Raw genomic sequence first — 56,951 nt, forward strand, 5'->3', positions numbered from 1 at the left:
CAGATCCACGATCTGCAGCGCACGCTCGAAGCGCTCAAGATCTATGGCATGAACGTCAAGATCGCGGCCGGGGGCGCGCGCGATTTCGTCGATTTCGCCGATCTGATGGCGCAAAAGCTGGATATGGGCAAAGCCGATGCCGCTGGTTTCGACGGCCGCCTGGCCGAACTGGAACGGGGCGTTGCCAGCATGCTGCGTTCGGATTCCCGCCTGGTCAGCGAATGCGCGCGCGTGGTGCCGCAAGTCCCCGACCGTTTGATCCGCGATGCCGAGGCACTGCAGACCCACCAGGACAGCCTGGCCGCCATGGCGCGCACCACCGGCGAGATCGCCGCGACGATCCAGACCAAAGTGGCGGCCGTGCTGGGGGCGATCCAGATCGGCGACATTGCGCGCCAGCGGTTGGAACACGTGCTGGCCGGATGCGAAATGCTCGACGCACACCTGGGCGGCCGCGCGCCGGCCAATCCGGCAGAGGAAGCGGCCTGTCACCACCTGCTCGCCCTGCTGCATGCGCAGTTGGAAGAGACGGCGATCGATTTCCGCCGCGAAACGCTGGTGCTGGTCGATTCGCTCCACGATCTGGAGCCGGAGGCCAACCGCCTGCTGGCACTCCAGGCCCCGCACGAGCAACCCGCGCAGGGCGAAGGCGCCGAAGAGGATGGCCGCACCGCACGCGAGGCCGCGTTCCTGCGCGAGTTGGAAGGTGGCATTGCCGAAGCGACCGCGATGATTGGCCAGTTGCAGGAAGCCGATGCCCAGGCCGAACAGACCCTGGAACTGATCATCACCACGGTGGAAGACCTGATGGCCCGCGCCGCCATGATCCGCCACTTGCGCGTGGACGTGCAGTTGATGGCAATCAACATCGGTCTTTCGTGCCGCCGCGTCGAGGCGATCGGCCGGCCGATGACGGTCATCGCCAACGAAATCCGCAGCCATGCCGAAACGCTTGATGGGGCCGTCACGCATATCAATGCGGCTGCGAGCGACCTGAGCAATTGTTCCGCCGCGATGCGCGGCACCGATCGTTCCGGCGAAACCGGCACCGGCGATGAACTGGCGCAGTCGCTGGCGATGATCCGGCAGGGCGCCCAGCGGACCGAACAGGCGATCGCCGTGGCGGGGAAGCAGAGCGACACGATCGCCACGATGCTGCGCAAGACGCGCGACGAACTGGAAGTGAGCCTGGATCTGGCCAAGACGATCGAGGTGATCGCGGTGCGCACGGCCGATCTGGCCGGCACTGGCGGCCGCCAGGACGCCGGCGCGCATGCCGCCATCGCGGGCCTCATGGGCGCGCTTGGGCAGATCTACACCATGGCCAGCGAGCGCGTGGTGCACGATCGCTTCCTGCTGGAAGGCATGGCCCCCTTGACCAGCAGCGAACCCGCGCAAGGCTTTGGTCCATCGGGCGGTGACGATGACGATGCCCTGTTCGACGATGCGTTGTTCTGATTGCCGCGCTCGCTGGACCTGAGGCAAGGCCTGTCTATAGTCCTGCAGTGATGAGCCTGACCGAGACACCCATCCAGCGCGTCGATGCCGGCAATCCAGGCCGGGGTCGTCCGCGCCAGTTCGATCCCGATGCTGCGCTGCTTGCCGCACTGCGTGTGTTCTGGACCCGGGGCTATGACGGCGCCTCGCTTTCGGAACTGACCGAAGCCATGGGCATCACCCGGCCCAGCCTCTATGCCTGTTTCGGCAACAAGGAAGCGTTGTTTCGCAAGGCCTTGGACCTTTACGAGCGGGACAAGCTGGCGTTCGTGAGAGAAGCGCTGGGCGCACCGACCGCGCGCGGCGTGATGGAAGCGCTGCTGGGCGATGCACTGACGATGCTGGCCGGCCGCGATTCCGGCCGCGCCTGTTTCGGCGTGATGAATGCCGTGGCATCGACGACTTATGACGAATCGATGCGGCGCGAAGTCATTGCGCGACGCTCTGCCTACGAACAGGCCATTCTCGATCGCTTCGTTCGCGCCGAGGCCGAGGGCGATTTCCCTGGTTACAGCGCGCCGTCGCTGGCCGCCCATTGCCTTTGCATCTTGAGCGGCATGAGCGTTCAAGCCAGCGCCGGCGCCGATGCCGCGCGACTTCACGCCATTGCTGAAACGGCCCTGTCGCTCTGGCCGGGACGATGACTGCCCCACATACGTTTGCAATACCGCTCGGTATATAAAGCGGTTGACGCCGCTCCACGCGCTTTCTATACCAATTGGTATTGAAAGCCTTGGGCCCAGCCGGCCCCCCCCTTAAGCCGGCCTCCCCCCTCCCCGCGGCCCACCAAGGGCTTTCATGGTGCGACGCGTCCCCTGCGCGTCGGTCAAGGACTACTGCTGCGTGTCTTGTCCCAAGGCCGCCGGCAGGGCCTGGCCCCGGTTTCGTCGATGCGCGTTCGTGCCCGCCTACGCGCCTCGACGGAACCGGTTCGGCACCACTGCTTCCCAGAACTGTTTGCAATCGTTTTGCATATTGTTGCAAATATCGCGTCCAGCGGTGCCACACCGTAGCCCTACGGTATTGGCCGCCGTGACCCCGAACTAAAGCTGAATTCGGTTATAACAGAGGAGGTTCGGCCATGCCGGACCGGGATGGGCGAAATCATCGTGCCGCAACGCACCGTGCACATCGTGGATAGCGATACCCTGCATCGCCGGGATGTGACCCTGATGGTGCGTAAGCAAGGATTGGACTGCCACCCCTTTTCGCAAACCGCCGATCTGGAAGAAGCGCTCGGCTATATCCAGGCCGGCTGCGTGCTCATGGCCTGGCGCGGGGCATCGCCCGAAGCCGATGCCAGCACGGATGATGATGAAGGCCCTGGCGCCATGGTGCGCAGCGTGCTTGCGTTGCGGCCGGAAATGGCGGTCATCGTCATGGCCCAGGCGCCAACCATCCGCGACGTGGTCGAAGCGTTGCGCGCGGGCGCGGTCGATTTCCTGGAAATCCCGATCCGTGTCGAAACGCTGCGCCCGGTGCTCGACCATGGCTTTTCCATACTGCCCGCACGCGTGGCCAAGCAGCAGCGCGTGGGCCAGGCCACCGCGCTCACCACGCAATTGACGCCCCGCGAACAGGAAGTGCTGCGCGGCGTGGTCGCCGGCCTTACCAACCGCGCCATTGCCGAACGGCTGCACATCGGGGTACGCACGGTGGAAATGCACCGCGGTAATATCATGCAGAAGCTGCAGATGGACAATCTGGCAGCGCTGATCCGCTTCGCCATCCTGACCGGCATCCTGGACCAAGGCCTCGATGCGGCCTGAAGCGACGGTGCCGCTCGGCCATTGGCTTTACGTCAGCCGGTGCATGGTGGCGCCCGCCTGGGCCGCCAACACGGTGGATGCGCTGGTGGCGCAGGCGGTTGCCCGCAATGCACAGCTGGCGTTGACCGGCGCGCTGCTGTTCACCGGATCACATTTCGTCCAGGCGCTGGAAGGCCCCGAGCCCGCGCTGGCGATGATGCGCGCCACGATCTGCCGCGATCCTCGCCATGCCGGCATCCGCACGCTTGACGAAGGCACGCTCGCGCAGCGGCGGTTTGCGGATTGGTCGCTGGCCTATGCCGGCGGCTCCGCCTACCTTGCCGCCCAGGTGCAGCAGGCAATCAATCTGGCCGATCGCGTGCCCACGCTGGTTCGCCTGCTGCAGGCCTTTGCCTTTCCTGCACCGCGCCCGGCCTGAGCCAATGCGATGAGCAACAAATATTAACTCTGTGACGTGATGTTACGCATAATGAAGGACTGCGTTCGCATTTGGCGGCGCGGTGCGGAGTACGGCCCCAGTGCGCAGGACAATGTTCGAAACGAACGCCGGCACCCATCCCGATACCGCCATCGGTGGGGCCGCCTTGGCCGATCGGGTCTATGCCGAGCTGGTGCGCGGGCTCTATGCTTCGGTGCTGCAGGCCATCTACATGGCCGTGATCTTTGCCACCTATCTGGCGCTGGTTCTGCATGCCACGCTCGACATGCCGATCATGGTGCTGGGCGGCCTGGCCACGCTGGCATGGGCCACGCGGATCACGCTGACCATGCGCTTGCGCCACCACGCGTTGACCGCCCTGCTCGATCGCGCGGCCGCGCGGCGGCTCGAACTGTATTTCGCCCTGCCCTATGGCGTGTTTTCAGCGCTGCTTGGCCTGATCGGAGGCCGCGTGTTCTGGCTGGGCCACGCTGATGCGCGCACCCTGACGATCTGTGTCCTGGTCGGCTTTTGTGCGGGCATCGCCACGGGCGTGGGATCGCGGCCGCGCCTGGCCACGGCGTTCATGGCCCTGGCGATGGCGCCCACGCTATTCGTGGCACTGCTCGAAGCCCACCCGCTGTCGATCGGCATGGCGTTCATCGCCACCGCTTATGTCACCGGGGGGCGGCAATCGCTCAAGATGCGCCACGACATGGTCATGGCCGAAATCGGCCACCGCCTGGTCTCGCTGTCACTGGCCCGGCGCGACAACCTGACGGCCTTGCCCAATCGCCTGGCCCTGCGCGAGCATTTCGAGGCCAATGCCCAGTTGATGTCCACCCACGGCCTGATCGCGGTGCACTACCTCGATCTCGACGGATTCAAGCCGGTCAACGATGCCTATGGCCATGCCACGGGCGACCGGCTGCTGGAGCAAGTGGCCAACCGGCTGCGCGGCGCGATCCGCAACGGGGATATCGTGGCGCGTCTGGGCGGTGACGAATTCGCCGTGGTCCAGTTCGGCCTGTCTCGCGCCGAGGAAGCCACGCTCCTGGCCGAGCGTTTGCGCACCACCATTGCCGATCCATTCGAACTGGATAGCCACACCATTCGCATTTCCACTTGCGTGGGGACGGTGGTGAGCGACAACCGCGCCGATCCGCTCGACAGCCTGCTTCATGCCGCCGACGCCCGGCTCTACCAGGCCAAGCGCGCACGCGGCGCCCATCCGCGCCGCGTGGCCTGAGCCCAAGCCGATCAGAACACCCGACGCAGGCTGAGCAGCACGGTCCGCCCCAATGGGTCGATCGTCGCGGGCTGATAGGCGGCCGGTGTTGCCCCGCTGGCATCGGTTACGCGCTGGCGCCGGTTGAAAAGATTGTCGACGCTCAACGACACGCGCGTGCCCCTGGCCCAGGCCTGCCGGGGGAAGCGATTGGCCAGATTGGCAAACAGCCGCAGGTCCAGCGTAGCCAACGGAGCAAAGCGCAAGTTGCCCGCACTGGTGCCGCTGTCCATGTGCGCTGCACTTTTCCAGTTGCCTTCCAGCCGCGCGCCCAGGCCATTGTCGGTCACGCCAAGGTTCGCATCCACCGAATGCCGCGCCTCGGCCGATCCGGCGAGCGTGCCCCCTTGGAGCAGATCGACCGCAGCCGCCCCCTGCTGCAACACCGCGCGGTCGCTGAAAATCCAGCTATGATAGACCGAAAGCTGTAGCCTGGCGCCGTTGTCGCCCCCGCCAAAGCCCCCTGGCCCGCGCGGACCAAACCCGCCGGGGCCGCCAAAGCCGCCGGGCGGCGGCCCCATCCCCGGCGGTGGTCCCATGCCATCCGGCGGGGGAGGCATGCCATCGGGCGGCCCGTCAAAACCGCGCGGCGCGCTGGGATCTTGCGGGCGATTGCCATCCACCACGATGGCGCCGTCTTCGCCACTGCCGGGCGGGGGCGGCATGGGCATGTCATTGTCCGCCGCAGCGGGAGATCCATCGCCGGTTGACGGCGCGGCGCCTTGCTTGCCGGCAAGCCCGGCGCGTGAGTCCAGCCAGGGCGGACGCATGCCTGGCGGCAGCGGGGGCCGCTTGGCGGCGCGCAGCACCTGGGTGAAATTGAAGCCCCAGCGCAACTTGTGGGTTTCCTGCGAGGCGATGTTGAGCGCGCGGCTGTCGATCGACACCAGCGTGCCTTGCGCATCGCGCACATAGCGATCGGGAAAGGCATCCATCAAGGCCACTGTCGCCCCGCCGGGGCTGACGATGGCGTTACGGTTGCGCACTTCGATATAGTTGGCCGTCAGCGTCAGGTTCAGCTTGCTCCAGGGCTTGACCGTGGCCGCCAGCTTGAACACGTGCCGGTTGTCGGCCGCGAGCGCCGCATTGCCGCCCGTGATCTGCGTCACCAACGCGGTCTGCCCCGTGGCCTGGTCATAGACCCTCACGTTCTGCGTCGATACCAGCGGCCCGCTGCGCTGCGCCAATGTGGGGGCAGATCGGTCTTCGTCCACCGCGGCGATCAGGCTGATCCCGTCGCGCGGCACCCACGTGAGGCCATAGCCCAGCGTGCCCAACGCGCCGTAATCGGATACCTGCGTTACTGAGGCGTTGAGATTGGCGGTCACTTTGCCCAGCGCGCCCAGCACGCCCTTGCTCCGGCTGGCGATGGGCAGGTCCAGGCTCAATTGCCCGCTCGTATTGCTGCGGCTGGCGGTCGATTGGCTGGCCCCGCTTTGTGTCACCGCGCGCGAGCGCAGGCTGGAGAGATCGCCCCCGACGCGCAGCGAAATCGCTGCGTCGCCGGCTGGCAGGTGCACCGCCTTGCCATGGACCAGCACGCTCGCGCTGCCGCTGTCGCTGATCGCCGTGCTGCTGTCACGCAGCATGGCGCCCAACTGGCTGGCCGAAAAGGTACCATAGGGATCGACAGTCGCATCGCCTGCTGCCAGCGCGGTCTGCAACGCCGTGGTGTCGTATCCACGATCGCTGCCCGTGCGCGTATCACCATGGCTGTAGCTGCCGATCAGCGAGAGATGCCAGCGCGTGGAAAGATCGGCGTTGAGCGTCATCCCCGCCCCCGCCGTGGCCGTGCGCGTGGTCTGCTTGAGCGGATCGGACGAGAGTATGCGATCGACACTGGTGGCCGTGCCATCGGCAAAGGGGCTGTTGGCGGGAATGTCGAGCGTGGCCGTGGCCAGGCCATTGCGCGCATTGCTGGCGGTATAGCTGCCCTGGGCATTGATGCTCAGGTTCACCTTGTCGGCAAGTTGCCGCGCCAGGGTGGCGTTGGCCCCCACCGTCTGCGTGGCTGGTTGCAGGGTGCGATTGCCCGCCTGGTTGCCCAGCGTGCCGGTGGGATCGGTCGCACCGCTGGTGTCGGTGGTGACACCACGATCGCTTTCCAGCAGGGAATTCTGCCCGCTGGCACGCAAGGCCACGTTGGTGCGGTCGTTGTCGCGAATGCGGGTCCAGGTCACGTCGGCCGTGCCGTTTTGTCCCTCACCCTGGGTTGCCAGCCCCGCCGATAGGTTCGCCACCCGCGCGCGAAAGCGGCGGCGCAGGATCACGTTGACCACCTTGGCCTGGGCATCATAGCCATATCGCAACGCGACCTCTTCCGGCAGGATATCCACGCGCAGCACGGACTCGGTTGGCAAGTCCTTGACTTCGTTGATGCCCGAAACACGCTTGCCGTTGACCAGCACCACCGGGCCGTCGTTGCTGCGCCCCTGGTCGCTTTGCGTCTGCGCGGCGATCTGGTCGAGCAGCTCGCTCACCGTGCCAACGCCATAGGCGGCGATATCGGCGGGGTTGAGCGAGTTTTCCGGCGGGATATCGCCGATCACCGCGCCTGGCACGGCCTTGCCAGACACGACGATGGCGTCGTTGTCGCCGGCTTGGGCTTGGGCTGGGGCTTGCGCTTGTGCCGGCTTGGCCGCTTGGGCCAGTGCGGGCGCTGCCACAAGCCAGGGCAACAGGGCCGCCCCAGCCAGCAGTGAACCACGGCCGCGTGCCACGTTACTGCCCATCTTGCGGCGGAGGCCCGTTGCGGCCGCCCGGCGGCGGGCCAGCAAACCCACCCGGTCCGCCAGGGCCACCTGGCCCTCCCGGACCGCCGCGGCCCTTGGTCAACTTGCGCATCATTTCCTGCACTTCATCGGCCGAAAGCGTGCCATCGTGATCGAAATCGGCAGTGTCGAAGCGCTTGCGTTCGAACGTCAGCAGTTCATCAAGCGAAACGCCGGCATCGTAATTGGTGTTGGCGTCCACGATCGTCATGGCGCTGAGCGGCTCGATCAGCAGGGCCAGGACGCGATCCTGCATCTTGGTGCCCAGTTCCGGCGCGATGGTTTCGGGCACCGGCCCGCCACGATCGGCCACGGTGCGGTCTTCGCCCGCCGCCACCGAACCCAGGCCCTTCTGCCAGGCCATGAATTCCTCGATGGTGACGTGGCCATCGTGATCGGTATCGATCCGTTCGAACCGCGCGCGGATGATCGCCTCGCGCCGGGCCGCGATTACCGCTTCGAGTTCGGCCAGAGTCACGATGCCATCATGGTTGCCGTCGGCCGCGCGGAACATGCGCTCCACCGGCTCATCCAGCGCCTTGCGCTTGATTGGTGCCAGGGGCTTGGGCTGGGCGTCACCGGGCGGAGGACCGCCGCGGCCGCCGCCTGGGCCACCACCGCCCGGCCCGCCCATTCCGCCTCCCATTCCGCCATCCATGCCACCCATCTGGGCCAGGGCAGGCGTTGCCATAAGCAGGACGGCACAACCAACCAGCGACAATGTCTTGCGCATCAGCCAACCTTTCGATGCGCGGCCAGAGAAAGGGAGAGGAGGGAAGCCGCGCGACAGGCCTGCGATATGGCGCAGGCGCGCAAGGCTGTGGGTCAAGACTTGCGCACCCTTGCGTAAAGTTTTCGAAAAGGCAGGGTGACACGGCGCAACACATCGCCGATGCGCCAAGGCTGCCGATGACTCACCACCCGCCCCGCATTCTGCTTGTCGATGACGATGCCGATCTGAGCGCGCTGTTGCGCGAGTATCTGGAGCGCGAAGGCTTTGCCGTGGAAGCCGTGTTCAACGGTGTCGACGGCGTGGCCCAGGCGCTGGGTGGCGGGTTCGATGCCGTGATCCTCGATGTCATGCTACCGCGCCTCAACGGGATCGAGGCCCTGCGCCAGATCCGCGCCACCAGCATGGTGCCGGTGCTGATGCTGACAGCCAAGGGCGACCAGGTCGATCGTGTCGTCGGCCTGGAACTGGGCGCCGACGATTATGTTGCCAAGCCCTATTACCCGCGCGAGCTGGTGGCCCGGCTGCGTGCCATCCTGCGTCGGCGCGCGCCCGATCCGGCGCTGCCCGTGGCGGCAGAGGCCCGTCGGCTGACGCTTGGACCGCTCGATGTGCAGGTCGCCGCGCGCCGTGCCGCCTGGCAAGGAACATCGCTCGATCTCACCCCGTCGGAATTCAATATTCTGGTGGCGCTGTTGCGCGCGGGCGAAGACGTCGCAACCAAGGATGTGCTTTCGCTGCAAGGCCTGGGCCGTCCGCGCCAAAGCTATGACCGCAGTGTGGACGTCCATGTCAGCAACTTGCGGCTCAAGCTGGAGGCGGCCACCGCCGCGACGCTGGGCATCGAAACCGTCCGCGGCGTGGGCTATCGGCTGGCGCTGGCCACGGCCAGGCCCGGGCGATGAAAGCGCGCCTTTTCTGGAAGATCCTGCTCGCGTTCTGGATCACCTTCCTGGCCATTACCCAAGGCGTCTGGCTGCTGTTCGAGGCCAACCGGCTGCGCCACGCCGGGCCCGATGGGCTGGCCCCGGTGGAGGCTGGGCAAACGATCCTGGCCGCCGGGGCCAACCTGGTCCACATCGGCGGCACCGCCGCGTTCGATCGCTATGTTGCCGGGCTTTCGCCACGCCAGCAGGCCCGGCTGCAACGCCTGGCACAACCATTGCCGCCCGATCCGGTCTGGCTGGTCCAACGGGCGACCACGCCCGACGGGCACGTGCTGTGGCTGCGCTATCAGGTGGCGCCGCGTGGGCCAAGGCCGGCCCATGGCCTGAACGTGCCGCCCGAAATGCTGTTGCTGGGCCTGCTGGGCGGCCTGGCGTTCAGCGCGGCCCTGGCCTGGTATCTTACCAGCCCGATCAATCGGCTGCGGCAGGGTTTTGGCGCACTGGCCAGTGGTGACTTGGGCACGCGCCTGGTGCCGCGCATGGGCCGGCGGCGCGACGAGATTGCCGATCTGGCGCACGATTTCGATCGCATGGCGCAGCGGCTGGAAGAACTGGTCGCGATGCGTGACCGGCTGCTTCATGATGTCAGCCACGAATTGCGGTCTCCCCTGGCGCGGCTCACCCTGGCGATCGGCCTTGCCCGCCTCTCGCCCACGGGGATCGACCACGCGCTGGACCGGATCGAACACGAAGCAGGGCGCCTCGAAGGGCTGGTGGGCGAATTGCTGCAACTGGCACGGCTGGAACACCAGGATGCCCCCGGCGAAGATTATTTCGACCTTGCAGACCTGGTCGCGGGCGTCCTGGCCGAAGCCCGGATCGAGGCGGATGCAGCCGGCGTCGCGCTGGTCTATGCGCCGGATCTGCCGCCGGAAGAAGACCGCCCTGCCCTGCGCGGCCAGGCGATCCTGGTGCACCGCGCGATCGACAACGTCGTCCGCAATGCCTTGCGGTTCACCCCGCGCGGCGGTGCGGTGCGGGCAACGCTTGCACTGGGTGATGGTGCTTATGTGCTGGCGGTACAGGATGAAGGCACCGGCGTGGCCGAAGCGATGCTGGCCATGATGTTCGAACCGTTCGTGCGCGGCGAGCCTGTTGGTGACGGCCAGGGCCAGCCTTCGGGCGGGCCGGGCCTGGGCTTGGCCATTGCCCACCGCGCCATCGCGGCCCATGGAGGGACGATCGCGGCGCGCAACCGTCCGCCCCATGGCCTGGAAGTGACGATCACGCTGCCCGTGGGCACGCTGCCCACGGCGGGGTGATCAAACCTCGCTTAGTTCGGCAACCAGATCATAGGCATCGCCGCGATAATAGCTGTGGGTGATTTCGATCACCCGCCCATCGGGCAGGAAGGCGCGGCGCTCGATAAACAGGCATGGATCGCCGGCCGCGATGCCCAGCAACTCGGCAATGTCAGCGGAGAAGCTGATCGCCCGCACCCGCTGCAGCGCGCGCACCGGGCGGTGGCCGGCCTGCTGCAAGGCGGTGTAGAGCGAGTTTTCCACCGTGCCGACCGACGGCAGGCCCCAGCCCGGCACCGTCGCACCTTCGAGCGCCATGGTTTCACCATCGGCATAGCGGATGCGCTGGAAGCGATAGACTTTCGACCCCGGCGACAGGCCAAGCGACAGCGCTTCTTCGGGGGTGACCGACCCTTCGGAACGATCGATCCACTTGTTGCCGGGCTTGCGTCCGCGCGCCATCATGTCTTCGGAAAACGACGACAGCGCCGAAAAGCTCTTTTCCACGCGGCCGCCGCTGGACTTCTGCACGTTTTCGGAAACGAACGTGCCAGCGCCCTGGCGCCGCTCCAGCAGGCCCTCTTCCACCAGGCCATCGATAGCCTTGCGGATGGTGACGCGGGACAAGCCATATTCCTCGCACAAGTCGCGCTCGCTCGGCAGCGCCGAACCGGCCGACAGTCGCCGGCTATCGACGGCTTGGCGGATGAGCTTTTGCAGGCGCATGTACCGCGGCCCGGCTTCGTTTTCCCGAAGCGCACCAATATGATCGACGAAGCCCATGGCTCTCCTTTACGCCCAAGCACTACGACGGCTGGCGCTTTTCAACAACAGGGATTTTATCCGTATCATAATGGTTATGAATTGAACGCATCCCGCCCCCTCGCCCCCCGAGAATCGGCACGCCACTTTGCCGGGCGAATCCGCCCCGCATCAAGGGGGGCAGCATGGCCCATGCCTCTCGTTTTTGGGTCCATTTCGGAAAATTCATAGGTCTGGGATGCGCCATCGGCCTGCGCAAAACCGGCCCGCCAAGACCTTTGCCGCAGATGCGCAATATGTGCCCCGCCACCCGCGTTCGAGCAGGACAGCGCCACTGCGCCGGGCGTTTTGGTTAACGCCTGATCCACGCTGTCTTGCGGAAGATCGCAGGACGCCGCCCGAACTTTTGCACATCCTTGTTTTCAGGCTGTTTCACCTGCAACGATGCCACGATCAGGCGCAGATCGTGCCTGCCAGCGGCGCGGCATCGTCGCTTCGCCCAAGGCCTCCACCCGCCCCGCAAACTGGCCATTCAGGCCGGTATTTCCTGTGCGTCACCCATGGCCAACATCCCTGCTGCACTGCGTCAACAAGCGCTTCATTGCCGTGCCGAGCCGGCCGAAAGCCCGGTTTTCCGCAAGCCCCGCGCCATGCGAACGGACGCAAACCCACGGTTCTTCATCTCTCCGCCGATTTACAGCACGCAAATCAGGCGTTAGGCCCCACGCAGCATTTTGGAGAAACGCTACCATGAACACTACTGAACTTGTCGATGCCGTTGCCGCCAGCCAGGGCATTGCCAAGGCCGAGGTCCGCAAGACGGTTGACGCCGTGTTCGCCGCCATCGCCGAAGCCGCTGCAAAGGGTGAGGAAATCTCGCTGAACGCGTTCGGCAAGTTCAAGGTCAAGGACGTGCCGGCCCGCGAAGGCCGTAACCCCTCGACCGGCGAACCGATCCAGATCGCTGCTTCGCGCAAGCTGAGCTTCGCTCCGGCCAAGGCGCTCAAGGACAAGCTGAACGGCTGATAGCCGCCGCTGGCTTTTTCTTCGGAAAGGCGTTTCGTGGATTTCGACGACCAGATGCGCCGCTATTTCGGCGTGACCGATCCCGGATCGGCCACGCCAGCGGTCCTCGCCGCCGGCATGGAACGCCTTTCCGTTGATTTCGGCCTGGAACGTGATCCCGGCCGGCGCTTTGCGATGTGGGCGCTGATGCACATCCTGGGCAATGCGCCCGATCTCGACGTGGCCTTCCCCGATCCTGCCGCACAGGACGCCGCGCGCAATTTCATGGACATGCTGGACCAGATCCAACGAGAGGCAGGCCTGCAGGCCGGCGATCAGGCCTGATCGCGGCTGCCGATTTCCAGCACTTCCACGGCATCGGCCTTGCCGCCGAAATCCACGTTTTCGCCCGCCTCGGCGCCCATGATGGCCCGCGCCAGGGGCGCGGAAAATGACAGCAGGCCCGCCGCCGGATCGGCCTCGTCATCGCCCACCAGCGTGATCGTGCGCAGTTTGCCGTTGTGCCGCAGGGTAACCGTGGCGCCAAACTCGACGACTGTCCCCGATGGCGGCGGCATGACCTGCGCCGTGGCAAGGCGCGTGCTCCAATAGCGCAAGTCGCGCCGCGCCGCCTTGAGGGCATCTTCATCGGCAAGCGCAGCCACTTGCGCTTCCACCTCCGCCACCTTCGCAGCAATCTGCTCCAGTCCCCGTGGCGTCACCAGGTTGGGTCCGGTCGGGATCGGCCGCTCGAACTTGGGTTCGAGATGTTCGTCATCGCTTTCGCGGCGAAAAGCCACACTCATGCCGGGTCCTCTTCCTGCGCCGTCCAGGCTTCCATGTCGGCCTCTTCACCGATCAGGGCAAGGCCATGGGCGATAGAGGTCAATTCTTCGCCGCTTTCGATCCGCCCCGCGCCGAACCGATCGACAAACAATTGCCGCACCGCCGGGATCAACGAGGAGCCTCCGGTGAGGAACACATGGTCGATCGCGTCGCGCGCCAGACCGGCGGTAGCCAGCGCCGCATCGACGGTTTCGCCGATCCGGGCAAGATCGGGCGCGATCCACGATTCGAATTCGGCCCTGCGCACGGACACATCGAGCGCCAGATGCGGGCTTTCAAACGTGAAGCGGGCTTCGTCCTGGCTCGACAGCGCGCGCTTGAGTTGGCCCACGGCGTCGTAGAGCGGATAGCCCAGTTCGTTTTCCACCACCGCGATCATCCGCGCGATCGCCTGGGGATCACTGGCGGCACGGCGCAGGCGAGCGAGTTCTTCCAGCGTGCGCCGATTGCGCATCAAGGCCAGGCGCGACCAATCGCCGAAGTCGGTGAAATGGCCATCGGGGATTTCCAGCACCTTGTCGAACGAGCGATAGGTGCCCCCCTTCCCCAGCATCGGCAGGATCAGGCGATCCATGATGCGATAATCGAACCGGTCGCCGGCCAGGCCAATGCCGGCTGAGCCGAGCGGCAGACAACGGCGCGCCGCCCCCGGTGCATCGACCCGCACCAGCGAAAAGTCGCTGGTGCCACCACCGAAATCGGCCACCAGCAGCGTGGCGGGTCGCTGCAACCGACGGGCAAAGCTGAACGCCGCGCCCAATGGTTCATAGACATAATGGACTGGTCGGCCCAGCACGCCGAACATCGCGTCATACCGCTGCCTGGCAAGGGCGGGGTCTGGCCGCGAGCCGACATAGCGCACCGGCCGGCCGACCACGACGCGGTCGGGCAAATCGGCCAGCACAGCGCCGCCACGGGCCACCAGGTGGCGCAGGAACACCTGGCCCAGTTCTTCGAACCGCAGGCGCTTTTCGAACAGATTGGCGTGATCAAACGTGGGATTGGCCGCGACCGACTTGAACGATTGAATGAAGCGGCTGCCGCCGGGAAAGTCGAGGAATTCGGCGATCGCCCAGGGCCCGGCTTCATGCGCCAGGGCGCCGCGCGGGCCATCATCCTGCCAAAAGCACAGCGCGGTACGAAACACGCTGGCGTTGCCATCGGGCGTGGCGAAGGGCACCAATTGCGCGTCACCCGCCCCGGAAGAGCAGGCGACCACCGAATTGGTCGTGCCGAAATCGATTCCGACCGCGCGCGGGGCCGGCGTGGTGGCGGCCATGCGCGCCGTCCTTTCAAATGCCATCGGGGCGCGCGGCTATGGCAGGGTGTCTTCCCGGGCGCAACTGCGGCCTGGCGGGAAAAGACCGGTGGGTGATCGCCTAAGCGGATCGCCCACCGGCAGCAGGGTGAAACATGATCTGACGCTAGCCTGCGCCAGTCCGCACGGCAAGGCCAGCCCTGCCATCGCCACATTTCCCGGTGTGAAACGCTTGGCACCACGGCCGCCTTGCCGCACAAGCGCGGCTATCATGACGCTCGCCTACACCCTCGACGCCACCGCAGATGCCGTTGCCCAGGCGCTGGGTGCCGATCGCAATGGCGATGTGTGGGCTGGTGGCGCTGTCCGCGCCGGTGGCTATGCCCCCGTCGTGGTGCGGGGGCGCGACGGGCGCCGACGGATCGTGCCGCGCCAATGGGGCGTGCCGCCACCGCCGCGCGGCCAGCATATCGTCACAACTGTGCGCAACGTGGAAAGTCCGTTCTGGATCGGCACCTTGCGCCATCCCGAAATGCGCTGCGTGGTTCCCGCCACACATTTCCGCGCCGGCGGCCCGCGCCGCTGGTGGCGATCGCCCGATGCGCCGATCATGGGATTTGCCGGCATCTGGCGCGATTTCGAAGTGCCCAGTTTTGCCGTGCTGACCGTCGCCGTCGACACGCTGTCCGGCCCCGCCGGCATGCCCACTTCAGTGCCATTGCTGTTGAATGCGGCGGAGCAGATGCAGTGGTTGGCGCAAGGCTGGAAGGATGTCGAAAGCCTGGTCCGCCCTGTCCATCCCGATCGGATCGCCGAACTGGGTGCGTGATTCCAAAGACTTGCCGCGGGCGGTGCCAAACGCGGGGTGATCTGTGCAGTTTTCCTCCGATTATACGTTTTTTTTGGAAACCTATCTTGGAATCCGGCGTTGCGGTCACCATTGGAGCTTTTCAGGGACCGTCACGTCGAAGCGCTGCGCCTATGGCCGGCGCGATCCAGATCGAGTGGAAATGAGACAGGAATTCAACAACCACGGTGGCGGCGTCGCCATCATTCGCGCCAGGGATTTCGCCCCCCAGGAAATCACCCGGCCCGTGCCCCGCGTGGGCGTGATCGCCAATCCGCGCAGCCACCGCAACCATGGCGGCTCGCGTCCTGCGGCGCTGCCCGAAGCGGTGGTGTTCAAGCGGGAGCCGGCGTCGCGCAACGAACTGGTCAGCATCCTCACCCAATTCGCCAATGAGGGCGTCGAACTCATTGTAATCGACGGCGGAGATGGGACGGTGCGCGATGTCTTGAGCGTGGCGCACATGGTCTATCGCGGCGCCTTGCCGCGGGTGGCGGTGATCCCATCGGGCAAGACCAACGCCTTGGCGCTCGATCTTGGCCTGCCCGCGCATTGGGATCTGGGCGATGCCATCCGCGCCCATGCCGAAAACCGCGTGGCGGACCGTGAACCGGTGCATATTCACTGGAACAACAACGCACTGCCAGATCAGCTGGGCTTCATTTTCGGGCTGGGCGTGTTCAGCCGCGCCACGCTGCTGGCGCAGCGCGTTCACCGCAAGGGCATGTTCAACAACATTGCCGTGGCTTTGACCGTGGCGATGGCCTTGCTCAAGAGCCTGCTGGGCGGCCCGCGTAACAATTGGCGCCGGGGTGACATGGCGCGGGTTTCACGCAACGGCGTGGACGTCTTTGCCGAGCGGGTCTACCTGATGCTCGCCTCCACGCTGCGGCGCATGCCGGTGGGCCTGCGTCCATTCGGCCGGGCGCGTGACGGGCTCAAGTTCCTGACGGTGAAAGCGCCGCCTCGCGCGCTCTATCGCAATTTCCTGTCGGTGATGAAGGGCAAGGAATCGCCCCAACTGGAGGCGGATGGCTATCTGCGGCGCGACGTGGACAAGGTCTATCTGTCGCTCGATCGCGGGTTCATCCTGGATGGTGAACAGTTCCCCGGCGGCAACCTGATCATCAGCCGCGGCCGGCCGATCCAGTTCGTGGTGGCGGGATGAGCCTGAGGCCCGCCGTCGCGGCCATGCTGGCCCAACCGGTGAAAGCAGAGATCGTGGCCGCCGCGCGGCAGGTCTGCGCGCGCCTGGGCGGTGACGCCGTGCTGTTCTATGGCTCCAACCTTCGGCGCAACGATCTGGAAGGCGTGGTGGATTTCTACGTCATCCACCGCCGCGGGGCGCGGGGCGCGGGCGCCGTGCTGTGGCCCGATGTGGGGTATCATGAGGTAAACCTGGGCCAGGTGACAGTGCGCGCGAAAGTGGCGGTGCTCTCGCTCGACCATTTCCGTCGTGCCGCGGCCGGCCGGGGCGTCGACACCACCGTGTGGGCCCGTTTCAGCCAGCCCGCGCGCTTGCTGGTCCATGCCGACGCCGCCATGGCCGAGGCGGTATGCGACGCCGTTGCCACCGCGATCGAGACCGCCGCGCGCTTTGCCTTGGCGCTGGGCCCCGATCATGGCCCGGCAGACGCCTGGTGGCTGGCGCTGTTTCGCCAGACGTATCGCGCCGAATTGCGGGTGGAGCCGCCGGCACGGAGCGACACGATCCTGGCAGGTGATCCCACCCATTTCCGCACTATGCTGCCGCTGGCCTGGGCCAGCCAGGGCATTTTGCTGGGCGGCACGGCGCAGGATTGGTATCCCGATGTGCCTCCGGCCTGGCGCTTGCGCTGGCGACGCGCCTGGGCTGTGCGCCGCACGCTGGGCAAGCCGCTCAACGCACTGCGGCTCATCAAGGCCGCTTTCACCTTTGACGGCGCCGCACGCTATGCCCTGTGGAAGATCGAGCGCCATTCCGGCCTTCGCCTTGCCTTGACGCCATGGCGCGAACGCCATCCGATCCTCGCGGCGCCGGGCGTGCTGCTGCGCCTTTGGCAGGCGCGCCGGGCATGAACGGCTTTTCGGCACTTGTGCTGGCCGGATCGCGCGGGCCAGACGATCCGGTTGCAGCGAGCGAGGGCCTGGCGGCCAAGGCCCTGGTCACCGTCGGCAGTGTGCCCATGCTGGTGCGGGTGGTGCGTGCCTTGCGCGCGGCTGGCGCCATCCGCGTGGCGGTGGCCGCATCCGATCCGCAAGTGGTGGCACTGGCACGCGAACTCGGTTGCAGCCTGGTTCCGGCTGCCAGTGGTCCAAGCGAAAGCGCCGCGCGTGGTTTTGCCGAACTGGGCGCGCCCATGCTGTTGACCACGGCCGATCACGCACTGTTGCAGCCGCAGTGGATTGACGATTTCCGCCGTGCGGTGGCGCCAGGGGCCGATGTATCGGTATTGCTGGCGCGGCGTGATGTGGTGGAAGCGGCCGTTCCGCACACCCGTCGCACCTGGCTGCGTTTTGCCGATGGACAATGGTCGGGCTGCAATCTCTTCCACTTTGCCACGCCGCGCGCGGCCGATGCCTTTGCCCTTTGGCAATCGGTGGAGCGTGATCGCAAGCGTCCTTGGCGGATCGTATGGCGCCTGGGGCCATGGCTGTTGCTGCGCTATGCCGTCGGGCGGCTTTCGCTGCGCCAGGCGATGGCACAATTGGGCCGCCGTGCCGGGCTGGCGGTGGAAGCCGTGGCGAGCCCTCACGGGCTTGCCGCCGTCGACGTCGACAAGCCCGAAGACCTGGCTTTGGCGCGCCAGATCGTGGACGGCCCGCCGGCCGCCTGAAACTGCGCGCTTACGTGGCCGCCTCTTCCAAACCATGGCGCATGGCATAATGCCACAGCACCGCGCCCAACAGGACGCTGGCCGCGACCGAGCCGGCAAAGACGCTGATACTGGCGCCCAGCGCGCCGATGCGGGGCAGCAGTACGAGCATCAAGGCGATCTGCAGGGCAACCGCCACAGCGCGGGCGACGGTGGCGGAAAGCGCGCGATGGACCGAGAGCAGGATCGGTTCGAACGCGGCGGCGGCGAGTTCGATCGCGCCAGCCCCGGCCAGCCACAGCAGATAGATATAGCCCGCGCCGAAATCGTGCCCACCCACCAGGACCAGCAGGTCGTGCCCGGACACGGCCACCAGCGCCATGACCGCGCCTGCCGCGCCCAGGCATGCCAGCCCAAGCCGCAGCACGCCGGACCGAAAACGCGCACGCGAGGCGCTGCGGATCGACCGGACGATTTCGGGAAAGGCGGCACGCGTCAACAGGATGGACAGCTTGGACAGCGCATTGGCAAGCTGGGCGGCCAGGCGGAAGGCGCCGGCTGCCTCTGCCCCGGCAAAGCCGCCAACCAGGAGCAGAGGTGCTTGGCGCGCGGCCAGGCCCAACGTGGATTGGCCGTTGGTGCTGATCAGCACGCGCGCAATTCCGGGGTTTTCCGCACGGACGGCGCGCCAATCGAACGTGGCGGCCAACAGCGAACGGACGTCGCCGGTTTGCGCCGCGAGCGCCCAGGTTGCCGCCAAAGTCAAAAGCTCTGCCACCGCCCAGGCCAGCAGGAATCCCGCCAGGTCGGGCCAGAACCACTGGGCCAGGCTGGCCCCGATCAACCGGCCGATCGGCTGCACGCTATCGGCCATGGCTGCCAGGCGAAAGCGATCGCGCATGCGCAGGATGCCCGTGGGGGTGGAGCGCAGCGTGACCAACTGCACCACGGCATAGCCGATGGCAAATGGCACCACCGCGCTATCCATGCCAAATGGCGTGGGCCACAGCAGGAACAGCGCGATGACCAGGCCGATGCCCACGCCGGCACTGCACACCTCGATCAGCGCGGCCGCCTGTTCCAGCCGCCAGGTTGCGCGCGGGTTTCCGGCACCCTCGTGCGCGAGCCCGTATTGCACCACAACTTTCCACGTTTCGAAGCTGACCAGCATGGCCAGCGTCTGCGCCGTCCCGGTGATCAGCGCAAAGCGGCCGAAATCAGCCAGCCCCAGCGTGCGCGTGGCCATGCCGATATAGACCAGCGACAGCACCGCCATCAGTGCATTGCTGGCCAACAGCCAGCCCAGATTGGCAAGGACCCCGCGCCACCGCGATCGCGCGGTCACGCGTGGGCTCCATCCGCGGCGCGTCTCGCAGGCCCGGCCTGGGCCAATTCCAACAGCGCATCGGCCGCGCGCTGCACCGCCGGGTGTCCGGGCTGATGCGAAACCGTATCGTCGAAAATCGCCTCTTGCACCGCGCGATAGGTGGCGTGGCGCGCCCAGGCGCCAGGGATCAAGGCGGCCAGGCCCGCAGCATCGCGCGCCACATCGCCGGCGCGCCAGGCCGGATAGGCCCCTTCGCGCGAACGCGGATCATGCGAAAACGCGTCGAGAAACAGCAGCGGGCGTGGCCTGACCAGGAATTCATAGACCTGGCTCGACACGTCGCCGATATAGGCCTGCGCCGCGAGGGTGTAGGTCATGTCGACGAGCGCCGTGCTGCCGGTGTCGATCAGGATATTGGGCGCCGCCCGCCAGCGTGGATCGATGCCGGGGCGCAGGCGCGCTGTGCGATATTCGAGCGAAACATGCAGTTTCTTGGCAAACAGCATGATGTGCGGGGCAAAAATCAGGTTGTAGCCCTGCCCTTCGCCTTGCGTGAACCAATCGAGCAGCGCGGGACCGTGGTCGTACCAGCTCGACAGCAGCGGGTCGAAGTGCGGGTTGTAGACCAGCACTGGATTATCGTTCGAAAACAGCTTTTTCGACTGCGAAAGGTCGATCGTGTCGAACTTGGGATAACCGATCACCCGCAGCCGTTCGGCCGGGGCTACGCCACGCGCCACCATTTCGCGCGCGGTCTTGTGGCCACTCACCATGATCAGGTCGAACCCACCCTTTTCGGGATGATAAGACACCATGCGGTCGCCCGCCCCATGCGGAACATAGGCAAAGCGCGCGCGGCCATCGGACGCGCGGACCGAAAGGCACGTGCGCTCTGCGCTGACCACCACGCGGGCCGCGTTGATGCGCACGGCGTGATGGCGCAACCGCATCAGCCGGCGCACCGGCGCGACCTTGTTGGGCAGGGCAAGCGTCGCTTCCAGCCAGGCCGGCAGGGCCATGTCGAACCAGCCGACCCGTGCGGCCGCATCAGGACCCAGGATCGTTTCCACCCGCGCGCGGATAGCCGGCGTTGCCGTGGCACACGTGATGGGTTGGCCCGGCGCGCCCGTTTCGATCAGCGCCCGCGCGATGCCGGCAATATGCGCAACCTGGTGCGGGGCATCGTGATTGAACAGGAACAGAATGTCGTCCGCCATGCGCCGGCGCTCTCTCAATTCATCGAGAATTGCAACCTTTTACCGCTTGGCATGGGCGCGTGCATACCTACATCGCGCGCTGCACGCCGGCCACAGGAGATGCCATGAATAATCACGCCATGATGACCCGCGCCCGCCGGATGGACGCGCGCCTGATCAGCGCCCTGGCGGCTTGCGGCCTGGCGCTTTCCCTGGGTGGCGAAGCCGTCGCGCAAGCACAAGTGCGAACGCCCGACCAAGGCTGCCTGCCCGGCCAGCCGGCGTTGACAGTGGAAGTGAGCGGCTTCGTCAACGATACCGGCACGGTCCGCGCGCAACTCTACGGCCCGGGCGGCGCCCGCTTCCTCGACAAAGGGCAGTGGGTCATGCGCATCGAACAGGTTCGCCGCGCGCCGGGACCGATGCACTTCTGCTTTCCGATCAACCAGCCAGGCGACTATGCGGTGGCGGTGCGCCACGATGCCAACGGCAACGGCAAGTCCGACTGGAACGATGGTGGCGGCTTCACCCGCAACCCGCACCTCTCGCTGATGCGTCTCAAGCCGTCGTTCACGCAAAGCGCGGTGCCGGTGAACGGCCGCTCGGTCAACGTGGCGGTGGTGATGCAATACCGGCGCGGGCTTTCGATCGGCCCGATTACGCGATGACCGGCTGCTGCTCTGCCAAGCCAAGCTGCGCTGGCAGCACCAGGCGCACCAGATCGCCGGCATCGGGCGTGGAAAGGAACGTGAGCGCGGGCGCGTAAGCGATCTCGAACAGCAGCGCGCCCAGCACTTCGCCCGTTGCGGCGCCGTTGGGAAAGCGGGTGCGCAGATAGCCGCCCAATCCGCGCCAGCCCTCGCGCACGATGTCTTCCAGCCGCGCCAGGCAGGGTGAGCCCGGCGGCAACGTGCGCGCCAGTTCCAGCACCGAGAGCGACCATCCGCCATGCCGCGAGCGTTCCTGCGCCCACTGCGCCAGGATTTCGATCACCGCATCGGCGTCGGCGGCGGCGGCCAGGCGTTCCAGCAATTGTTCGCGATTGCTGACGGCGTCGGCCTCCAACACTTCCAGATAGATCGCTTCCTTGCATTCGAAATTGGAATAGACCGCGCCCTTGGTGTAGCCGGCAACTTCCGCGATCCGTTCGAGCGAGGTAATCGCATAGCCATCGCGCCGAAACAGGTCTGCCGCGGCCTGCAGCAGCCGCTCGCGCGTTTGGGCCTGGCTTTCGCTACGCTTCCTTCGGACCAAATCCAGGGCCTCCCTCGATCGCTGCATGGCAGTCTGCATGCCGCCGTTGCCCCAGGATTAAGCGGCGCCGCCGCGCTGGGCAAGAGGCCTAGGAACCCGACCCGGCAAACGCGGCCCGCTGGCTTACCGTGCCATCGGAACACAGCACATCGGGCGCGATCACCACGCGGTTGCGGCCCTGATGCTTGGCCGCGTACAGCGCCGCGTCGGCCGTGCGATAGAGCGTGCCAAAGTCATCGCCGGGGCGCGCCATGGCCACGCCCACGCTGACGGTGACCTGGCCTGGCCCAAGAATGGGCGAATGGTCGCAACCGCTCAGCCCCGATCGCACGCTTTCGGCAAGCTGCAGCGCGGCAAAGCGGCCCATGCCCTTGACGAGCAGCGCGAATTCTTCGCCGCCCAGCCTTGCCGGCACGCACGTCGGCGCTTCCCAGCGCGCCAGGCGCTTGGCCAAGGTGATCAGCACGCTGTCGCCCGCATCATGGCCGTGGGTGTCGTTGATGGCCTTGAAGCGATCCACGTCGAGCAGCAAGAGGGCAAGTGCATCGCCATCGTCCAGCGCTGCGCCGGGCGCCTCGACGACGCGATCGAACAGCGGGGCGATCGCGGCCATGAAGCCGCGCCGGTTGCGCAGCCCGGTCAGCGGATCGCGGCGGGCCTGCTCGTGCGCCGCAGCTTCGGCCACAAGCGCGCGATCCCGCTCGATCCGCATTCCCATGAAGCGGCGGGTTGCCGCCACGGCCAGCCACACCGTCTGCCAGGCGGATGCGGCGAGCACCATCATCTGCGACCCGCCACCCCAAAAGGCGTGGTTGGTGTCGATCACGCCCGAAAGGCCCATCACCAGCATGGGCACCGCCCAAGCACCGACGAATGCCCGCGCCGCCGCGCTGCCCCGCAGCCATGCGACAACCAGGCAGGCGCCCGCCAGCGCCAGCAGCAGCAGCACAAGCAGGCCCAGCACTTGCGCCCACAGCTCCATCGGCCCGCTGCGCATCAGGCTGAGCGGCACGCCGAGGCCACCACAGACCAGCGCCACCAGCAGCGTGGTGCGCGCCAGCCATGGGGGGAGATGCTGCCGGTCTATCGCCGTGATCAGGCTGAGCGTGCCGAGCAGCGTGGCAAGACACGAAAGCGCGATGCACGCCTGGGCGGATACCGCACCTGCCATGGCGGGCACGAAAAACAGGTGGAACTGCGACCATAGGGCGCCCCAGGCCACCATGCAGGTGGCCCACGCGCCCTGCCAGGCCGGAAACTGGCGGCGCACGGCCAGGGCGAGGCCGAAATTGTACAGCGCGCCCACGGTCAACAGCATCAAGGCCGCACCGATCATGCAAGCCATGGCGGTGGCCTGCAACTGTGCCGCGCCGTTATCGACCAGGCGCATGCGCAGCATCGGCGCAGACGCCAGGCGATCGAACCGCAAGACGATCCGGGTGAGCGGCGCATCGCGCAGGGGTGGATCGAACGCGATCTGCCCGCCCAGCCGCCAGCGGGCGCCATAGTTGCCATGCGCCACGCCCTGCCATTCGGCACTGCCATCGGCATAGAAGAAGCCCACTCGCAGCGCGTCAAAGCGCGAGGAGTGCACCATGACCACCGGCTGTGCGCCAGCACGCGCCAGGGTGGTGGCACCAACCTGCAGCCAGAGGCTGCCGTGCTGGTACCCCTGGGGTTCGCCCCGGCAGACAAACTGCCCTGGAAGCGGCAAGTCGCGACCGGGCGCAGGGGTTGCGCTGATGGCGTGGCAGGTGTTGGAAAGGGTGATCCACTGGTCTGGCGCAGCCGCCCAGGCTGACGCGGCCGGAGCGGCAAACAGTAGCAGCAAGAGCAGTGCGCAGAGCAGGCGGCGCCCCGTGCTTTGGCGCCTATGCCATTGTCTGCCAACGCTTGCTTGCGAACCCGTCATGGTTTGCGTCTTGCCACAAACCCCTGTGCAAATGATTACCGCCGGTCAAAATCCGGCCCGGCGCTGGGGGGAGCGCCGGGCCGGCGGGGGATGGCAGCTGGTCGGAATGGGGGGCGACCGGCCGCCGGGGGGATGGAACTGTTCAGAACCGCAGGCGTGCCCCCACCTGCAGCGAGCGGGGCGCCCCGGGGGCCAGGAAGGTGGAATTGACCAGGGGGCGCTCCCCATCGATCACCGGGCCGGCGAAGGGGCGCGACACCACCCGGCCCTGCCCGTCGAACGCTGTCGCACCCAGCTGGGCGGCGGTGGCGTAATCCTTGTCGAACAGGTTGCGCACCGTGGCGAAAACGGTCAGCCGCGCATGCGGCCGCGCTTCGACCCCCAGGTTGAACACGGCATAGGGATCGGTCTTGCCAGGCCCCAGGTAATAGACCCCGTCGGCCTGATGTGCGTTGTTTTCGTTGCCGCGGGCATAGACACCCGAAACCGCCACCATATCGAGGTTGATCGTCAACCAGTTGGCCGCCTCCCACCCGATCGCGGCCTTGGCCGTGTGGCGTGCGAGCAGGGGAATGCGGTCACCGCGACGGATCGTGATGTTCCCCTCAAAGCCCGGCGCTTCGGCATCGCTGCTGCTGTTGCCCGATCCGTTGACCACTTCACGAGACTGGTAGGTGGCGTCGAGCAGGGTATAGCTGGCGGAGAACGTGAAGCGGTGCAGCCGCGCGTCGGCCGACAGTTCGACACCCTGCCGCCGCGTCTTGCCGAAGTTGCGGAAATAGCCGTAGCCCGAGGCATCGTTGGCCACGAACAGGATATCGTCGCTGCTTTGCGTGCGGAACAGGCTGGCGTGAACATGGCCCCAGCGGTTGCCGGCATCCAGGCGCAGTTCCAGCGTGCGGGCCACGACCTGGCGCAGCGGCGGATCGCCGGCCAGCGCATTGGGCAGGCGGCAGGGGCTTTCGGGATCGGAACAACCCAGTTCCACGGCAGAGGGCGCCCGGCTGGCCTGGCTCCACGCCACGGACAGCGTGGTGCCGTCGCTGGCCTTGCCGGTAAGCGTGACCGCCGGGTTCACCCGCTGGTAGACCGGGCTGCTGTCGAGCGAGCCGGTGCCGCCGCCCGGCGTGATCGCATCCCGGTTGCGGATCGCCACGCGGTCATAGCGGGCCGCCAGATCGAGCGACAGTGCTTGACCGAGCGCCACGTGATCGAGCGCATAGGCCGAGAGCACTGTGGAGCGCGCCCGCAGATCGACCCGCGCATCATAGGCGTTTTCGGAATCCTGCGTGCCATCGGCAAAGGCGCCCGGCCCCGCGACCGCCACCACGGTGCGATCGGGCAAGAGATAGCCGAACTGGGTGCTTTGGGTGAAATGGGCAGTGCTGCCCACATAGGACCCGCCAAGCGTCAGGTCGTGCCGCAGCGGGCCGCTGGTCAGCGTGGCCGACGCTTCCAGCGTGGCGCCCCATTCGCTTTGCCTGGTTTGCGAGCGGTTGACCAGTCCGTCGCACTTCTCGTTGGGCTCGCTGTTGAGCAGGACATTGGCGATGCAGCGCCATTTGGGAAAGGGCGTGTTGGCCTGGGTTTCGCCCGAGGTGGGAAAACCGGTATAGCCCGCAGCCGTCAGCGCGGCCTGTTCGGCGCCGTTGGGCTGATAGAGGTTTTCGCCCAGCGCGTCGTCGTTCACGTCGCCGTTGTAGGTGGTGGTGCGGATGTGCCGCCAAAAGGCATTGCCGCGCAGGTGCAGCCCGCCCGCAAGGCTCGTTTCACCATTGAGCACCACCATGCCCATGCGATTGCGGGTGTTGTCGGGCGCGGTGTAGATGCTGCGGCGGTCTGCGGCCAGCAGGCGCATTTCCTGCAGGCCGTTGCCGTTGAGGTTGGTATCGGCAAAATGGCCGGTGAGTGACAGGGCAGAGGCCGCGTCGCTCCACCCCAGCTTGGCGAGCGCCCGCGTCGCGCGCGATGGCGAAAGATCGCGCCAGCCATCTTCGCGGAAATGATCGGCGGTCACGAACCAGTCCACGCCGCTGCCGGTCACGCCACCGGCGGCCACGCTGCCGGTGACCCGGCCGAACGATCCGGCAGAGGCCTCGACCAAAACGCCGGGATCGGTCTTGCCGCTCTTGCTGCGCAAGACCAATGCCCCGCCCAGCGCGTTGCGGCCGAACTGCGGCGCGGCGCCGGAAACGAGATCGACATCGGCAAGCGCGCCGGTGGGGATCAGATCCCAGCTGACCACATCGCCGAACGGTTGGTTGACGCGCACCCCGTCGAGATAGACCGAAAGACCCTGCGCCGTGCCCAGCAACGGTGAGGCGGTCAGCCCGCGGTAGTTCACGTCGGGTTGCAGCGGGTTGCCCTGGATCTCGTTGATGGTGACGCCGGGAGCGGTGCGGGCGAGATGTTCGGCCACGCTTACCGCGTGCGTGGTTTCAAGCGCCTTGGCGTTGCCCACTTCGTCGGCCTCGCCCGAAAGCGGCGTTGCCCGCACGATAATGTCCGGGTTGACCGGTTCATCGGCCAGAGCAGGCGCCACGCCAGCGGGTGAAAGGCACTCCGCCAGCGAAACCCCGGCCAGCAGCCACATCCCCTTTGCCATTCCCTGCCCCCTCGTGTCGTTGTGGGCAGTGCCGTAACAGGCCGAAACGCAAAGAACCTGAGCGACCGCTCAGGCTGACCCAAAGTATGACAGGCGAAATCCCTGGCCGCGCACTGCCGAAATGCCCAGGCCACAGGGCGACAGCCGCTTGCGCAGCGCGCTGACAGCCACATCCACCGCGTTGTCGGTGATCACGGCTTCGGCGCCCCACACGCGATCGACCAGCGTGGCCCGCGCGACCACGTCCCCACGCGCCAATGCCAGTTCCGCCAGCAGGGCCAGGCTGCGCGGTTCGAGCGCGAGCGGCGCCCCTTGCCAGGCGGCGGTTCCCGCCGTGCGATCGATCACCAGGTCGCGCCAGGCGATCGGCGGGGGCACCAATTGTGCCGCCCGGCGCACCAGCACGTCTACCCGCGCCGCCAGTTCGGCAAAGGCAAAGGGCTTGGGCAGGTAATCGTCTGCCCCGGCGGCAAAGCCTTCCAGGCGATCGTCCAGCGTGGTTCGCGCGGTCAGCATCAGGATGGGCATGCCATGCCCGGCGGCGCGAATATCGCGGCACAGGCCCAGGCCATCGGCATCGGGCAGGCCAAGGTCGAGCACCACCGTGGCGATCGGCTCGCGCGCCAGGGCCGCGAGCACGCCCGCCCCCTGGCGCAGCCACCGCACGGCCAGGCCACGTCCGCCCAGCCCATGCACCACGGCGCGGCCGATCCCGGCGTCGTCTTCTACCAGCAAGACCGCGCTCATGCGCGATGCCCTTGCAAGGGCAGGCAAAAGCGGATCAGGCAGCCGCCCGCCGGCTGATTTTCCGCGACGACGGTGCCGCCGTGTTGTTCCACCACCCAGCGCGCCAGCGCCAGGCCCAGCCCGCTGCCGCCGCGCTGGCGGCCTTCCTGCGCCTGATAATAGGCATCGAAAATGCGCGGCAGGTCGCTTTCCATCACACCGGGCCCCCGATCGCTCACCGTAATCTGCGCCGTGCCTTTGCCGGGCGTGAGGCAAACGGCAAGGGCCGAATCCATCGGCGCGAATTTCAACCCGTTCTCGATCACCGCCAGCAGCGCCTGGCGCAGCCATCGCGCATCGCCCTGCATGGGCAATGCGGCGCCCGGTGCCGCCAGTTCGATCGTCACGTCCACGCTGGCGGCATAGCTGCGCGCAGCGGCCACCGCCTGCGCCACCACCGCGCCCAGATCGAATGGCGCATCATCCAGCGCCAGGCGGCCATCGTCGGCGCTGGCCAGGCCCAGCAGTTCCTCGATCCGGTGGGTGAGAAAGCCGGCCTGCGCCACCACATGACCCAGGGTTTCGCGCAGGAACGCCGGGTCAGCATCCCCTTGGTCCAGCGCCACTTCGGCGGCGCTGCGCAAGGCAGCCACCGGGGTGCGCAACTCGTGACTGGCCTTGGCAAAGAACAACCGGCGCGAGGCATCCACCGCCTCGATCCGGGCGGTGCGGGCCCGCACCATGGCTGCCAGGGCGCGGTTGCTGCGCCATAGCAGCCATGCGCCACAGCCGGCGCAGGCGAGTGCCACGGCGGCCAGCAGGCCGGCCAGGATCATGCTTTGCTGCCCCGCGCGCGCCAGCGCGGCGCGGCCTGCCTGCAATTCGCCACGCTCCTGCGCGTCGATCGCATGGGCCAGGGCCTGCAACCGGGCATTGGCATCAGGGTGCTGCGCCAGATTGGCCAGCGCCTCGGCGCGGGCCAGTTCGCGGCGCTGGTGATCGTCTGTCTCGCCGCCGGCCTCGCGCGTTTCGGCAGCGATCAACGCGCGGTAATCGATCAAGGCCCGGTCCAGCGCCGGCCCGGGGCCGGCCGGCGCCAAGGCCACGATACGCGCGACCGCCGCGGCCTGCCGTTCCGACAGGCTGGCCAGCAGGAACTGCCGGTTGGCCCCCCGCGCGCTGATGGCAAAGGCCACGACCAGCCCGGCAAGCGCGGCCACAAGCACGGCAAACAGCGCTGCCGCCAGGCTTGCGCCCCAGGCCAGGCGGCGATCCGGCGGGGCCGAAGGGAGGATGACGGCGGCTTGTTCCACGATGCGCCATCATCGCGGGGGGGCCGGCAAAAGCCAAGCCCCCCTCACCCATGGTGCGTCACCCCGCCTTGGGCGCCCCGGCAGCAGCGCGGCCATCCTGCCACCCGCCGCCGGTCGCGCGCAGCAGCCGCACCGCCGCCTGCAGGCGCTGGGTATCCACCTCGATCGCCTTTTGCCGGGTGCGCAGCGCGGTGGTTTGCGCGGTGACGACGTCGAGATAGCTGACCGCCCCGCGTTCATAGCGACGCATGGCCAGCGTTTCCACATTCCCGGCCTGTTCTGCGGCGTGGCTTTCCGCCGCTGCTTCGTCGCCCAGGTGATGCAGGCGGGACAGGCCGTCTTCCACGTTCTGCACGGCACTCAGCACGCGGCCGCGATAATCGGCCGTCGCGGCATCCCATTCGGCGCGGGCCTGCATCACGCGGGCATGGCGGCGCCCGCCGTCGAACAGCGTCAGCACGGCGCTGGGCCCGATGGACCAGAACGTGTTGGGCGCGGCAATCAGATCGGACAGGGCCGTGTCCTGCAGGCCGACTTGCCCACCCAGCAGCAGCGAGGGGAAGAACGCCGCACGCGCCACGCCGATGCGGCGGTTGGCGGCGTACATCCGCCGTTCGGCCGCTGCGATATCCGGCCGGCGCTGCAACAAGGTGGACGGCACACCCACCGGCACTTGCGGCAGTGCCAGCGTGCGATCCGCCGGGGCGATGGTAAATCCGGTGGCTGGTGCGCCAACCAGCGTCGCCAGGGCATGCTCTGCCAGGGCACGGGCGTTGCGCGCATCAGCCAGGGCAGCCTGCGCTTCGGCGAGCTGGGTGGCGGACTGGCCGGTTTCCATGGCGTTGGCGATGCCCCCGGCAAAGCGGCGCCCAGTCATGTGATCGGCCTGGGCATAGGCCTGGACCGTTGCATCGAGCAGGGCGATGATCCGGTCCTGCCCGCGCAGCACGGCATAGCCTTCGGCCAGCTCCGCCTGGAGTTGCAACCGCGTATCGGCCACATCGTCGGCCGCCGCTTGCGCATCGGCGCGCCCGGCCGCGACATTGGCCCGCACGCGGCCCCAAAGGTCGGCTTCGTAGCTGCCGTTGAGGCCAACGGTCTGCGAACCGTAATAGTCCGGCTGTGTCGCGCCACGCAGGGGACGATCATTGGACTGGCGGTTTTGCGTGAGATTGGCGCTGGTGCCGAGTTGCGGGAACAGATCAGCCCGCGCCTGGCGCAACAGCGCGGCCGCCTTGTCGTGCCGGGCCACGGCGGCCGCGAGCGATGGATTGCCGGTATTGAGCTGCTGTTCCAACCCGTCGAGCACGGGATCGCCGAACACCGTCCACCAATCGGTGGGCGTCGCTGCGGCGCTGCCATCGGCCGGCACCCACGGACCGGTGCCGGCAAAATTGGCTGGCAGGCTCACTTGTGGAGGATGATAGTCCGGGGCACTGGCGCAACCGGCCAAGGCCAGCACCAGCCCTGCAACCAGGCCGTGGCGATGACGGCCCAAAGACTTAGCCATGGTGCCCCCCGTCCACGTGCACGGGATCGCCATCGGCGATGGAATCGGGCGGATTGTCGATCACCTTGGCCCCGGCCGAAAGGCCCGAAACCACTTCCACCGCCTTGCCCAGATCGCGACCCAGCGTGATCTTCACCAGGCGCACGCGGCCATCGCCGCCCACCGTCGCCACTTGCGTGCCGGCGGCGCGGAACAGCAGCGCGCTCGACGGGATCGTGACGGCGCCCGCACCGCCCGGCACCTTGAACGCCACCTGGGCATAGCCGCCCGCACGCAACGCATGGGCGGTGTTGTCGGCCAGCAATTGCACTTGCAGCGCCCCGGTCTGCGGGTTGATCGCGTCAGACGTACCGACCACCTTGGCGGCAAACGTCTGGCCCGGCTGATCGGGCACGGTCAGCGTCGCTTCCACACCCGGCTTCATGGCTGCGGCATAGGTCTGCGGCACGCCCACGTAGATGCGGATGCGGCCAACATCGGCCACCGTGAACATTGGCTGCTGGTTGGTGGCGCCGGGCCCCACCAGATCGCCGATATCGGCGTTGCGCTGCGTCACCACCCCGGCGAAGGGCGCTCGCACCGTGGCATAGGCCTTCATGGCCAACAGCCGCGCAAGGTCTGCCTCCGCCCCGCGCACGGTCGCCACCTGGACAGCCAGGTTCCCGTTGCGCTCGTCCGCCTCCTGCTGCGAAACCGAATGGTCGGTCAGCAGGTCGTTCCACCGCGCCGCCGTGCTGCGCGCCAAAGATGCCCCGGCGCGCGCCTTGGCCAGAGCTGCGCGGGCGGCTACGATCTGCTGGTCCAACTCGGGCGTCTCGATCTGCGCCAAGGGTGTGCCCTGCCCCACGCTGGCGCCAATATCGCGGCTCCACGCCTGCATATAGCCAGGCACGCGGGCAAAGATGTGGGCTGTGTTCCATGCGGCCATGGTGCCCGGCAGGGTCAGGTCGCCGCTGGCAGCCGCGGGCGTCACATCGACAAGGTGGACGGTGGGAATTGCCTGCGCCTCGCTCCACGCGTGGGTGTCAGCCGCTTCGCCATGGCGGGTGTAAAGCCCCGCGCCCACGATCACCGCGGCGATGACGCCGGCCACGATGCCGGCCGTCTTCAGGCCGCGTGGCGGATTGGCGGGGGCGTCTTCCTGGCCCACGATCAGGCTGGTTTCATTCTGCATGGACAAGGTCTCCCTTGAAGAAGATGGGGTCATCGGACGGCGCGGGGGTATGCGCGGCGGCAGAGCCGCCCGGCCGGTGCTTGCGATGGACGATGGAAAAGACCACGGGCACGAACACCAGCGTGGCAATGGTGGCGCAGATCAGGCCGCCGATCACGGCACGGCCGAGCGGAGCGTTCTGTTCGCCCCCCTCGCCCAGGCCCAGGGCCATCGGCGCCATGCCGATGATCATGGCCAGGGCCGTCATCAGCACGGGACGGAACCGGGTGGAGCCGGCCTCGATGGCGGCCAAGGTGGCATTGCCCAGCACGGCCAGCCGCTCTCGGGCAAAGCTGACCACCAGCACCGAATTGGCAGTGGCCACGCCCATGCACATGATCGCACCCGTCAGCGCCGGCACCGACAGCGGCGTGTGCGTGGCAAACAGCGTCCAGGCAATGCCCGCCAGCGCCGCTGGCAGGGCCGAGACGATCACTGCCGGGTCGATCCAGCTCTGGAAGTTGACCACGATCAGCAGGTAGATGAGCACCACCGCGCCGATCAGCCCGAGCACCAGCCCGGTGAAGGCCGAGTTCATCGTTTCCACCTGGCCACGGATCGTCACCGTGGCGCCCTTGGGCAGGCTGCTGGCGGTGTCGTGCAGGATCTTCTGCACGTCGCCCGCCACGGCGCCCAGGTCACGCCCTTGCGTGGTGGCATAGACATCATAGGCGGGCTGCACCGAATAGTGGGAAATCAGCGCTGGCGAAGGCTCCCGCGTCATCGTGCCCAGCGCGCCCAGCAGTTGTACCGCGCCGGGGCGCGAGGAACTGACGGGGATGTTCTGCAAGGCGTTGATGCTGTCGGTGCGATACTCCGGCGTCTGCACCACAATGGGGTAGGACACGCCGTTCTTGGGATTGAGCCAGAACGTGGGCGCCACCTGGGAACTACCGGCAAGGTTGACCGACAGGCTCTTGGTCACGTCGTTCTCCGTCACGCCAAGCCGGTCGGCCTGGGCGCGATCGATGTCGAAACGCAACTCGGGATGGTTGGTGGCCTGCTGCATGCGCACGTCGGCAATCCCTGCGACGTGGCCGATGCGGCCCGCCAGCATCCGCGCATAGGCGGCGTTGCCCTTGGTATCGGGCCCGGTGATCATCACGTCGATCGGGGCCGGCGCGCCAAAGTTCAGGATCTGGCTGATGATATCGGCCGGAAGGAAGGAGAACGTGGTGCCCGGAAACACGCGCGGCAATCGCTCGCGCAGCGTGCGCACATAGCCATCCGTGGGATGATGCCCTTCGCCCAGCGTGACCAGAATATCACCATCCTGCGATCCGATCCCGCCGCTGTTGGCATAGGCAACGTTGATCCCGGACGAGGACATGCCGATGTTGTCGACCATCGAGACCAGCTCTCCGGGCGGCACCGCGCGGCGGATCTCGTTCTCGACCTTGTCGAACAGGGCAGCGGTTTCTTCCAGCCGGGTGCCGACCGGCGCACGCACATGCAGGCTGATCTGGCCGGAATCGACGCTGGGAAAGAAATTGCGGCCCAGGAACGGCACCAGCGCCATCGACACCAGCACCACGATCATGAAGCCCGGAATGAACCGGCGCCGGCTGTGCAGCGCGGCACGCAGGGCGGCCACATACCAGGCGCGGATCGCCTCGAACCGCGTTTCAAAGCCGTGCTGGAACCGGCGCAGCGCCTGCACGAGCCGGTTCTGGCCCGGCTCCTGCGCCGACAACGCATCATGGCTGACCATCACGTCCACCGCATGGGGCGATCCATGGGCGCGCAGCAGGAAATTGCTCATCGTGGGCACCAGCGTGCGCGACAGCACGAAGCTGGCGATCATCGCGAAGACCACCGCCTTGGCCATCGGCGCGAACAGGAACCCGGCCACGCCCGGCAGGAAGAACATCGGCAGGAACGCGATGCAGATGCACAGCAGCGAAACGAACGCCGGGCGCACGATCTGCTCGGCCCCATCCATGATCGCCTGGGCCACGCCCTTGCCCTGTTCCAGGTGCCAGTTGATGTTCTCAATGGTGACGGTGGCATCGTCCACCAGGATGCCCACCGCCAGCGCCAGGCCCCCCAGCGTCATGATGTTCAGCGTTTCGCCGGTCACCGCCAGCCCCGCCACCGCGGCCAGAATGGCCAGCGGGATCGAGGTGGCGATGATCACGGTCGAGCGCCACGATCCCAGGAATAGCAGGATCATCACGCTGGTGAGCGCGGCCGCCAGCACCCCTTCGCGCACCACGCCCGAAACCGCCGCTTTCACGAACAGCGACTGGTCCGACAGCAACTGCACCTTGAGGCTTTCGGGCAGCGTCTCTTTCAGCTTGGGCAACAGCGCCTTGATGTTGTTGACGATATCGACCGTGGAGGCCGAGCCTGACTTGAGGATCGTCATCAGCACGGCACGCCCGCCATCGACGCGTACTTCGTTCACCTGTGGGGGCGAACCATCGTGCACGTGGGCCACGTCACCGATGGTCACCGTGGTGCCGTCAACCGTGCGGATCGGCAGCGCGTTGAGCTGGTCGATCACCTGCGGGCTGTTGTTGAGGCTGATGGTATATTCGAATTCGCCGATCTTGCTGGTGCCGGCCGGCACGATCTGGTTCTGCGCCGCCAGGGCCGTGCCTACGTCGGCCGCCGAAAGATGGCGTTGCAGCAAGGCCGCGGGATCGAGGTCGATCTGGATCTGCCGCTCGCGCCCGCCATAGGGCGATGGCACTGCAGCACCCTGCACCGTGGCAAGCTGTGGGCGGATGCCGTTCTGCCCGAGGTCATAGATCGCCTGTTCGGAAAGTTGGCCCGAAGACAGCGCCATCTGCAGGATCGGCACCGTGGCCGCGCTGTAGTTGAGGATCAACGGCGGCGTCATACCCGGCGGCATCTGCTTGAGCACGGTCTGCGACACCGAGGTGACTTGCGCGGTGGCGGTGCGCACGTCGACGCCGGGGCGGAAGAAAATCTTGACGACCCCCACGCCGTTCATCGACTGGCTTTCGATATGGTCGATATCGTTGACCGTCGCGGTGAGCGAGCGCTCGTAATAATAGACCACCCGGCCTGCCATGTCCTGCGGGGGCAGGCCGCGATATTGCCACACGGCCGCGATTACCGGGATGCGGATATCAGGGAAAATGTCGGTGGGGGTGCGCAGCCAGGCGATCGAGCCGGAAAGCACGATCAGAATGGCCAGGACGACGAAGGTATAAGGCTTGCTGAGCGCGAGCTTGACCAGTTGCAGCATGGCGTTCCCAAGGGTTTGGCCTGGCTGCCAACACTTCGCACGTGCGAATGCGGGACCCACCAGGCACCATAAACGTGGGATGGCGCCTGTGGTGCAGCGCCAACCGCCGGCTCCATTGAACCTGCGGCGGGCGCCTTGCCAATGAAATGAATTTCACATGGGAATGGCGGCGTTGGCGCGGATGCGCGCGCACAGGCCTGGGCGTGCCGCGTCGGTGCGCGCAGGCAAGAGCTCGAGGGCGAACTGGTGCAGATGGGCAATGGCGGCGACCACGCTCAATCCCAGGCCCGATCCCGGCACAGCGGGCGAGGCCGCGCCCCGGTCAAACCGACGCACCACGGCCGCCACCTGTTCGGGCGGAATGCCGGGGCCTTCGTCGGCAACGGCGATCACCGTTTCGTCATTCGCCTGCGCGATCGTGACCATCACCGTGCCGCCGATGGGGCTGAATTTGATGGCGTTGTCCACCAGGTTGCTCAGCGCCTCCACCATCAGCTGCCCGTCGCACAGCAGGGTTGCGGGCGCCAGCTTGCCGGCCAGCAAGGCCACATCGCGCTCTTCGGCCAGCGGGGCATAGAGATCGATCACCACAGCGACCAGTTCATCGATCCGGGTGGCGGCAAAGCCCTGGCGGCGATGCCCCGCTTCCAGGTCCGAGATGCGCAGCAGGGCGGCAAAGCGGGCCAGCACGGTATCGAGGTCTTCGATCGCCGCCCCGATCCGCCCTGCCTCGGCAGGTGGCAATTGCGGCGCGCGGGCGGCGCGATAGAGCTGGTTGCGCACGCGCGTGAGCGGGGTGCGCAGATCGTGCGCGATGGCATCGGTGACCGAGCGAACCTGCGCCATCGAGCGTTCCACCTCGCCCACCATCTGGTTGACTGTGTCGGCGAGCAGGTCCAGTTCGTCGCCGCGCCCGTCCACCGGCATCCGCGCGTCGAGACGGCCGGCCGCGATCTTGCCCGCCACGCGCTGCAGGCGATCCACCCGCCGCAGCGGCCCCAGGCTCAACGCCAGCCCCGCGCCAAGCAGCAACGGCACCACCACCAGACCACTCGCCAGCAGGATCGCCAGCACGTTGTTGCGCAGTTCGGTGATCACGGTGGAATCCCGGCCGACCATCAGGATGGCGCCGTTCGGGGTGCGCTGCGCCAGGATATGCAGCGGCCCGCGCACGTCGGGCCCATCTTCGCGCGCATACGTGCGGCCCAAGCGCAACGGCGGGCTGGCGCCGAGGTCACCTGCCACCCAGCGCCCGCCGGGGGAGATCAGCCCGAAATGGCCCAGTGGATTGGCCCCGGCACGGGCAGACGCCTCGACTGCGGCGGGCAGGTCGCTTTCCGGCAAGGCCTGCAGGCGCGCCATTTCGGCACGCAGTATCAGGTCCACCCGCGTGTCGAGGTTGCTGGCGGTCAGGCTATAGACCATGGCCAGCACCAGCAGCACGGCCAAGACCGCCGCCCCGCCGAACATCACCGCCAGGCGAAACGTGCTCGTCTTGCGAATGGCTGAAAAGCGCGGCCAGTTGCGCTGCGCCTCAGCCAGCATCGAAGCGGTAGCCTTCGCCTTTGACGGTCTCGATCAGCGAGGGACAGCCCGGCAGGTCGATCTTCTTGCGCAGGCGGGCGATGTGCACGGCGATCAGATTAGCGCCGGGATCGAAGTAATAGCCCCAGACCCGCTCGAAGATGATCTGCCGCGCCACCGTTTCCCCGGCGTTGCGCATCAGGAATTCCAGTAGGCGAAACTCCATGTGCAACAGGCGCACCGCCTCGCCGCCCACGCGCACTTCGCGGCGGATCAGGTCCATCTCGACCGGTCCGGCAACCAGCATGGCGGTGGATGCGGCCATCTGGCGCTGGCGGCGCAGCAGCACTTCCACGCGCATCGCCATTTCATCGGGCGCGAAAGGCTTGATCAGGTAATCGTCACCGCCTGCGCGCAGGCCGGCAATGCGTTCGTCCACATCGCCCAGCGCGCTGATCATCAGCACCGGCAGCGTAAGCCCCGCCGCGCGCAACCGCGCCACCACCGAAAGCCCGTCGAGTTCGGGCAGCATGCGATCGAGCGTGATGGCATCGAACGGCTCGCGCAGCGCCAGTTCCACGCCCGCGCCGCCATCGCCCACCGCGCGCACGTCGTGTCCGTGGCCGGCCAGTTCCGCCACGATTTCGGCGGCGGTGTCGGGATCGTCCTCGATGACCAGTATGCGTGCCATGGCGGCGGCTTGTAATCACCCCGCGCGGCGCTGGCCAGCGCGCTGACGAATGGCTATGCGCCGGCCATGACGCAGACTGTGCCAACCGGGCCGGAAACGCCCGCCCCATCGCCATACGAACTGCTGGGTGGAGACGCCATGGTGCGCGCCTTTGTCGCGCGGTTCTATCAATTGATGGACGAACTGCCCGGCGCCGCCGCCTGTCGCGCGGTGCACCCGCCATCGCTGGAACGGGCGCAGCAGCGGTTGTTTGAATATCTTACCGGCTGGCTCGGCGGGCCGCCGCTCTACACCAGCCAATATGGCCATCCACGCCTGCGCATGCGCCATATGGTGGCGCCGATCGGCCGCGCCGAAATCGAAGGCTGGCTGCTGTGCTTTCACCAGGCCTGGTCGGAAATCGTGCCGCCATCGGCGATGTCCGCTGCCATTGTCGAGCGCGTGGAGGCGCTGGCGTGGCACATGGGCAACCAGACTGGTGATAATGCAAAGCAAAGGTAAATTTCCTCGCCAAGCCATGTGTGCAGTGCAATAATATCAAACGCATCCAGACCGGACGGATTCGCCAAAGGGTTCGCATTCTTCCTATCTTATGGCGAACAGGAGTGTCATTATGGACCAATCTCCCAAACTGTGGAGCGTGCTGCTTTGCAGCATAGGCCGCCACGATCCGAACCGCGGCAAACGCTATTACGAGGCCGGTACCGAGTATGCCCCGTGCCGGAATTGCGGCCGCCCCTTGCGCCACTGGGGCCATCGCGACTGGCGCCCCTAAATCCTGCAGCCGTGGTTTGCATCACGGCTATCTGACGGCAAGACCAGCGCATCGAGTGCGGCGGCAAGACGATCGATCACCGGTGATTGCGCAGTGGCCACACCGATCAAGAGGCCTGGTTGCGCCGGCCCCACGAACAGGCCTGACAACGGCAGAACGCCCAGCCCCCGATCCTGCAGCTGCCGGGCCAGCGCGGTATCGTCATGATGCCTCGACGCCAGCCACAGCGCCAGTTGCAGCCCGCCATCGACCGGCCCGGCCCGCCAGCGCCCCGCGGCAACAGCGTCGAGCCTCTCGGCGGTTTCGACCATCCGGGCGTGATAGACCTTGCGCATGCGCCGGACGTGAGCGTTGAGGTGCCCTTCCTCCAGAAAATCCGCCATTGCCGCCTGCAGATGCATCGGCACCGTTCCGCCTGAAAGCCGCACGGCCGCCTGCATCGGCGCCACCAGGCGTGGCGGCACGATGGCATAGGCAATCCGCAATCCCGGAGCCAGAACCTTGGAAAAGGTGCCGAGATAGGCAACGCAGCCGCGCTCATCCAGGCCCTGGAGGCTCGCCAGCGGCCGCCCGGCGTAGTGGAATTCGCTGTCGTAATCGTCTTCCACCACAAGCGCGCCACAGGCTGCCGCATGGTCGAGCAGGCGCAGCCGCCGCGCCAGGCTCATCGCCGCGCCAGTGGGATACTGGTGCGAGGGCGTCACGTGAATGAGGCGTGGAGGCGGCCCGGCGGGAGCTTGGCCAAGGTCGATCCCCTCCACATCGACCGGCACCGCCGCGATCCGCGCGCCAGCCCGCTGCAACAGCGCCCGGGCCGTGGGATAGCCGGGATCTTCAACCCAGGCCGCATCGCCCGGCGCCAATACCAGCCCGGCCAGCAGCGCCACGGCCGCAGCGGTGGATGGCACGATCACCACTTGCGCCGGATCGGCCACCACAGCACGCGTGCGGCGCACGTGATCCAGCACCGCTGCACGCAGGATCGGCAAGCCCTGCTCGTCGCCATAGCCCAGGTCATGGACCCGCAGGCCGCGCGCCCGTGCAGCCAGGCAACGTGCCCAGGTGGCGTGGGGAAATGCCTCGAGATCGGGCAGACCGGGGCGCAGCGGCAGGAAGCGGGCTGGATCGGGTGAGCCTGGCGGCGGCACAGGCGCGAACGATCGACCATCTGCGGCGCCTTGCGGCGGCGGCGGCAACGGCGCCACCCGCGTGGCCGATCCCCGCGCCGCGTTGACATAGCCTTCGGCTGCAAGCCGATCATAGCCGGCCACCACGGTGCTGCGTGCCAGGCCCAGTGCGGCGGCGAGCGCGCGGGTGGAAGGCAGCGGCGCGCCGGCCTGCAAGGCGCCGCCCAGGATGCGGGCGCGAAACGCGCGATAGATCTGGCCTTCCAGGTCGCCCACGGCGCGGTCGAGCACCAGCCAGGTTGTCGGTTCGATAGCCATGCCCCATCAAACTGGACTGGTCAGATTTTGGCAACTGGTTCTTACCGGCAATCCACTTCTGCGGCATCACAGGTATGCCCAGTGGAAGAGAACCAAGCGATGACCCAGGAATTCCCCGTAACCGAACGCAGCCGCGTGCGGCGCATGCACGATCGCGCCAGCCATGCCTGGGGTGATGTCCATGCCGTGCTCGATGCCGCGCCGCTGTGCCATGTCGGCTATGTGATCGATGGCGAACCCTATGTGACGCCCACGATCCATTGGCGTGAGGGCAACCGCGTGTTCTGGCACGGATCATCGGCGAGCCGCTTCCTGCGCAAGATCGACGGCCAGCGCGTGTGCCTGACCGTCAGCCTGATGGATGGCTATGTCCTGGCGCGGTCGGCCTACAACCATTCGGTCAACTATCGCAGCGCCATGGTGTTCGGCCGGGCGCAGCGCATCACCGATCCACAAGAAAGTGCCGCGGCCCTGCGCGCCATGGTCGACACCCTGTTCCCAGGCCGGTGGAACAGCCTGCGCCCGATGACGGCGCAAGAGGCCAAGGCATCGACCGTGGTGTGGATGGAGATCGAAGAAGCGAGCGTGAAGGATCGCGCCGGCCCGCCCGGTGATCCCGAGGAAGCCAACTATCCGGTCTGGGCCGGGGTGCTGCCCATGCGCACCACGCTGGGTCCGGCCGAACCGGCGCCCGACAGCCCGGCCACGCTGCCGCTGCCGGCAGAGCTGGCGGCCCTGGTGGCATCGGGCCGGCTGCGCTAGGCTTGGTTCACGCTTGCGCCAGCACGCGATCGACGCTGGCGCAAAAGCGTTCCATCTCCTGAGGGGAGCCGATGGTAATGCGCGACCGGGTCGGCCAGATCGGCCAGGAGCGGCCGATGGCGATCCCTTTTGCTTCCATCGCCGCCTTGATCGGCGCGGCCGGCTTGCCCCAATCGACCATCAGCATGTTGGCCGCGCTGGGCAGCACGGCCAGGCCACGTTGGGTCAGGAAGGCCGCCGTCTTTTCGCGCGTCTGCGTGGTCTGTTCGCGCCGGTTGGTGATCTGGTCCATGCGCCGCAGGCTGGCACTGGCACAGGCCAGGGCGGGCACCGGCAGTTGCAGGGTCTGGATCACGCCATCGTATTGCATCAGCCTGGCCTGCAGATCGGGCCGCGCGATCGACAGGCCCATGCGCATGCCCGCCATGCCGAAGATTTTCGAGAACGTGCGCAGGATCACTACGTCACGCCCGTTGCGCACCAGGTCCATGCCCGATGCGGCGTGGGAAAAATGCAGGTAGGCTTCGTCCAGCAGGACCACCGCATCCTTGGGCTTGTTTTCCACCAGCCAGGCGATGTCTTCCATCGGTGTCAACGAGCCGGTGGGATTGTTGGGATTGCAGACATAGTAAAGCCCGGCACGCGGATTGGCGGCCAGCATCGCGCGCACATCGTGCGCCTGGTCCGGGCTGCGCAGCGGCACCTTGGCCACCGGCGCGCCGACATAGGCCGCCACCATCCACGCCACTTCGAACGTCGGATCGGCGGTAACCAGCCCACGTTCCGGCCCGCAAAAGCCAACCACGGCGCGCGCCAGCGGGCTGCCCGATCCGGCCCAGGGCACCACATGATCGGCGCCCACGCGCTCCATCGTCGAAACCGTCTCGATCAACGCGTCACGCTCGCCGACCGGATCGTAATAGTTGCTCCGGGCAACGGCAGCACGGGCGGCATCCAGCCCATCGTCCACCGGCCCTTCCCAATATTCGTTGCCATTGAGGCGGATTGTTCCCGGCGGCACTTTCAGGCTGGGCGCCGCCGACGCGGCCGGCATGGGGCTGCCTTGCGCGGCGAATGCGCGTTCGCCCAGGGCAAGGCCACCGCCCAAAACGGCGGCCAACTGGAACATGCGCCGTCGATCGAGCGGGAGGCCAGCGGAAGGTTCGATCATGGCGCCTGGTGTCCTTGGCTATGAGGGGGCCAGCGTGTCGTGGCGCGTGCGCCTGGTCAAGCCCGCGGCGCCTGATGCAACGGCAGGCTTTCGGCAGACTTGACCGTTTCCATCACGATGTAGGCGCAGACCACGTTCATCTCGATCCGCGCCACCAGCGCCTTGTAGACGCGGTCATAGTCGTCCACGCTGGGCAGCACAATGCGCAGCAGGTAGTCGATGCTGCCAGTGAGACGATAGACTTCCATCACTTCGGGAATGTGGGCCACGGCCTGGCGGAACTGCTCGGTCCAAGCCGCGCTATGCGTGCGTGCGCTGACGGTGACGAACACCGTGGTCGGCAGGCCAACCTTGGCACGATCGATCACCGCCACGTTGCGCTTGATATAGCCGGCCTCGCGCAAGTGGGCGATCCGGCGCGAGCAGGCCGAGGGCGAAAGGTGCACGCGCGTGCCGACTTCGGCCAACGGCGTATCGCTGTCGCGTTGCAGCACATCGAGAATGGCAAGATCGCGAGAATTGAGCATCGGGCGGTTCTCCTGCACGCTGGATGCGCGATCTATCTTACCAGTGCAAGGCGAGAGCGCCGATCAGCCCGTGATGAGCCGATAGCCGACCCCGGGTTCGTTGCGGATCATGCTGCTTTCAACGTCGCCCTCTTCCAGCTTGCGCCGCACCCCACGCACGGCAACGCGCAAGTATTCCACATCGTGTTCATGCCCCGCGCCCCACACGGCGCGCAGCAGCGCGGCGTGCGAGACAACGCGCCCCGGATGGCGGCAAAGCTGCGCGAGAAAGCCGTATTCCTTGGGCGTGAGGTGCACTTCTGCGCCATCGCGCAGCACGCGCCGGGCCGCGAGGTCCACCGTGATCGGCCCCACCTGCACCACCGGTTCCTCGGCCACGCGGCTGAGCCGGGTGCGCAAAGCCACGCGGATGCGGGCATGGACTTCCTCGGTGTCGAACGGCTTGGTCACATAATCGTCCGCGCCCAGATCGAGCGCGGCAACTTTCTCATCGGTCGCGTCGCGCGCCGAAACGACCAGCAAGGCCGCCCCCGCCGCCTTGACCAACGGGATCAGTTCCAGCCCGTCGCGATCAGGCAGGCCAAGGTCGAGCAACACGAGGTCCGGCTTGTCGATCGCCAGGGCGGCCAGCGCCGCGCGGGCGTCTCCTGCCTCGATAACCTCGTGCCCGGCGCGGGCCAGGCTGCCGCGCAGCAGGCGGCGGATGGCGGGTTCATCGTCCACCACCAGGACGCGGGTGGCAAAGCTGGTCATTCGGGACTGATCTTTCGCAAGTGATGTTCGCTGAAATGCACCGTGAAGCAGGCGCCGGCGCGATCGCCGCGATTGGCGGCACTCACATCCAGGCCCATCGCCCGCGCAAACCCCTTGACGATGGCGAGACCAAGGCCCGTTCCGCCCTTGCGATCCGAGCCTTCCACTCTTGTGAAAAGTTCGAATATGCGAACTGCCATGCCGGGCGGCAGGCCCGGCCCTTCGTCCAGCACGCGCAGATCGAGGCCGTCGGCGCGGCGCTGGGCCGCAAGGGTGATCGCGCCTTCTTCGCCACCATGGCGCGCCGCGTTTTCGATCAGGTTGATCAGGCAGTGGTGGAACAAGCGCGGATCGACCATCACCAGCGGCAGATCGGGCGCGATGTCCATGGTCACCGCGCGGGTGCCCAGGGTGCGGCGCAGATCGTGGACGGCGCTGGCCACCGCCTCGGCCAGGTCCACCGCTTCGGGCCGCAGGGCGATCGCGCCGGCCTCGATCCGCACCATGTCGAGCAGGTTGGCGATGAAGCGTTGCAGGCGGTCGGCCTCGGCCCGCGCGGTGGCAAGGATCGGGGCCTGGTCTTCATTGGCCGGCACCAGTTCGCGCAGCGTGCCGACCACGGCTGTCAACGGCGTGCGCAGATCGTGGCTGATCGAAGACAGCAGCGCGGCGCGCAGCCGGTCGCGCTCTTCCAACTGGCGCACGCCGGCCATGTCGTGCTCCAGGCGAATGCGTTCGAGCGCGAGGCCCGCCTGGTCGACCAGGCTGCCCAGCAGCGGCAAGCGATCGCTGCGCACCGGGGCGGCGGCATCACCGCGCGCCAGGCCGAGCACCGCGAGCGGCGCACCGCCAGCGGCGAGCGGGGTGAACAGCCATTCCGACGCAGTGAGCGTGCCCGATCCGCGGCCCGCCGGCTGCGCGCGATCGAACGCCCATTGCGCGGCGGCCATGTCCAGCACTTCGAGCCGGTCTTGCGGGGGAAAGGCGGCAGCGACGACCAGCTTGCCTTCCGTCGGCAGCAGCAGCACGGCGTGGGCATCGAGCAGGCGCGCGGCCTCGGCGCAGAGCACGCGGCCCAGTTCCTCGGCCGTGGTCACGCCGGTGAGCAGCCGGGCAAAGCCGGCAAGCGCCGCGCTGGTGCGCGCGCTGGCGCCGGCCAGCAGCGCTTGCTGGCGCAAGCGCGCCGCCAACTGGCTACTGACCGCCGCAACGGCCACCAGGACCAGTACGGTGATGATGTTCTGCGGATCTTCGATCGTGAACGTGCCGGTGGGCGGGATGAAAAAGAAATTGTAGGCGAGCGAGGCGGCAAGGCCCGTCAGCACCCCGGTGACCAGGCCATAGCGCGTGGCCGCCAGCATGACCGGCAGGAAATAGAGCAGCGCCACGTTGGTGATCGGCGCCGCGGCAAACAGCAGGCGGCCCAACGCGGTGACGAGTGCGGTTGCGCCCAGCGCGGGCACCAGCCCCGCCGCCAACCGCCGCCAATCGGGCACGGGGGCGGGCAAACGGGCCGGGACCGCGCGATGCACCACCGGGACTTGTTGCAAGGCCAGATCGGGCAGGCGCCGGGCCAGGGTGTCAACCGTCAGCCGGCGCTGCCAGGCAAAGCGGCGCGGGCGCGGCGCGCCCACAACCAGCAGCGTGGCACGCGTATCGGCTGCCGCCTGGGCCAGGCCATCGACCACGCCGGAAGCCGGCATGGCCAGCACTTGCCCACCAAGCTGGGTGGCAAGATGCATGGCTTCGGCCAGGCGCGCGTTGGCCTGGGCGCCACGTTCGCCGGGGGTTTCGATATGCACGGCCGTCCACGGCGCGCGCAGGGCATCGGCCAGGCGGCGGCCGGCACGCACCACGTCGCTGGCGGCATCGTGGCTGCCCACGGCCACCAGCACCCGGTCGGCCGTGGCCCAGGTTCCGGCCAGTGCCTGCGCCCGCACATCATCGAGCATCTGCGCATCGACCGCCTGCGCCGCGCGGCGTAGCACCAGTTCGCGCAGGGCAGAAAGATTGGAGCGCGAGAAGAAGTGGTGCAGCGCGCGCGCCGCCTCTTGCGGCACATAGACTTTCCCGGCGCGCAGGCGCTCGATCAGTTCATCGGGCGGGGTATCGACGACCTCGATCTCGGCCCGGTCGAGCAGCCGGTCGGGCACGGTTTCGCGCACGCGCACATGGGTGAACGAGGCAACGACATCGTTGAGGCTTTCGAGATGCTGGATATTGAGCGTGGACCACACGTCGATCCCGGCGGCGAGGATCTCCTCCACGTCCTGCCAGCGCTTGTCATGCCGGCTGCCGGGTGCATTGGCGTGGGCGAGTTCGTCCACCAGCACCAGCGCAGGCCGCCGCTCCAGAATGGCATCGATATCCATTTCCAGCAGGGTGTGGCCGCGATGGGCCACTTCCTTGCGCGGCAGCACGGGCAAGGGGCGCAGGCGAGCCTCGGTTTCGACGCGGCCGTGGGTTTCGACCACGCCCACCACCACGTCCACCCCGGCGCGCGCCTGGCCCAGCGCATCGTCGAGCATTTCGCAGGTCTTGCCAACGCCCGGAGCCGCCCCAAGGAAAACCTTGAGGCGGCCGGACCTTTCCTGTTCCGCCAGGCGCAACAGGGCATCGGGATCGGGGCGAGCAGGCGTCATCAATGCCCTTGTGCGCGCGCCACCGTGGCTTCGTCCAGTGCCCGATTGAGCCGCAGCACATTGACGCGCGGCTCACCCAGCAGGCCCAGCAGCGGCTGTTCCACGTGCGCTGCGACCAGAGCCCTTACAGTCTCGGGCGAAAGCCCGCGCGCGCTGGCCACGTGGCTCACCTGGAAAAAGGCCGCCTCGGGGCTGATATGGGGATCGAGCCCCGAGGCGGAGGTGGTCACCAGGTCAGGCGGAACGGGAGAGCCTGGTGAAGTGGCGGCAAGATCCTTTGTCGCGGCCGCCACGCGATCGTGCAGAGCCTGAGACGAGGGCGCGAGGTTGGAGCCGGCCGAGGCAGAGGCATCGTAACCACTGCCCGCCGCCGACGGGCGCCCGTGGAAATAGCGCGGGCTGGCAAAGGCCTGGCCGATCAGGTCGGAACCGATGACCTGGCCATGATCGGTCACCAGGCTGCCATTGGCGGCCCAGGGAAAGGCGACCTGAGCAACGCCGGTGATCGCAGCGGGATAGGCCAGGCCCAGCAGGCCGGCGAACAGCCCCGTCATCACCAGCGACGGGCGCAGAGCAGCAACAAGATCCCTATTCATGACGGAAATTCCTTCAGGCCAGATGCAGCGCGGCGACGAGCAGATCGATCGCCTTGATCCCGGCGAACGGGGCGATCAGGCCGCCGACGCCGAAGATCGCCAGGTTGCGCGCGAGCAATGCCCCTGCCCCCACCGGGCGATAGCGCACGCCCTTGAGCGCCAGCGGCACGAGTGCGGGAATGATCAGGGCGTTGAACATGATCGCCGAGAGGATCGCGCTTTGCGGGGTGGCCAGGTGCATCACGTTGAGCACCGAAAGCTGCGGATAGAGCACCAGGAACATCGCCGGGATAATGGCGAAATACTTGGCCACGTCGTTCGCCACCGAGAACGTGGTGAGCGCGCCGCGCGTCATCAGCAACTGCTTGCCCAGGCCCACGATCTCGATCAGCTTGGTCGGATCGCTGTCCAGGTCCACCATGTTGCCGGCCTCGCGCGCGGCCTGGGTGCCGGTGTTCATCGCCACGCCAACGTCGGCCTGGGCCAGCGCGGGCGCATCGTTGGTGCCATCGCCGCACATGGCCACCAGACGGCCGCCCTGCTGCTCGCGGCGGATCAGGGCGAGCTTGTCTTCCGGCGTGGCCTCGGCCAGGAAATCGTCCACTCCTGCTTCGGCAGCAATCGCGGCAGCGGTGAGCGGGTTGTCGCCGGTGATCATCACCGTGCGGATGCCCATCTTGCGCAGTTCGGCAAACCGATCGCGCACGCCTGCCTTGATCACGTCTTTCAGCGCAACGATGCCTAGCAGCGTGCCGTTTTCGGCCACGGCCAGTGGGGTTTGCCCCTGGCGCGCCACGTCTTCGGCGATGCGGCGCAGTTCGGCCGCCCCGGCGCCGCGCGCGGCATCGGGCGCGCTGCGCAGGATGGCGTCGACCGCGCCCTTGGTCACCACATGACCGGCATTGTCGAGGCCAGAGATGCGCGTCTGCGCGGTGAACGGGATGACTTGCGCGCCCTGGGGCACTTCCGGTGCTTCCAGCCCATGGGCTTCCTGGGCGAGGCGCACGATCGAGCGGCCTTCGGGCGTTTCGTCGGCCAGGCTGGCGATCAGCGCGGCCTGGGCCAAGGTGGCCGGGGCCACGCCCGCCAGTGGCAGGAAGCGGCTGGCCTGGCGATCGCCCACGGTGATCGTGCCGGTCTTGTCGAGCAGCAGCACGTCGATATCGCCGGCCGCTTCCACCGCGCGGCCAGACTTGGCCAGCACGTTGAACTGCACCAGGCGGTCCATCCCGGCAATGCCGATGGCCGAAAGCAGCGCGGCAATGGTGGTGGGGATCAGCGTGATGAGCAGCGCGGCCAACACGGCCACGGGAATCTGCCCCCCGGCATAGCGGGCAAAGGCAGGGATGGTGGATACCGCGATCAGGAAGATGATCGTGAGGCCCACGAGCAGGATGGTGAGCGCGATCTCGTTGGGCGTCTTCTGGCGCTGCGCGCCTTCGACAAGGGCGATCATGCGATCGAGGAAGCCCTGCCCCGGTTCCTGGGTCACCCGCACGGTGATCTCGTCCGACAGCACGCGGGTGCCGGCGGTGACGGCAGAGCGGTCGCCGCCCGCCTCGCGGATCACCGGCGCGCTTTCGCCAGTGATCGCCGCTTCGTTGACCGAGGCAACGCCGGCGATCACTTCGCCATCGGCCGGGATCAGTTCGCCGGCGGCGACCAGCACCACGGCGCCCCTTTGCAGGGAGGCGGCCGAAACCTTGCTGCCATCGGGCAGGCGGGCGACGAGGTCAGACCGCGTGGCGCGCAGCGAGGCGGCTTGGGCGCGGCCGCGCCCTTCGGCCAGGCTTTCGGCAAAAGTGCCGAACAGCACGGTCAGCCACAGCCACACGATGAGCTGAAGCTGGAAGCCCAGCGACAGGCCGGTGTTGCCCACGAAGAGCAGCACGGTGAGCAGCAGCGCGACCACCGCCGTGGTGAACAGCACAGGGTTGCGGACGAGCTGGGCGGGATGTAGCTTGCGCAGCGCGCCGCCCAGCGCAGGAACGACCAGTTGGGCCGAAAACATCGAGGTTGGTTGGGACACGTCAGGTATCCTCAGTAAAGCAGGCCGGCAGCGCCGGTGAGATGATCGGCCACCGGGCCAAGCGCGAGCGAAGGCAGGAAGGTGAGGCCGCCCACGATCAGGATCGTGGCGATCAGCAGGCCGATCCACAGCCCACCCGTGGTGGGGAAGGAGCCGGGGCCGGCTGGCGTCTGCTTGCGCGCCGCCAGGCTGCCGGCAATGGCCAGCACCGGGACGATGACCAGGAAGCGGCCCAGCCACATCGCCACGCCCAGCAACCCGTTGTAGAACGGAGTGCCGGCGGTGAGGCCCGCAAAAGCCGAACCGTTGTTGGCCGTGGCCGAGGTGAAGGCATAGAGGATTTCGGAAAAGCCATGCGGCCCCTTGGCCAGCGGCCCGGCAAGGCCGGCCGGCAGGACCACGGCCACGGCCGTCAGCCCCAGGATGCACAGCGGCAGGATGACGATGGCCAGCACCGCCAGCTTGACTTCGCGCGCCTCGATCTTCTTGCCGACGTATTCCGGGGTGCGGCCCACCATCAGGCCGGCGAGGAACACGGCGAGCACGGCGAACAGCAGGAAGCCATAGATGCCCGAGCCGACACCGCCGATGACGATTTCGCCAAGCTGCATGTTGAACAGCGGGATCATGCCGCCCAGCGCGGTGAAGCTGTCATGCATGGCATTGACAGCCCCGCACGAGGCTGCCGTGGTCACGGCGGCGAACAGCGCGCTGGCTGCGGCGCCGAAGCGTACTTCCTTGCCTTCCATGTTGGAACCCATCACGCCGAGCTGGTGCAGCATCGGGTTGCCTGCGGTCTCGCGCCACCAGACGATAGACGCGCCCGCCACGAACAGCGCGAGCATGGCCCACAGGATTGCCCAGCCCTGGCGCGTGTTGCCCACGGCCTTGCCGAACGTGTAGGTCAGCCCGGCGCCCAGCGCGAAGATCGACAGCATCTGCACGAAATCGACCAGCGCCGTCGGGTTTTCGAACGGATGGGCAGAGTTGGCGTTGTAGAACCCGCCGCCGTTGGTGCCGAGCATCTTGATCGCTTCCTGCGAAGCAACCGGGCCCACCACGATGGCCTGGTGCGCGCCTTCGAGTGTGTGCGCATCGACCAGGCTGGCGAAAGTCTGCGGCACGCCACTCGCCACCAGGAACAGGGCATAGACCACGCAGGCCGGCAGCAGCACATAGAGCGTGACGCGGGTCAGATCTGCCCAGAAGTTGCCCAGGTTGCGCGTCTGCGCGCGGGCAAAGCCACGGAACAGGGCGAAGGCCACGGCAATGCCGGTCGCTGCCGAGAGGAAGTTGTGAATGGTGAGGCCGACCATCTGCGACAGGTTCGACAGCACCACTTCGCCGGCATACCACTGCCAGTTGGTGTTGGTGACGAAGGCAATCGCGGTGTTCATCGCGCCATCGGGCGAAAGGCCGGCGAGCCCACGCGGGTTCATCGGCAGCACGCCCTGCAGGCGCAGGACCGCATAAGTGAAGATCACCGTAACGACCTGGAACAGCATCAGGTGCAGCGCATACTGGCGCCAGTCCTGCTCCTGTTCGGGGTTGATGCCCGCCAGGCGATAGAAGCTGCGCTCCACGGGGCCGAGCACGCGATGCAGCGGCGTGCGGCGGCCTTCGTAAACGGCGAAAAGCCACAAGCCGAACGGCTTGGCGATAAGCGCGATCAGTGCCGTAAATACCAGGATCAGGCCCCAGCCCGACAAAAGGGTGGCAGATGTCATGGCATGGCCCCCGTCAAAAACGCTCGGGCCGCAAAAGCACGGCCACGAGATAGACAAGCAGGCCCGCCGCGACCAGCGCGGCGAGCGTTTCGGAAATGGTCATCGGATGGTTCCTCGGGCCGGTGGCTCAGGCCTTGGCGCAGAGCGCGATGGCGGCCAGCGTGACGCCAAACAGGCCGGCGAGCACCGCCAGCCAGACAAGATCGGTCATTGTGCGGAATCCTTGCGCGACATGGCCTTGCGCGACACCGGCAGCCAGGCGCGCGGTGGCAGCGGCTGCAGGCGGAACAGCCCTGCCCCGCCCAGGCCCAGGCCAAAGCCGGCCCACAGTGCCAGCACCATCAGCAGCGCCACCAGCAAGGCCAGCGGGCCGGGGTGGCCATGTTCGGCCAGTTCCACGTGGCGCAGGCCCTGTGCCAGCAAGGGCACGGTGGCAAGCGTGGCAAGACCAGCCAGGCGCAGGCCCCAATCGCGCCCGCGACCGCCCTTCGATCGCCGCCGCAAACCTCGAATCTCCATGATCAGCTCCTTGGCTGTGTGATGGTGCCGATGTGGGGGATGCGGCCGTTAAGGTTCCACGGCGGGGTGGGGCCATGGCATAAGGATTGCGTAAAGTTCCCCGTGGACTTGACCTGGCGCGTACGATCGACAATGATATGGTATTACATAACATTATCGCGAGCAGCCATGCCACTACCCCATCACCCAGCAATCGCTTGCGCACCGTGCGAAGCCGTGCTGGCGCAAATTCACCATAGCGCGGTACAACTCGCCCTGTGGCAACGCGCCAGGCCGATGGCCTTGAACTGGCTAGACGAAGTCGAGCTGGCGGCGCTTGACGATATCGATTGCTGGATCGATGCCCCGTTCCGTGCGCAGGACCTGGGCCAACGCTTGCGCGAAGCGGGTTTTGCAGCGCTGCCGGGCACTGTGGCCCTGGCGGTGGAAATCGCCCGCCAGATGCGCCGGTTTGCGGCCCTGACGGACAGCCCGCGCTTGCGCCTGCGGCTTGATGTGGTGGAAACCGATGCCTGCCGCCGCTTCCACATGGACTATGTCAGCGTGCGCCTGCTGATGCCCTTGGTCGGTCCCGGTACGCAGTGGATCATGGCCAACGACGGCCCCGAAGGCCCGGTGCGGGAAATGCAGCCGGGCCAGGTCGGCCTGTTCAAGGGGCGGCTGGCGGTGGCGGAACCGGCCGTGCTCCACCGCTCGCCTCCGATCGCCGGGACCGGGCAGCGGCGGCTGCTGCTTGTGCTCGATCCCTGGGCGGATGCCGCGGGCGATCAGTCCTGCGGCCGGGCGGCATAACGCCGCGCCAGCGTGGCGCAGACGAACAGTTGGGCCTGGTGAAACAGCATCAGTGGCAGCACGATCAGGCTGACGGCGTGGCCGGCGAACAGGATCGTGGCCATGGGAATGCCGCTGGCCATGCTCTTTTTCGATCCGCAGAACACGATGGTGATTTCGTCGGCGGTGGAAAAGCCCAGCTTGCGGCTGGCCAGCGTGGTGGCGGCAATCACCAGCGCCAGGATCAGCAGGTTGAGCAGCAAGACGATCAGCAGGTCTGCCGGGGCCAGGCGCGTCCAAACCCCTGCCACCATGCCGGCGCTGAATGCGGCGTAGACGACCAGCAGGATCGAACCGCGATCGACATAGCCGACGATCTTCTTGTAGCGGCCCAGCCAATCACCGATGAACGGCCGCGCGATCTGGCCCGCCACGAACGGCAGCAGGATCTGCATGCCGATCGCTTCGAGCGAATGGGCCGAAAAGCCGCCGCTGGCCGACGTGGGCAGCAAGAGCGCGGTGAGGATCGGGGTGAGCGCCACGCCCACGAGATTGGACAGCGAGGCACTACACAGTGCCGCGGGGACATTGCCCCGCGCGATCGAGGTGAACGCGATCGAGGATTGCACGGTCGAGGGCAGCACGCACAGGAACAGCAGGCCGACCGCGATATCGGGCGCCACCAACCCACCGATGAGGTGGACGACGCCCAGCCCGATCAGCGGAAACAGCACGAACGTGCTGGCAAAGACCAGCGCCTGCAAGCGCCAGTGCGACAGGCCCTGCCACACCGCCTGGGGCGCCAGGCGCGCGCCGTAGAGGAAGAACAGCAGCGCCACGGCCGCCGTGACCGCCACATCGGCAACCGCCACGCCGCGCCCATGCGCCGGGAACAAGGCAGCAATCCCGATCGTGCCGATCAGCAGCAGCAGATAGGGATCGATCAGAGTGCGCAGCTTGCCCATGGCGTGGTCCTTGCGAAAAACAGATGTTGCCGCAGGTAAGCGGCAAAGCATCCATGCACAATCATGATCATGGCGATAACAGTCATTCACACTCTTGATGGTAGACGCGACTGTGGCATGATCGCGCGATGATCGGCCCCGACCTTTTGCGCGCATTCGTTACCGTGGCCGAATGCGGCAGTTTCACCGGCGCGGCGCGGGTGCTCGGCACCCGGCAATCGACTGTCAGCCAGCAGATCCGCCGGCTGGAAGACCTGGCCGGGCGGCGCCTGCTGGCGCGCGACACGCACCGGGTGGCGCTGTCAGCCGAAGGCGAAGCGTTTCTCGACCATGCACGTCGCGTGCTCGATGCCCATGGCCGGATGGATGCCCACCTTTCCGGGCTGCGGCTGCGCGGGCAACTGCGTTTTGGCGCGTGCGAGGATTTCGTGCTGTCGGCCCTGCCGGACGTTCTGGCGCAATTCGCGCGGCGCCATCCCGATGTCGACCTGGCCCTGACCGTGGCGCTGAGTGAAACGCTCTACGAGCAGTTCGACGCGGGTGGGCTGGATATCATCTTTGTCAAGAAGCGCCCCGGCGAGCGGCGTGGTGTGACGGCCTGGCGCGAAACCGTGGGCTGGGTTGCGGCGCCGGAGTTCCGCCATGACCCGGTCGAGGCGGTGCCGCTGCTGCTCTATCCCCCGCCCAGCGTGACGCGGGCCCTGGCGCTCGATACGTTGGACCGTGCGCGCGTGCCATGGCGCGTGGCTTTCACCAGCGGGGGCCTGAGTGGATTGACGGCAGCGGCCCGCGCCGGGCTGGGCGTGATGCCGCATTCGCTGCGCCTGGTGCCGCAGGGCCTGGCGCCGTTGCGGCCGCATGGCGCACTGCCCGAATTGCCGGCCATCGAATTTGCCGTGATCGGACCGGGCGGGCACAACCTGGCGGCCGAAGCGCTGACCGCCGCCATTCTTCATTGGGCCGCGCCGACCTGACCAGCCAGCGACCATGGCGGGCGTGACAAGTGCCTGGCGAGGAAATCGATCAGCACCCGCACCCGTGCCGGCCGCTGCGCACCGGGCGGCGTGACCAGATGCAGCGCGATATCGGGCACGCGCCACTCGGGCATCACTTCCACCAGGCGGCCAGCGGCAAGGTCTTCCCACACCATGAAGTCGGGTTGCAACGCGATGCCCTGCCCGGCCAGTAGCGCAGGGGCCAGCGCGTCGGCATTGTTGGCGCCCAGGCGCCCCTTCACGGTGACGACGTAATCGCCTTCCACCGCGTGGTGAAAGCGCCAGGCTTCGGGGGAATCGAGGTTGGTATAGAGCAGCCCGGCATGGTGCGAGAGATCGCGCGGATGCGAGGGCGTGCCATGCGTGGCAAGATAGGCTGGCGCGGCCACCAATGGCCGGCGCACCGCGCAAAGGCGGCGCGCACGCAGCGAGCTATCATCCAGCCCGGCAATGCGCAGCACCACATCGTGCCCGCCGCCCACCACATCGACCCGCGCATCCGACAGATCGAGATCGAGCCCGACATGGGGATAAGCAGCAAGGAATTCGGGCAGCAGCGGGGCAACGTGGCGCAAGCCGAAGCCCATCGGCACGGCGAGGCGCACCAGGCCGCGCGGCACGTCGCCTTCCGCACCGGCCTGCGCCTCTGCCGCCTCGCCATCCGAAAGGATGCGCCGCGCCCGGTCGAGCACGCCGCGCCCGCTTTCCGTGAGCGCCAGGCGGCGGCTGGTGCGATGCAGCAGGGGCACGCCCAACCGGGCCTCCAACCGGGTCACCGCCTTGGACACGGTGGGCTTCGACAGGCCGAGCGCGTCGGCCGCGGCAGCGAACGAGCCGGTATCCACGACTTTGGCGAAAATAGCCCAGGCTTCCAGATCCGGCAGGGACATTATGCAAATTCCTTCACCGATGGTTTTCCATCATTGCCATTTCTTTGCAAGCGGGAATGCCTAGATTGGCCCCAACAGCTGAACGGCCCTGATCGCCGCCAGCCAGACGGAGATACGCCATGATCGAACTTCGCCCCTTTTCCGGCATTGGCCGCGCCAACCACGGTTGGCTGGACGCCGCCCACCACTTCTCGTTCGCCGACTATTACAACCCGGCGCGGATGGCGTGGGGCAACCTGCGCGTGTGGAACGACGATACCATCGCGGCCAAGAGCGGCTTCCCGCCCCACCCCCACCGCGACATGGAAATCATCACGTATGTGCGTGAAGGGGCCATCACCCACCGCGACAACCTGGGCAACCAGGGCCGCACCGCCGCTGGCGACGTGCAGGTGATGAGCGCGGGCACCGGGATCACCCACGCCGAATACAATCTGGAAGATGAAACCACGCGCATCTTCCAGATCTGGATCATGCCCACCCGCCAGGGTGAACAGCCCAGCTGGGGCGCCCGCCAGTTCCCCAAGGCGGAACGCGCCGGTGAACTGGTCGTGCTCGCCAGCGGCTATGAGGAAGACAAGGACGCCCTGCCGATCCGCACCGACGCGCGCCTGGTGGCTGCCACGCTCCATGCCGGGCAAAGCGTCGATTATGTCCTTGGTGCAGAACGCAAGGGCTATCTGGTGCCCGCCACCGGCAAGGTTGCCGTGAATGGCGTGGAAGCCAACGCCCGCGACGGCCTGGCCATCGCGGATGTCGACACGGTCACGATCACCGCGCTTGAAGACAGCGAAATCGTGCTGGTCGACACGCTCTGACCCAATGCGTTCCGGGGCGGCTGCATGGCGCAGCGGCCGCCCCGCCCCTGCCTGCCGCGCCACAAGGTTTCCGGCCATGACCCAAGACGTCGCCTCGCATCTTCCCCACGCCACCGCCACCAGCACCGGCGCGGGCACGTTTCAATCCCGCCTGGCGATTGGCGGGCGCGAGGGACAGGACGACATCCTGGCCGATGAGCCCCTGGCGCAAGGCGGCCTGGGCACGGGCCCGACGCCCTATGACCTGCTGTGCGCCGCGCTGGCGACCTGCACCACGATGACCTTGCGCTTTTATGCCGGGCGCAAGGGTTGGGACGTGGGCACGGTGGAAACGCATGTGACCCACGCCCGCATGGCTGGCCAGGCGCCGGCCGACCAGTTCACCCGCACGATCACGCTCGATCCTGCTCTCGACCAAGCGGTGCGTGCCGAACTGCTTGGGATCGCCAACCGCTGCCCGGTGCACAAGACGCTGACCCAGGGTTCGGCGGTTACCACCACGCTTGCCGCCTGAGTGCCGTTCACGCCTATTTCGCCAAGGGGATTGCCATGCTGACCGCAACCGTTTCACCCGCCCTCTCCCGCCAGGACTGGCTCGCCGCCCATGTTGGCGCCCATGATGCCGACAGCATCGGCTGCCGCGCCCCGGCCGTGCCCAGCCACGAGAAAACCCGCCTGAAGCGCTGGATGACGCGCCTGTTCGGTGACAACGCGCCGATGCCGCTGGCCGATCCGCGCCTGGAGGCAGTGCGCCGGTTTGCCTGCGCTACCCGTGCGGGCAAGGCCCCCGATGGCGCGTTGATCGGCGAGTTGCACCAGCGCGGGCTGGATGATGCCGAACTGGCCGCGATTGCCCGGTTTGCCGCGTGACTTGGCGTGAATCCTTTTCACCAAAAGCGTGAAAAGGTCGCGTTTGGCAGCCGGGCTGCCCTGCGCCATGATGGCGATGCACCGGGCCGATAAACGGCCCTGATGCCATCAACGGCAAAAAGGCAAACTCCATGCGGCTGGATATGTCGCCCTATCTTTCGCAAAAATTCCTCATGCCAGCGGAAACCGAACGCCACAGTGCCTGCTGGATGGCGTGGCCTGTCCGTACGGAGCTGTGGGGCGGCCGCCTCGCCGAAGCGCAAGCCGATTTCGCCGCAGTGGCCCGCGCCATCGCCCGGTTCGAGCCGGTCGTCATGGTCTGCCGGGACGCCGACGTGGCGCAAGTGCGCGCATTGTGCGGCGATGCTGTCACGCCGTTCGTGGCGCCGATCGACGATAGCTGGATGCGCGATTCCGGGCCCACGTTCGTGCGGGGCAGCAAGGGGGGGCTGGCCGTGGTCAATTGGGCGTTCAACGCCTGGGGCCAGAAGTACCATCCTTATGCCGCCGATGCCGCGCTCAAGCGGACCATTGCCGAGCATCTGGGCCTGCCGCTGGTCACCTGTCCGCTGACGGCCGAAGGCGGGGCGATCCTTTCGGACGGACAAGGCACGGTGCTGACAACCGAGAGTTGCCTGCTCCACGCCAATCGCAACCTGGGGTTGACCCGCGCGCAAGTGGAGGCCGAATTGCTGGCCGCGCTAGGTGCGGAAAAGATCGTGTGGCTGCCGGGCGATGCCGGTGAAGTGGAAACCGACGGCCATGTCGATTGCCTGGCCGCGATCGTGCGGCCCGGCGTGGTGATGATGGAAGATCCGGCCACCGCCAGCGGGCGGCGGGCCGAGACGCTGGCGGCCAACCGCGCCGCGCTTCTTGCCCAGCGCGACGCGCGGGGACGGCCCTTTGCGATCGTGGACTTGCCCGCCGCGCCGACGATCGATGCGCAGGACGCGCGCCACCAGCCATCCTACGTGAATTTCTATATCGCCAATGGCGCGGTGATCATGCCCGGCCACGGTGTGCCCCAGGATGCTGCTGCCTGCGCCGCCGTGGCGGCCGCATTTCCCGATCGCACGGTGGTTCAGCTGGTGTTGCCCACCCTGCCTTATGGCGGCGGCTCGATCCATTGCATCACCCAGCACCAGCCCGCCCCGTACTTCCTGCCCGATGGAGGCCAGCCATGCGCCCAGTGACCGTTGCCGCCACCCAGTTTGCCTGCACGTGGGATCTTGCCGCCAATCTCGACCGCGCAGAAGCGCTGGTACGCGAGGCCGCCTACGAAGGCGCCCAGGTGATCCTGTTGCAGGAACTGTTCGAGACGCCCTATTTCTGTGCCGACGAGCGACCCGGGCACTTTGCCCTGGCCCGCCCATGGGCGGATCACCCGGTGATCGCACGGTTTGCCGATCTGGCGGCGGAATTGGGCGTGGTCTTGCCGATCAGCTTCTTCGAGCAAGTGGGATCGGCCCATTTCAATTCGTTGGCCATGATCGATGCCGATGGCAGCGAGCTTGGCCTCTATCGCAAAAGCCACATTCCCCAGGGGCCGGGCTATCGCGAAAAATACTTCTTTGCGCCCGGCGATACCGGGTTCCAGGTGTGGGACACTGCGTTTGGCCGCGTCGGCGCGGGCATCTGCTGGGACCAGTGGTTTCCCGAATGCGCGCGTGCCCTGGCGCTCCAAGGGGCGGAACTCATCCTCTATCCCACCGCAATCGGCAGCGAACCGGCCTTTCCCGGCTATGACAGCCAGCCGCATTGGCAGCGTGTGATGCAAGGCCATGCCGGGGCCAACATGGTGCCGGTCATCGCCTCCAATCGCGTGGGGTTTGAAACCAACGAGGATGGCGACATCACGTTCTACGGCTCATCGTTCATCGCCGACCAGTTTGGCGCGCTAGTCGCGCAGGCCCCACGGGTGGGCGAAGCCGTGGTCACCGCCACGTTCGACCTGGACGAGATTGCGCCGCAGCGCGCCAGTTGGGGGCTGTTCCGCGATCGCCGGCCCGATCTCTACGGGATCATCGGCAGCCA

At 67.2% G+C, this 56,951-nt stretch carries 52 protein-coding genes (2 of these 52 running past the window's edge); 23 read left to right on the forward strand and 29 right to left on the reverse strand.

Annotation, left to right across the window (positions count from 1 at the left end):
• The 5 genes from FHW94_RS07425 to FHW94_RS07445 all read left to right on the forward strand — a co-directional run.
• A protein-coding gene (locus tag FHW94_RS07425; RefSeq protein WP_168555016.1) for a hypothetical protein crosses the window boundary here: on the forward strand, positions 1-1,458 show its 3' portion. 342 nt of this gene lie to the left of the window's left edge; only the last 1,458 of its 1,800 coding nucleotides appear in the window; its start codon lies off the left edge, out of view; the stop codon is at positions 1,456-1,458.
• 50 nt (positions 1,459-1,508) lie between these two features.
• Positions 1,509-2,141, forward strand: a complete 633-nt coding sequence (locus FHW94_RS07430) for a TetR/AcrR family transcriptional regulator (protein WP_168555017.1) — start codon at positions 1,509-1,511, stop codon at positions 2,139-2,141.
• A gap of 450 nt (positions 2,142-2,591) precedes the next feature.
• Positions 2,592-3,266 carry a LuxR C-terminal-related transcriptional regulator gene (locus FHW94_RS07435; protein ID WP_168555018.1) on the forward strand — a complete coding sequence of 225 codons (675 nt, stop codon included), beginning with the start codon at positions 2,592-2,594 and terminating at the stop codon, positions 3,264-3,266.
• Entirely contained in the window at positions 3,256-3,684 is a 429-nt protein-coding gene (locus FHW94_RS07440) for a BLUF domain-containing protein (protein ID WP_168555019.1), read from the forward strand. The genes FHW94_RS07435 and FHW94_RS07440 overlap by 11 nt, the downstream gene beginning before the upstream one ends.
• 112 nt (positions 3,685-3,796) lie before the next feature.
• Entirely contained in the window at positions 3,797-4,933 is a 1,137-nt protein-coding gene (locus FHW94_RS07445) for a GGDEF domain-containing protein (protein ID WP_246865918.1), read from the forward strand.
• An 11-nt stretch (positions 4,934-4,944) separates the two neighbouring features.
• On the opposite strand, the gene FHW94_RS07450 is transcribed toward FHW94_RS07445, so the two are convergent.
• Both FHW94_RS07450 and FHW94_RS07455 read right to left on the reverse strand, forming a co-directional pair.
• Positions 4,945-7,692 carry a TonB-dependent receptor gene (locus tag FHW94_RS07450; protein ID WP_168555020.1) on the reverse strand — a complete coding sequence of 916 codons (2,748 nt, stop codon included), beginning with the start codon at positions 7,690-7,692 and terminating at the stop codon, positions 4,945-4,947.
• Position 7,693: 1 nt separating this feature from the next.
• Positions 7,694-8,476 (reverse strand): EF-hand domain-containing protein, encoded by a 783-nt coding sequence (locus FHW94_RS07455; RefSeq protein ID WP_168555021.1) that lies wholly within the window; start codon positions 8,474-8,476, stop codon positions 7,694-7,696.
• 176 nt (positions 8,477-8,652) lie between these two features.
• Here FHW94_RS07455 and FHW94_RS07460 point away from each other — a divergent pair, with 176 nt between their 5' ends.
• Both FHW94_RS07460 and FHW94_RS07465 read left to right on the forward strand, forming a co-directional pair.
• The gene (locus FHW94_RS07460; protein WP_168555022.1) at positions 8,653-9,378 is read left to right on the forward strand and encodes a response regulator transcription factor; all 726 of its coding nucleotides are present in this window, start codon (positions 8,653-8,655) and stop codon (positions 9,376-9,378) included.
• Positions 9,375-10,682 carry a HAMP domain-containing sensor histidine kinase gene (locus tag FHW94_RS07465; RefSeq protein ID WP_168555023.1) on the forward strand — a complete coding sequence of 436 codons (1,308 nt, stop codon included), beginning with the start codon at positions 9,375-9,377 and terminating at the stop codon, positions 10,680-10,682. The genes FHW94_RS07460 and FHW94_RS07465 overlap by 4 nt, the downstream gene beginning before the upstream one ends.
• Here FHW94_RS07465 and FHW94_RS07470 read toward each other — a convergent pair whose 3' ends face one another.
• Positions 10,683-11,444, reverse strand: a complete 762-nt coding sequence (locus FHW94_RS07470) for a GntR family transcriptional regulator (RefSeq protein ID WP_168555024.1) — start codon at positions 11,442-11,444, stop codon at positions 10,683-10,685.
• A 423-nt stretch (positions 11,445-11,867) separates the two neighbouring features.
• On the opposite strand from FHW94_RS07470, the gene FHW94_RS23565 reads away from it, so the two are divergent.
• Both FHW94_RS23565 and FHW94_RS07480 read left to right on the forward strand, forming a co-directional pair.
• Positions 11,868-12,449, forward strand: a complete 582-nt coding sequence (locus tag FHW94_RS23565; protein ID WP_168555025.1) for an HU family DNA-binding protein — start codon at positions 11,868-11,870, stop codon at positions 12,447-12,449.
• Positions 12,450-12,485: 36 nt separating this feature from the next.
• Positions 12,486-12,773 carry a hypothetical protein gene (locus FHW94_RS07480; RefSeq protein WP_168555026.1) on the forward strand — a complete coding sequence of 96 codons (288 nt, stop codon included), beginning with the start codon at positions 12,486-12,488 and terminating at the stop codon, positions 12,771-12,773.
• Here the strand turns inward: FHW94_RS07480 and FHW94_RS07485 are convergent.
• Positions 12,764-13,234 carry a GreA/GreB family elongation factor gene (locus tag FHW94_RS07485; RefSeq protein WP_168555027.1) on the reverse strand — a complete coding sequence of 157 codons (471 nt, stop codon included), beginning with the start codon at positions 13,232-13,234 and terminating at the stop codon, positions 12,764-12,766. The genes FHW94_RS07480 and FHW94_RS07485 overlap by 10 nt on opposite strands.
• On the reverse strand, positions 13,231-14,553 hold the full coding sequence (locus FHW94_RS07490) for an Hsp70 family protein (protein ID WP_168555028.1): 1,323 nt from the start codon (positions 14,551-14,553) through the stop codon (positions 13,231-13,233). Before FHW94_RS07490 ends, FHW94_RS07485 begins: the two co-directional genes overlap by 4 nt.
• A gap of 250 nt (positions 14,554-14,803) precedes the next feature.
• On the opposite strand from FHW94_RS07490, the gene FHW94_RS07495 reads away from it, so the two are divergent.
• The 4 genes from FHW94_RS07495 to FHW94_RS07510 all read left to right on the forward strand — a co-directional run bounded on the left by FHW94_RS07495 (position 14,804) and on the right by FHW94_RS07510 (position 18,195).
• Positions 14,804-15,361, forward strand: a complete 558-nt coding sequence (locus FHW94_RS07495) for a DUF159 family protein (RefSeq protein WP_168555029.1) — start codon at positions 14,804-14,806, stop codon at positions 15,359-15,361.
• A gap of 181 nt (positions 15,362-15,542) precedes the next feature.
• A complete protein-coding gene (locus tag FHW94_RS07500; RefSeq protein WP_168555030.1) occupies positions 15,543-16,547 on the forward strand; it encodes a diacylglycerol kinase family protein in 1,005 nt (334 codons plus the stop codon).
• Positions 16,544-17,437, forward strand: coding sequence for a hypothetical protein (locus FHW94_RS07505; RefSeq protein ID WP_168555031.1), 894 nt, complete (start codon positions 16,544-16,546; stop codon positions 17,435-17,437). Before FHW94_RS07500 ends, FHW94_RS07505 begins: the two co-directional genes overlap by 4 nt.
• Positions 17,434-18,195 (forward strand): NTP transferase domain-containing protein, encoded by a 762-nt coding sequence (locus FHW94_RS07510; RefSeq protein WP_168555032.1) that lies wholly within the window; start codon positions 17,434-17,436, stop codon positions 18,193-18,195. The genes FHW94_RS07505 and FHW94_RS07510 overlap by 4 nt, the downstream gene beginning before the upstream one ends.
• Positions 18,196-18,205: 10 nt before the next feature.
• On the opposite strand, the gene FHW94_RS07515 is transcribed toward FHW94_RS07510, so the two are convergent.
• On the reverse strand, positions 18,206-19,519 hold the full coding sequence (locus FHW94_RS07515; protein ID WP_168555033.1) for an oligosaccharide flippase family protein: 1,314 nt from the start codon (positions 19,517-19,519) through the stop codon (positions 18,206-18,208).
• Positions 19,516-20,718, reverse strand: coding sequence for a hypothetical protein (locus FHW94_RS07520; protein WP_168555034.1), 1,203 nt, complete (start codon positions 20,716-20,718; stop codon positions 19,516-19,518). The genes FHW94_RS07515 and FHW94_RS07520 overlap by 4 nt, the downstream gene beginning before the upstream one ends.
• Before the next feature lie 104 nt (positions 20,719-20,822).
• On the opposite strand from FHW94_RS07520, the gene FHW94_RS07525 reads away from it, so the two are divergent.
• Positions 20,823-21,365, forward strand: coding sequence for a DUF2141 domain-containing protein (locus FHW94_RS07525; RefSeq protein ID WP_168555035.1), 543 nt, complete (start codon positions 20,823-20,825; stop codon positions 21,363-21,365).
• On the opposite strand, the gene FHW94_RS07530 is transcribed toward FHW94_RS07525, so the two are convergent.
• The 10 genes from FHW94_RS07530 to FHW94_RS07575 form a co-directional block, all read right to left on the reverse strand.
• Positions 21,355-21,951, reverse strand: coding sequence for a TetR/AcrR family transcriptional regulator (locus tag FHW94_RS07530; protein WP_168555036.1), 597 nt, complete (start codon positions 21,949-21,951; stop codon positions 21,355-21,357). The genes FHW94_RS07525 and FHW94_RS07530 overlap by 11 nt on opposite strands.
• A gap of 88 nt (positions 21,952-22,039) precedes the next feature.
• The gene (locus FHW94_RS07535) at positions 22,040-23,782 is read right to left on the reverse strand and encodes a GGDEF domain-containing protein (protein ID WP_168555037.1); all 1,743 of its coding nucleotides are present in this window, start codon (positions 23,780-23,782) and stop codon (positions 22,040-22,042) included.
• A 223-nt stretch (positions 23,783-24,005) separates the two neighbouring features.
• Entirely contained in the window at positions 24,006-26,468 is a 2,463-nt protein-coding gene (locus tag FHW94_RS07540; RefSeq protein ID WP_168555038.1) for a TonB-dependent receptor, read from the reverse strand.
• A 69-nt stretch (positions 26,469-26,537) separates the two neighbouring features.
• A complete protein-coding gene (locus tag FHW94_RS07545) occupies positions 26,538-27,215 on the reverse strand; it encodes a response regulator transcription factor (RefSeq protein WP_168555039.1) in 678 nt (225 codons plus the stop codon).
• The gene (locus tag FHW94_RS23690) at positions 27,212-28,507 is read right to left on the reverse strand and encodes a HAMP domain-containing sensor histidine kinase (protein WP_168555040.1); all 1,296 of its coding nucleotides are present in this window, start codon (positions 28,505-28,507) and stop codon (positions 27,212-27,214) included. Before FHW94_RS23690 ends, FHW94_RS07545 begins: the two co-directional genes overlap by 4 nt.
• Before the next feature lie 58 nt (positions 28,508-28,565).
• Complete coding sequence (locus tag FHW94_RS07555; protein ID WP_168555041.1) at positions 28,566-30,017, reverse strand: efflux transporter outer membrane subunit; 1,452 nt, start codon at positions 30,015-30,017, stop codon at positions 28,566-28,568.
• Positions 30,010-31,191 (reverse strand): efflux RND transporter periplasmic adaptor subunit, encoded by a 1,182-nt coding sequence (locus tag FHW94_RS07560; protein ID WP_168555042.1) that lies wholly within the window; start codon positions 31,189-31,191, stop codon positions 30,010-30,012. The genes FHW94_RS07555 and FHW94_RS07560 overlap by 8 nt, the downstream gene beginning before the upstream one ends.
• Positions 31,181-34,447, reverse strand: coding sequence for an efflux RND transporter permease subunit (locus FHW94_RS07565; protein WP_168555043.1), 3,267 nt, complete (start codon positions 34,445-34,447; stop codon positions 31,181-31,183). Before FHW94_RS07565 ends, FHW94_RS07560 begins: the two co-directional genes overlap by 11 nt.
• 153 nt (positions 34,448-34,600) lie before the next feature.
• Complete coding sequence (locus FHW94_RS07570) at positions 34,601-35,992, reverse strand: HAMP domain-containing sensor histidine kinase (protein WP_168555044.1); 1,392 nt, start codon at positions 35,990-35,992, stop codon at positions 34,601-34,603.
• On the reverse strand, positions 35,982-36,662 hold the full coding sequence (locus FHW94_RS07575; protein ID WP_168555045.1) for a response regulator transcription factor: 681 nt from the start codon (positions 36,660-36,662) through the stop codon (positions 35,982-35,984). Before FHW94_RS07575 ends, FHW94_RS07570 begins: the two co-directional genes overlap by 11 nt.
• A gap of 66 nt (positions 36,663-36,728) precedes the next feature.
• Between FHW94_RS07575 and FHW94_RS07580 the strand changes: the two genes are divergently transcribed.
• Entirely contained in the window at positions 36,729-37,163 is a 435-nt protein-coding gene (locus FHW94_RS07580) for a group II truncated hemoglobin (RefSeq protein ID WP_168555046.1), read from the forward strand.
• Positions 37,164-37,433: 270 nt separating this feature from the next.
• On the opposite strand, the gene FHW94_RS07585 is transcribed toward FHW94_RS07580, so the two are convergent.
• Positions 37,434-38,882, reverse strand: a complete 1,449-nt coding sequence (locus tag FHW94_RS07585; protein ID WP_168555047.1) for a PLP-dependent aminotransferase family protein — start codon at positions 38,880-38,882, stop codon at positions 37,434-37,436.
• A 99-nt stretch (positions 38,883-38,981) separates the two neighbouring features.
• Between FHW94_RS07585 and FHW94_RS07590 the strand changes: the two genes are divergently transcribed.
• Positions 38,982-39,644: a pyridoxamine 5'-phosphate oxidase family protein gene (locus tag FHW94_RS07590; protein WP_168555048.1), complete on the forward strand. Its 663-nt coding sequence runs from the start codon at positions 38,982-38,984 to the stop codon at positions 39,642-39,644.
• 7 nt (positions 39,645-39,651) lie between these two features.
• On the opposite strand, the gene FHW94_RS07595 is transcribed toward FHW94_RS07590, so the two are convergent.
• The 9 genes from FHW94_RS07595 to FHW94_RS07635 form a co-directional block, all read right to left on the reverse strand.
• Positions 39,652-40,815: a pyridoxal phosphate-dependent aminotransferase gene (locus FHW94_RS07595; RefSeq protein ID WP_168555049.1), complete on the reverse strand. Its 1,164-nt coding sequence runs from the start codon at positions 40,813-40,815 to the stop codon at positions 39,652-39,654.
• Positions 40,816-40,871: 56 nt separating this feature from the next.
• Positions 40,872-41,342, reverse strand: coding sequence for an Lrp/AsnC family transcriptional regulator (locus FHW94_RS07600; protein WP_168555050.1), 471 nt, complete (start codon positions 41,340-41,342; stop codon positions 40,872-40,874).
• Positions 41,343-41,405: 63 nt separating this feature from the next.
• Entirely contained in the window at positions 41,406-42,095 is a 690-nt protein-coding gene (locus FHW94_RS07605) for a response regulator transcription factor (protein WP_168555051.1), read from the reverse strand.
• A complete protein-coding gene (locus tag FHW94_RS07610) occupies positions 42,092-44,737 on the reverse strand; it encodes a sensor histidine kinase KdpD (RefSeq protein ID WP_168555052.1) in 2,646 nt (881 codons plus the stop codon). The genes FHW94_RS07605 and FHW94_RS07610 overlap by 4 nt, the downstream gene beginning before the upstream one ends.
• A complete protein-coding gene (gene kdpC, locus FHW94_RS07615; RefSeq protein ID WP_168555053.1) occupies positions 44,737-45,333 on the reverse strand; it encodes a potassium-transporting ATPase subunit KdpC in 597 nt (198 codons plus the stop codon). Before kdpC ends, FHW94_RS07610 begins: the two co-directional genes overlap by 1 nt.
• Positions 45,334-45,346: 13 nt before the next feature.
• Positions 45,347-47,344, reverse strand: a complete 1,998-nt coding sequence (gene kdpB / locus FHW94_RS07620) for a potassium-transporting ATPase subunit KdpB (protein ID WP_168555546.1) — start codon at positions 47,342-47,344, stop codon at positions 45,347-45,349.
• Positions 47,345-47,373: 29 nt separating this feature from the next.
• The gene (kdpA, locus tag FHW94_RS07625; RefSeq protein WP_168555054.1) at positions 47,374-49,089 is read right to left on the reverse strand and encodes a potassium-transporting ATPase subunit KdpA; all 1,716 of its coding nucleotides are present in this window, start codon (positions 49,087-49,089) and stop codon (positions 47,374-47,376) included.
• Positions 49,090-49,102: 13 nt separating this feature from the next.
• The gene (gene kdpF, locus FHW94_RS07630) at positions 49,103-49,192 is read right to left on the reverse strand and encodes a K(+)-transporting ATPase subunit F (RefSeq protein ID WP_168555055.1); all 90 of its coding nucleotides are present in this window, start codon (positions 49,190-49,192) and stop codon (positions 49,103-49,105) included.
• Positions 49,193-49,296: 104 nt separating this feature from the next.
• Positions 49,297-49,608, reverse strand: a complete 312-nt coding sequence (locus FHW94_RS07635) for a hypothetical protein (RefSeq protein WP_168555056.1) — start codon at positions 49,606-49,608, stop codon at positions 49,297-49,299.
• A gap of 168 nt (positions 49,609-49,776) precedes the next feature.
• On the opposite strand from FHW94_RS07635, the gene FHW94_RS07640 reads away from it, so the two are divergent.
• Positions 49,777-50,400 carry a DUF1826 domain-containing protein gene (locus tag FHW94_RS07640; RefSeq protein WP_246865919.1) on the forward strand — a complete coding sequence of 208 codons (624 nt, stop codon included), beginning with the start codon at positions 49,777-49,779 and terminating at the stop codon, positions 50,398-50,400.
• Here FHW94_RS07640 and FHW94_RS07645 read toward each other — a convergent pair.
• Positions 50,376-51,344: a bile acid:sodium symporter family protein gene (locus FHW94_RS07645; protein ID WP_168555058.1), complete on the reverse strand. Its 969-nt coding sequence runs from the start codon at positions 51,342-51,344 to the stop codon at positions 50,376-50,378. The genes FHW94_RS07640 and FHW94_RS07645 overlap by 25 nt on opposite strands.
• Before the next feature lie 128 nt (positions 51,345-51,472).
• Between FHW94_RS07645 and FHW94_RS07650 the strand changes: the two genes are divergently transcribed.
• Positions 51,473-52,318, forward strand: a complete 846-nt coding sequence (locus FHW94_RS07650) for a LysR substrate-binding domain-containing protein (protein WP_168555059.1) — start codon at positions 51,473-51,475, stop codon at positions 52,316-52,318.
• Here FHW94_RS07650 and FHW94_RS07655 read toward each other — a convergent pair.
• Positions 52,297-53,229 carry a LysR family transcriptional regulator gene (locus tag FHW94_RS07655; RefSeq protein ID WP_168555060.1) on the reverse strand — a complete coding sequence of 311 codons (933 nt, stop codon included), beginning with the start codon at positions 53,227-53,229 and terminating at the stop codon, positions 52,297-52,299. The genes FHW94_RS07650 and FHW94_RS07655 overlap by 22 nt on opposite strands.
• A 119-nt stretch (positions 53,230-53,348) precedes the next feature.
• Here FHW94_RS07655 and FHW94_RS07660 point away from each other — a divergent pair, with 119 nt between their 5' ends.
• The 5 genes from FHW94_RS07660 to aguB form a co-directional block, all read left to right on the forward strand.
• Complete coding sequence (locus FHW94_RS07660) at positions 53,349-54,047, forward strand: pirin family protein (protein WP_168555061.1); 699 nt, start codon at positions 53,349-53,351, stop codon at positions 54,045-54,047.
• Positions 54,048-54,123: 76 nt separating this feature from the next.
• Complete coding sequence (locus FHW94_RS07665; protein ID WP_168555062.1) at positions 54,124-54,561, forward strand: OsmC family protein; 438 nt, start codon at positions 54,124-54,126, stop codon at positions 54,559-54,561.
• Between the two features lie 35 nt (positions 54,562-54,596).
• Positions 54,597-54,917, forward strand: a complete 321-nt coding sequence (locus FHW94_RS07670) for a hypothetical protein (protein WP_246865920.1) — start codon at positions 54,597-54,599, stop codon at positions 54,915-54,917.
• A gap of 131 nt (positions 54,918-55,048) precedes the next feature.
• Positions 55,049-56,110 carry an agmatine deiminase family protein gene (locus FHW94_RS07675; RefSeq protein ID WP_210425472.1) on the forward strand — a complete coding sequence of 354 codons (1,062 nt, stop codon included), beginning with the start codon at positions 55,049-55,051 and terminating at the stop codon, positions 56,108-56,110.
• On the forward strand, positions 56,098-56,951 hold the 5' portion of the coding sequence (gene aguB / locus FHW94_RS07680) for an N-carbamoylputrescine amidase (RefSeq protein ID WP_168555063.1). Its footprint extends 10 nt past the window's final position; the window shows 854 of its 864 coding nt (coding positions 1-854); its start codon is at positions 56,098-56,100; its stop codon lies off the right edge, out of view. Before FHW94_RS07675 ends, aguB begins: the two co-directional genes overlap by 13 nt.

It is taken from the genome of Novosphingobium sp. SG720 (assembly GCF_012275365.1).
Lineage (GTDB): Bacteria > Pseudomonadota > Alphaproteobacteria > Sphingomonadales > Sphingomonadaceae > Novosphingobium > Novosphingobium rhizosphaerae.

Coding starts and splice junctions, on each gene's coding strand:
- FHW94_RS07430 (WP_168555017.1), top strand. CDS start 1,509: ATGAGCCTGACCGAGACACCCATCCAGCGCGTCGATGCCGGCAATCCA.
- FHW94_RS07435 (WP_168555018.1), top strand. CDS start 2,592: ATGGGCGAAATCATCGTGCCGCAACGCACCGTGCACATCGTGGATAGC.
- FHW94_RS07440 (WP_168555019.1), top strand. CDS start 3,256: ATGCGGCCTGAAGCGACGGTGCCGCTCGGCCATTGGCTTTACGTCAGC.
- FHW94_RS07445 (WP_246865918.1), top strand. CDS start 3,797: ATGTTCGAAACGAACGCCGGCACCCATCCCGATACCGCCATCGGTGGG.
- FHW94_RS07455 (WP_168555021.1), bottom strand. CDS start 8,476: ATGCGCAAGACATTGTCGCTGGTTGGTTGTGCCGTCCTGCTTATGGCA.
- FHW94_RS07460 (WP_168555022.1), top strand. CDS start 8,653: ATGACTCACCACCCGCCCCGCATTCTGCTTGTCGATGACGATGCCGAT.
- FHW94_RS07465 (WP_168555023.1), top strand. CDS start 9,375: ATGAAAGCGCGCCTTTTCTGGAAGATCCTGCTCGCGTTCTGGATCACC.
- FHW94_RS07470 (WP_168555024.1), bottom strand. CDS start 11,444: ATGGGCTTCGTCGATCATATTGGTGCGCTTCGGGAAAACGAAGCCGGG.
- FHW94_RS23565 (WP_168555025.1), top strand. CDS start 11,868: ATGCCACGATCAGGCGCAGATCGTGCCTGCCAGCGGCGCGGCATCGTC.
- FHW94_RS07485 (WP_168555027.1), bottom strand. CDS start 13,234: ATGAGTGTGGCTTTTCGCCGCGAAAGCGATGACGAACATCTCGAACCC.
- FHW94_RS07490 (WP_168555028.1), bottom strand. CDS start 14,553: ATGGCCGCCACCACGCCGGCCCCGCGCGCGGTCGGAATCGATTTCGGC.
- FHW94_RS07495 (WP_168555029.1), top strand. CDS start 14,804: ATGACGCTCGCCTACACCCTCGACGCCACCGCAGATGCCGTTGCCCAG.
- FHW94_RS07500 (WP_168555030.1), top strand. CDS start 15,543: ATGAGACAGGAATTCAACAACCACGGTGGCGGCGTCGCCATCATTCGC.
- FHW94_RS07505 (WP_168555031.1), top strand. CDS start 16,544: ATGAGCCTGAGGCCCGCCGTCGCGGCCATGCTGGCCCAACCGGTGAAA.
- FHW94_RS07510 (WP_168555032.1), top strand. CDS start 17,434: ATGAACGGCTTTTCGGCACTTGTGCTGGCCGGATCGCGCGGGCCAGAC.
- FHW94_RS07520 (WP_168555034.1), bottom strand. CDS start 20,718: ATGGCGGACGACATTCTGTTCCTGTTCAATCACGATGCCCCGCACCAG.
- FHW94_RS07525 (WP_168555035.1), top strand. CDS start 20,823: ATGAATAATCACGCCATGATGACCCGCGCCCGCCGGATGGACGCGCGC.
- FHW94_RS07540 (WP_168555038.1), bottom strand. CDS start 26,468: ATGGCAAAGGGGATGTGGCTGCTGGCCGGGGTTTCGCTGGCGGAGTGC.
- FHW94_RS07545 (WP_168555039.1), bottom strand. CDS start 27,215: ATGAGCGCGGTCTTGCTGGTAGAAGACGACGCCGGGATCGGCCGCGCC.
- FHW94_RS07555 (WP_168555041.1), bottom strand. CDS start 30,017: ATGGCTAAGTCTTTGGGCCGTCATCGCCACGGCCTGGTTGCAGGGCTG.
- FHW94_RS07560 (WP_168555042.1), bottom strand. CDS start 31,191: ATGCAGAATGAAACCAGCCTGATCGTGGGCCAGGAAGACGCCCCCGCC.
- FHW94_RS07565 (WP_168555043.1), bottom strand. CDS start 34,447: ATGCTGCAACTGGTCAAGCTCGCGCTCAGCAAGCCTTATACCTTCGTC.
- FHW94_RS07570 (WP_168555044.1), bottom strand. CDS start 35,992: ATGCTGGCTGAGGCGCAGCGCAACTGGCCGCGCTTTTCAGCCATTCGC.
- FHW94_RS07575 (WP_168555045.1), bottom strand. CDS start 36,662: ATGGCACGCATACTGGTCATCGAGGACGATCCCGACACCGCCGCCGAA.
- FHW94_RS07580 (WP_168555046.1), top strand. CDS start 36,729: ATGACGCAGACTGTGCCAACCGGGCCGGAAACGCCCGCCCCATCGCCA.
- FHW94_RS07585 (WP_168555047.1), bottom strand. CDS start 38,882: ATGGCTATCGAACCGACAACCTGGCTGGTGCTCGACCGCGCCGTGGGC.
- FHW94_RS07590 (WP_168555048.1), top strand. CDS start 38,982: ATGACCCAGGAATTCCCCGTAACCGAACGCAGCCGCGTGCGGCGCATG.
- FHW94_RS07595 (WP_168555049.1), bottom strand. CDS start 40,815: ATGATCGAACCTTCCGCTGGCCTCCCGCTCGATCGACGGCGCATGTTC.
- FHW94_RS07600 (WP_168555050.1), bottom strand. CDS start 41,342: ATGCTCAATTCTCGCGATCTTGCCATTCTCGATGTGCTGCAACGCGAC.
- FHW94_RS07605 (WP_168555051.1), bottom strand. CDS start 42,095: ATGACCAGCTTTGCCACCCGCGTCCTGGTGGTGGACGATGAACCCGCC.
- FHW94_RS07610 (WP_168555052.1), bottom strand. CDS start 44,737: ATGACGCCTGCTCGCCCCGATCCCGATGCCCTGTTGCGCCTGGCGGAA.
- kdpC (WP_168555053.1), bottom strand. CDS start 45,333: ATGAATAGGGATCTTGTTGCTGCTCTGCGCCCGTCGCTGGTGATGACG.
- kdpB (WP_168555546.1), bottom strand. CDS start 47,344: ATGTTTTCGGCCCAACTGGTCGTTCCTGCGCTGGGCGGCGCGCTGCGC.
- kdpA (WP_168555054.1), bottom strand. CDS start 49,089: ATGACATCTGCCACCCTTTTGTCGGGCTGGGGCCTGATCCTGGTATTT.
- kdpF (WP_168555055.1), bottom strand. CDS start 49,192: ATGACCATTTCCGAAACGCTCGCCGCGCTGGTCGCGGCGGGCCTGCTT.
- FHW94_RS07635 (WP_168555056.1), bottom strand. CDS start 49,608: ATGGAGATTCGAGGTTTGCGGCGGCGATCGAAGGGCGGTCGCGGGCGC.
- FHW94_RS07640 (WP_246865919.1), top strand. CDS start 49,777: ATGCCACTACCCCATCACCCAGCAATCGCTTGCGCACCGTGCGAAGCC.
- FHW94_RS07645 (WP_168555058.1), bottom strand. CDS start 51,344: ATGGGCAAGCTGCGCACTCTGATCGATCCCTATCTGCTGCTGCTGATC.
- FHW94_RS07650 (WP_168555059.1), top strand. CDS start 51,473: ATGATCGGCCCCGACCTTTTGCGCGCATTCGTTACCGTGGCCGAATGC.
- FHW94_RS07655 (WP_168555060.1), bottom strand. CDS start 53,229: ATGTCCCTGCCGGATCTGGAAGCCTGGGCTATTTTCGCCAAAGTCGTG.
- FHW94_RS07660 (WP_168555061.1), top strand. CDS start 53,349: ATGATCGAACTTCGCCCCTTTTCCGGCATTGGCCGCGCCAACCACGGT.
- FHW94_RS07665 (WP_168555062.1), top strand. CDS start 54,124: ATGACCCAAGACGTCGCCTCGCATCTTCCCCACGCCACCGCCACCAGC.
- FHW94_RS07670 (WP_246865920.1), top strand. CDS start 54,597: ATGCTGACCGCAACCGTTTCACCCGCCCTCTCCCGCCAGGACTGGCTC.
- FHW94_RS07675 (WP_210425472.1), top strand. CDS start 55,049: ATGCGGCTGGATATGTCGCCCTATCTTTCGCAAAAATTCCTCATGCCA.